Raw genomic sequence first — 57,569 nt, 5'->3', positions numbered from 1 at the left:
CCGGCGGGGGGGCCCCGGGGGGGGGTGCCCCGCCCCCCCCCCGGGGCCTGACCCTCGGCGGCGGTACCGCTCCGCTGCTGTGCCGAGGACGTTCCGGGAGGGGCCGGTCAGCGGGCCTGCGGGCCGCCCTTCGCGGCCTTGCGCAGCGACTTCTCGCTCCGCGGCTCGTCGCCGCTCGCGCGCAGGCGCCGGTAGTAGTCGCGCGCCTCGTCCTGGCGCTCCTTCTCGATGCCGGTCGCGATCGTCGCGCGCAGGTGCTCGGGGCCGTAGCCCCACGCGTCGACGAGGTCCTGCGCGTGGGGGCGCAGCCGGTCGATGAGGCGGTCGAGGTAGCTCGTGACCGTCCGGGCGCGCTGCGCCGAGAGGCGGCCGTTGAGCAGGTACCACGCGAGGTGGCGCTCGACCAGGCTCAGGCCGAACAGGTCGCGGACCGTCGTGAGGACCTCGCGCGTGCCCGCGTCCTCGATCGTCTCGAGCGCCTGCGTGAACGCCTCCCAGCGCAGCAGCTCCGCGTGGGCGCGGGCCGCCTCGACGAGCTCGACCTGGTGGGCGTTGAACAGGTTCGTCGCCGTCTCGGGGTCGGCCTTCTGCGCGGGGCGCAGGGCCTGCGCGACGTCGGCGACCATCGTCTCGACCCGGTCGGTGAGGAGCGCGCGCTGCGTCTCGGGGTCGCGCAGGTGGCCGGCGGCGCGGCGCGGGTCGCCGACGTCGGCGAGCGCCTGCGCCGCGCGCTTGAGCGGCGTGCGGTGCAGGGCCATGTCGCCCGCGCGCTCGACGACGACGCGCGCCATCTGGCCCGGGGTGATGCCCTTGAACTGCTTGCCGTAGTCGGCGAGCAGGCGCTTCGCGACGAGCTGGAGCAGCACGGTGTTGTCGCCCTCGAACGTCGCGTAGACGTCGAGGTCCGCGCGCAGGCTCGTGATGCGGTTGGCCGTGATGAACCCCGCCCCGCCGCACGCCTCGCGCGTCTCCTGGAGCACGTCGAGCGCGAACCGCGTGCTCGTGGCCTTGAGCGCGGCGGCCGTCGTCTCGAGGTCCTCACGCTGCTCCGGGGTGTCCTCCTCGCCCGAGAACACGGAGTGGAACAGGTCGAGCAGCCGGTCGTGCGCGAAGTGCGCGGCGTACGTCTCCGCGATGGGGACGATCAGGCGACGCTTGTGCGTGCCGTAGTCGAGGAGCACGACCTCCTCCGTCGGCGTCGCACCCGTGAACTGGCGGCGCTCGTTCGCGTACCGCACGGCGATGGCGAGCCCGAGCTTCGACGCGGTGACCGCGGCGCCGTCGAGCGACACGCGCCCCTGGACGAGCGAGCCGAGCATCGTGAAGAACCGGCGGCCCGGGCTCTCGATCGGGCTCGAGTACGTGCCGTCCGCGTCGACCGAGCCGTAGCGGGCGAGCAGGTCGGTGCGCGGGACCCGCACGTGGTCGAAGTGCAGGCGGCCGTTGTCGATGCCGTTGAGCCCGCCCTTCTGGCCGTCGTCCTCGCCGCCCACGCCGGGCAGGAACGGCAGGCGCCCGAGCTCGTCGCGCTCGCCCGCGGTGTCGCGGATCGGCACGTAGAACGCGTGCACGCCGTGGTTGACGTTGTTCGTGATCAGCTGCGCGAACACGACGGCCGCGACGCCGTGGACCCCCGCGTTGCCGAGGTAGTCCTTCCACGCCCCGCGGAACGGGGTGTGGATGACGAACTCCTCGGTCTCCGGGTCGTAGGTCGCGGTCGTGCCGATGCTCGCGACGTCGGACCCGTGCCCGATCTCCGTCATCGCGAACGCGCCCGGCACGGAGAGGTCCATGGCACCCGGCAGGAGGCGGTCCTGCTGCTCGGGGGTGCCCAGGTGCAGGATCGCCGAGCCGAACAGCCCCCACTGCACGCCCGCCTTGATCTGCAGCGACGGGTCGGCCGCGACCAGCTCCTCGAACCCGGCGAGGTTGCCGCCGGCGTCGTCCGCGCCGCCGAGGCGCTCCGGGTACCCGCGCCACACCTGGCCCTTGCCCACGAGCAGGTGCATCTGCTCCAGCACGCGCTCGCGGTGCTCGCGCAGGGTCTGGCCCTCGATGCGCTGGAACGCCTCCTCGCCCGCGGTGGCGCGCGCCGACGCGCGCAGGTCGGCCCACCGGCCGAGCAGGAGCTTCTCGAGGGCGGCGACGTCGACGCGCGCCTCGCCCTGCGGCGTCGCGCTCGCGTCACCGGTGGGCGTCGCGCGCTGCGCGAGGGCGGGACGGTCGGACGTGGCGGTCATGGCTTCTCCTTGAGGTCTGAGGCGGTCGCCGGGTGCTCAGGGCGAGAGGTGGGGGGACGGACGCCGTCGCGGCGGGTCGCGGGCGACGGTCGCCGGTCGTCGTGAGGACGTCCGGTGCCCGGGTTGTGGGAGAGGACGCCGACAGGCCCGGCCCAGAGCCAGGCGGCGACGCGCTCGGTGAGCTGCTCGCGGTCGGGGACGTCGGCCCGGTCACGGTGACCGAGCCACCACTCGCCGGCACCACGCACGAACCCGACGGCGCCCGCGGCCCAGGCCGCGGCGTCGGCGGACGAGACGTCGGTGACGCGCGCGAACGGCTCGGCGACGAGCTCGATCACCGAGTCGAGGAACGCCGCGAGGGGCGCACGGCTCGCGCCGGCCGTCCCGTTGGTGAGGCCGCTCGCCGCGAGCTGGGCCGCCGGTTCCTCCGTGCCCGCGACGGCGCTCGTGCGGGTCACGAAGTAGTAGACGTTGGGCGAGCTCTCGATCATCTCGAGGTAGACGCCGACCATCGCGCGCAGCGCGCGCTTGGGGGTCTCGGCCGACTCGGCCGCCTGGGTCAGCGCGTCGTGCATCTGCCCCACGACGGCGGAGCCGAGCGCGACCTGCAGGCCCGTCTTGTCGTCGAAGTAGCGGTAGATGATCGACTTCGACGTCCCCGACGCCGCCGCGATCTCGTCCATGGAGACCCCGGGGCCTCCGCGGTGCACGGCCTTGCTCGCCGCCCGGATGAGCTCCGCGCGGCGTGCCGCCCGGTGCTCGTCCCAGCGGGTCGACCGGCCGTCCACCGCCACGCCCGGCTGCACCCGTCCTCGGGTGGCCGCTCGCGCGTCGGCACCTGTGTTCACGTCGCCCTCCGTTGCGCCCGACCTCGATGTCGTCGGTGCCTGGTCCTCCGGCACCGCGTCGGGGCAGGGCACGGCCCTGTGACCCGACTCACGAAACCGAGAGTATCAGGTACTCTTGGTATTGGACACCAGCCGGCCCTCTCCCTCGCCTCCGCGCGGCATCGACTGCATCGCCGTCGGACTCGCGCAGAGGCACCCTCCCCGGGCCGGACCGACGCAGCGCAGCGAGCACGGACAGGAAGTGAGGCACAGTGGCCAACCGCACCAGCCCCCGCCAGACCCCCGAGCAGTCCCCCGAGCAGGCTCCGACGACCAGCACCCCCGGCGCCCCCCGCGACGCCTGGGTCGTGGGCGGGAACCGCATCCCGTTCGCCCGCGCGGGCAAGAAGTACTCCTCGGCGAGCAACCAGGAGATGTTCACGGCCGCGCTCGAGGGCCTCGTCGCGCGCTTCGGCCTCCAGGGCGAGCGGCTCGGCGAGGTCGTCGGCGGCGCTGTGCTCAAGCACTCGCGCGACTTCAACCTCGTGCGCGAGTCCGTGCTCGGCTCGTCGCTCTCCCCCGAGACCCCCGCCTACGACCTCCAGCAGGCGTGCGCGACCGGCCTCGAGGCGACCATCACCGTCGCGAACAAGATCCGCCTCGGCCAGGTCGAGTCGGGCGTCGCGGGCGGCTCCGACACCGTGTCCGACGCGCCGATCGCCGTGAGCGAGGGCCTGCGCCGGGCGCTGCTCGCGGCGAGCCACGCGAAGACCCTCGGCCAGCGCGTCAAGGCGTTCGCGAAGGTGCGCCCCTCCGACCTCGCGCCCCTGACCCCCGCGACCGACGAGCCGCGCACCGGACTGTCCATGGGCGAGCACCAGGCGATCACGACGGCGCGCTGGGGCATCACGCGCGAGGCGCAGGACGAGCTCGCGCTCGCGAGCCACGAGCACCTCGCGGCCGCATGGGACGCCGGCTTCTTCGACGACCTCGTCACCCCGTTCCGTGGCCTCGTGCGCGACGACAACCTGCGCACCGACTCGTCGCTCGAGAAGCTCGCCGCGCTCAAGCCGGTGTACGGCAAGCGTCTCGCGGGCAGCGCCGACGGCGCCGAGCCGACCATGACCGCGGGCAACTCGACTCCGCTCACCGACGGCGCGTCCACGGTCCTGCTCGCGTCCTCCGAGTGGGCGCGTGAGCGCGACCTGCCGCTCCTCGCGCGCGTCGTCGACGCCGAGACCGCGGCGGTCGACTTCGTGCACGGCCACGAGGGCCTACTCATGGCCCCCGTGCACGCCGTCCCGCGCCTGCTCGCGCGCAACGGGCTCGCGCTCGGCGACTTCGACCTCTACGAGATCCACGAGGCGTTCGCGTCCACCGTGCTCACGACCCTCAAGGCCTGGGAGGACGACGAGTACTGCCGCAGCGAGCTCGGCCTCGACGGCGCGCTCGGCTCGATCGACCGCTCCCGGCTCAACGTCAACGGGTCCTCGCTCGCCGCGGGCCACCCGTTCGCCGCGACCGGCGGCCGCATCGTCGCGACGGCGGCCAAGCTCCTCGCCGCGAAGACCGCCGAGACCGGTGCGCCGGCACGCGCGCTGATCTCCGTGTGCGCCGCGGGCGGCCTCGGCGTCGCCGCGATCCTCGAGTCCACCCCGGCCGCGAACCCCGCGACCGACGCCCCCGCCTGACGGCCCCGACGACCCGAGAGGAACCACCGTGACCGACTCCTACGTCCAGGCCGTCAACTCCGGCTTCACGAAGACGCTCGCCAAGAAGCTCGGCCTCCCGCGTCCCGCGGTGCTGCGCCGCTTCCGCGCGGGCGACCCGCTCACCGTCGGGCCCGTGCTCGTGCTCGGCGGCACGCCCGGCGTGCGCGACGACGCCGACCGTGTGGCCGAGGCCCTGCTCGCCTGGGACCTCGACGTCCGCCAGACCCCGGACGACACGACCCGCTGGGGCGCGGTCGTCGTCGTGCTCAGCGGGATCGAGCGCCCCGAGGACGCGTCCGCGCCCGTCCTGGCGCTCTCCGCGACGCTTCGGCGCCTCGCGCCGAACGGCCGTGTCGTGACGGTCTCGCGCGCCCCCGCCCAGACCGACTCCCCCGAGCTCGCCGCCGCCCGCGAGGGCGTCGACGGGTTCCTGCGCTCCGTCGCCAAGGAGCTGCGCTACGGCGCGACCGGAAACGGCATCCAGGTGACCGACGACGCCCCGGTCGACAGCCCGAGCGTCCTCGCGACCCTCCGCTTCTTCCTGTCCGCCAAGTCCGCGTTCGTCGACGGCCAGCTCCTCCAGGTCAACGCCGCGACGCCGGCCGACCAGGGTTCTCCCTCGGCAGGCGAGACGGCTGCTGGAGCCGATCCGAGCACCTACGCCGCCGGGTCCGACCAGCCGCTCGCCGGCAAGGTCGCCGTCGTGACCGGGGCGGCCCGCGGGATCGGGGCGCAGGTCGCGCGGACGCTCGCGCGCGACGGCGCGAAGGTCGTGGTGGTCGACGTGCCCGCGGCCGGAGAGGCGCTCGCGAAGGTCGCGAACGAGATCAAGGGCACGGCGCTCCAGCTCGACGTGACCACCGACGACGCGGGTGCGCGCATCCTCGAGCACGCCCGCGCGCGGCACGGCGGTCTCGACATCCTGGTGCACAACGCCGGGATCCTGCGCGACAAGCTCCTCGCCAACATGTCCGCGGACAAGTGGGACGCGGTGGTCGCGGTGAACCTCGCCGCGCAGCTGCGGATCACCGAGTACCTGCTCGGCGCGAACGGGTTCTCGTCCGCGCCGCGCATCGTGTCGCTCGCGTCGACGAGCGGCATCGCGGGCAACCGCGGCCAGGCGAACTACGCGTTCTCGAAGGCGGGCGTCATCGGGCACACGCGCGCGTTCGCGCGCCTGCTCGCCGCGCCGGGCGGTCCGGGCGGCACGACGAACGCCGTCGCCCCCGGGTTCATCGAGACGGACATGACGGCGTCGATCCCGTTCGTCCAGCGCGAGGTCGCGCGCCGGGTCGCGTCGCTCCAGCAGGGCGGCCAGCCCGTGGACGTGGCCGAGGCGATCGCGTTCCTCGCGTCCCCCGCGGCCGCGGGCGTGAACGGGCAGGTGCTGCGCGTGTGCGGGCAGAACGTGGTGGGCCGGTGACGGCGCCCGACGGCGTCGGGCCGGCAGCCCGGTCGGGCGCGCCCGACCGGGTCGAGACCCTGCCCGCGATCCCCGGGCTCGGCGGCTTGTACATGCGCGGGCTCGCGGCGTCGGGCCGGATCGCCGCAGCGCACCGCCTCCCCACGGGCGGCGGCCGTCGTGACCTGGAGCTGCCCGAGGTCACGTACCGCGTCGCGGGCGTGCCGACGGGCGATGCCGCCGCGCCCGACCACATGGGCGGGGCCGCGCACCTCGCGCGGTACGCGCGCCTCGTGGGCGAGGCGCCGTCCGAGGTGCTGCCCGCCGGGTACCTGCACGTGCTCGGGTTCCCCCTCGCGACGGCCGTCATGGTCCGGACCGACTTCCCCCTGCCGCTGCTCGGCATGGTGCACCTCGCGAACTCGGTGTCCGTGCTGCGTCCGGTGCGGCTCGGCGACACGCTCGAGGTACGCGCCTGGGCCGAGCGGCTGCGTCCGCACCGGCGCGGGGTCCAGGTGGACCTGGTCACGGAGGTCTCCGTCGAGCGCACCGACGAGGAGCGCGCGTCCGGGAGCGGTCTGTCGGCGACGGCGCTCGCCTACCGGGGCGTCTCGACCTACCTCGCGAAGGGCGTCACGCTCCCGGGCGACCCGGCGGGCGAGGACGCCACGGCGGCGTCGGGCACGGAGGCGTTCGTCGCCCCGCTCCCGACGGCGCGCTGGACGCTGGGCGCGGGGACGGGCCGCGCCTACGCGGCCGTCTCGGGCGACCGGAACCCCATCCACACGTCGGGGCTCGGCGCCAAGTCGTTCGGGTTCCCGCGCGCCATCGCGCACGGCATGTACACCGCCGCCCGCGCCCTGGCCGAGGCGGGGCCGCGCCGCGGCGACGCGTACGACTGGACGGTCACGTTCGCGAAGCCGGTCCTGCTGCCGAGCATGGTCGACGTGGCGCTGCGCCCCGCAGGCGACCTGCCCGCCGCGGTGCGGGACGCCGTCGGGCAGGTTGCCCCGGCCGTGCCCGACGACGCGGGCGACCCGACGACGGGTGTCGTCTACCAGGCGTGGGACGGCAAGGGGCGCCTCCACCTCACGGGCCGCGTCACGCCCCGGCCCTGACCTCCCGCGCCCCGCTGCCGAGCACGGGGTTGGTGTGGCGATCGATCGGAGAGCGACATCAACCTCGTGCTCGACGCCGCGCAGGTTCGTTCTCGACGAGCCGGCCGATCAGGCGAGGCGGGCCAGCAGGCCGTCGCGGACGGCCGGCCACTCGTCGAGCAGGATCGAGAAGTAGGCGGTGTCCTGGCGCGACCCGTCGGGCGCGACGCGGTGGCTGCGGAGCACGCCCTCGGGCACGGCGCCCAGGCGCCGGATCGCGCCGATGGACCGGCTGTTGCGCGCGTCGGCGCGCAGCGCGACGCGCGCGACGCCGAGGGCCTCGAACGCGTGGCGCAGCAGCAGGTACTTGCACGCCGGGTTCGTCACGCCGCCCCACCACTCGCGCGCGTAGAACGTCGAGCCGAGCTCGACGCGACCCTGCGACGGCACCCACTCGTAGAGGGACGTCGACCCGCGGACGACGTCCCCGCCGTCGGACATGCCGTCCGACGCGGCACCGGACCCCGAGCCGACGACCGCGAACGCCAGCCGGCCGGGGGCGGCGACGGCGTCGCGGACGTACCCGGCCATCGCGTCCGTCCCGGCGGGCACGCGGCTCGACATGCCGGCCCAGATGCCGTCGTCGACGAGCGCGCCGAGCGCGGGGGCGTGGCTCTGGTCAAGGGGGACGAGGCGGACGCCGAAGCCTTCGAGGGTGGTGTCGTGCTGCACCCGCACATCCCACCACACGCCGGGTGCCCGACCGCGTGCGAGTGGACCGGCTCCTGCCTACGGTCGATCACGTACCGACGAGAGGAGCACTCATGGGACTCGGAGACAAGGCCAAGCACTCCGCCGAGGAGGCGGGTGGCAAGCTCAAGGAAGGCGCGGGCAAGCTCACCGACAACGAGCGGCTCGAGGCCGAGGGCCAGGCCGACCAGGCCAAGGCGAACGTGAAGCAGGCGGGCGACGACGTCAAGGACGCGTTCGACCGCTGACGTGCTCCACCGAACGAGTCGCGAGGGCTCCGCTGCGGCGGGGCCCTCGCGGTCTGTCCGGACGCCTCGTCCGCCGGTCCGTCAGGACGCGGCGAGCGGCAGGACCACCGGAGGCAGTGGCGGCGCCAGCACGGGCACGACGCGCGGCGCGTTGATCCGCTCCAGCAGCCCGACCTCGACGGTCGGCCACTCGGGCGCGAGGATCGAGAACATCACGGAGTCCGCGCGCGTCCCGTCGGGGGCCGTCCGGTGGCCCCGCATGACGCCCTCCTCGTACGCGCCGAGGCGCCGCATCGCCCCGAGCGAGCGCGTGTTGCGCGTGTCGACGCGGAAGCCCACGCGGTGCACGTCCCACGTCTCGAACGCGTGCCGCAGCAGCAGCCACTTGGTCACGGGGTTGACGAGGCTCCCCCACGTGGAGCGGGCGTAGAACGTCCGCCCGACCTCGACCCGGCGGTCGACGAGCGACAGGTCGCGGAACGCGGTGCTGCCGAGCACGTCGCCCGGCGTCCCGTCGGCCTCGACGGCGCGCACGACGAAGCCCGTCAGGTCGGGCGCGGCGCGCGTCGCGGCCACCAGCTCGGCCATCCCCGCGACCCCGAAGGGCATGGGGATGCTCATGCCTGACCACATCGCCTCGTCGACGAGGCCGGCCAGTGTCTCAGCGTGCTCCAGGGCCAGCGGTTCCAGGCGGAATCCGTGCCCCGAGAGGACGACGTCGTGCAGCACAGCGCATATCAGAGCACACGCGGACGACGCCGCCAAGGGGGTCCGGCGACGTCGTGGACAACGCTCGTCGACGCCCCGGTGAACGGCTGTCCCGGCGGTCCCGGCGGGCCGGGTCAGACGGCGGGGCCGCACCCCGCGGCGTCGGCGAGGAAGCCCGCCGCGGCGGTCGCGAAGAGGCCCTCGAGACCGGACCCCACGGGCACCGGGCGCGGGTCGTCGGCCACGGCCCAGCAGCCGTCCACGACCTCGTACCGCGTCGCCGGACCGTGCTCGACGTACGACCGCACGGCCTCGACGAGCCGGACGACGTCGGCACCCGTCGTCCCGACACCGACGGACGCGCGGATCGCGCCCGCGTCGTACCCGAGGCGCGCGAGCAGCGGGTGCGCGCAGAACCGGCCGTCGCGCACGCCGATCCCGTGCTCGGCGGAGAGGTGGGCGGCGACGAGGCCCGGGTCGTGGCCGTCGACGGAGAACGTGACGACGCCGACCGGGTCGACGGCGTCCTCCCAGACCCGCACGACGCGCACGCCCGGCACCGCCTCGAGCCCGCCGACGAGCGCGGCGCGGAGCCTCGCCTCGTGGGCGTGGAGGTCGGCCGGGTCGAGCGCCGCGAGCGCGTCGCACGCCGCCGCGAGCGCCGCGGCACCCACGACGTTGGGCGACCCGGCCTCGTGGCGCGCGGGCGCCGTCTGCCACTGCGTGCCGGTGACCGCGACCTGGCGCACGGCGCCGCCCCCGGCGAGGTACGGCGTGCCCGCGTCGAGCCAGTCGCGACGGCCCACGAGGGCGCCCGCGCCGAACGGCGCGTACGTCTTGTGGCCGGAGAACGCGACGTAGTCGACGTCCGAGCCGGCGAGCGAGAACCCGCGGTGCGGGACGAGCTGGGCGCCGTCGAGAACGGCGCGCGCCCCGGCGTCGTGCGCGATCCGCACGACGTCCGCGACGGGCAGCGACTCGCCCGTGACGTTCGACGCGCCGGTCACGGCGACCAGGGCGTACGGGAAGCGCGCGAGCTCGGTGCGCAGGCCGGACAGCGTCTCCGCGACGGACGCGCCTCCCGCGAGGACCGTCGCGCCGCCCGCGCGCTGCCACGGCAGGAGGTTCGCGTGGTGCTCGACGTCGAGGACGAGGACGCGCCCGGGCGTGCCGTCCGCGTTCGCCGGGACGCAGCCCGCGAGCAGGTTGAGCGAGTCGGTCGTGTTGCGCGTGACGACCGTGACGTCGTCCTCGCGCGCGCCGACGAACGCGCCGATCGTGCGTCGCGATGCCTCGTAGAGCGCCGTCGAGACCTGCGACAGGTAGCCCGCGCCGCGGTGGACGCTCGCGTAGAGCGGCAGCACCTCGGTGACGCGGTCCGCGACCGAGCGCAGTGCCGGGGCCGAGGCCGCGACGTCGAGGTTCGCGTACGGGACCCTGCGGCCGTCGACGAGCGGGACGAGCGTGTCCGCTCCGACGACGGGCAGGAGGGCGGGCGCGTCGGCGACAGTTGCGAGGTCGGGGGCTTCCGAGACCTCGGTCGGACACGAGACGTCGGCGAGAGCAGTCATGGCACAGTCCTCCGAGGGCGGTCCGGGGACGGTGATCCCCGCGCTTGCCGCGCGCCGGTCGGCGTACGGCCTGGTCGTCACCCGGGGCACCCCGCCGCGAGAGGAGGGTTGCCGGCCAGCAAACCGGGGTTTCACGCTGGCACTCATGACCTGTGTCCCAGGATGTGCGCGCGGGCGCGCCGTGTCAACCGGTGGTCAGGGCGTCTCGGATGGCGGGACACACTCCTCGGGCAGGTCGAGGCGCCACCCGGACACGTCGACCTCGAACGCATCGAGCACCGCCCCGGTGCGCGCGTCGAGCACGACGACGGAGTCGGGCGGCCACCCGGCCGGGTCTCCCGGTGGCGTCCGCGGCGGGCGCTGGAGCCGCGCGCCGTTCGTGTGGGCCTCGACGACCTCACCGGTGCGCGTGCTCGCCAGCACGACCTCCGGGTGCGCGTCGGCGTAGGCGTCGCACGCCTCGCCGTTGCCGTCCGAGCTCCACCAGCCCTCGTACCCCCCGGCGCCGAGGTCCGCGAGGTCGATCGGCTCGCCCGTCGCCGCGTCGAGCGCCGTGCGGGAGGGGCGGGGCGGGACGAGGTCCTCGTCGGGTTGGACCTGGACGACCCGCGGCCGCTCGGCGGGCAGCCCGGGGTCGGCCCGCACGACGTCCACCTCGGCCACCGCCCGCGGGGGCTCCTCGCCCTGGGGCTCCGTCCACAGCAGGGCGGCACCCGCCGCGACCGCTCCGGCGACCACGGCCGCACCCACCGCACGTCCTCGTGCGATCCGCATCGCTCCCCCTGCCCGCCGGGACCCCCGCCCGGCCGCGCGGCCACGCTAGCGCGACCGTCCGACGTCGGGCACCCCGCCTGCGGGCCGCTCGGCGAGACGGGCGTTCCGCGCGTCGGACGGGTGGCGTACGATCCCGAGCAACCATCCGGAGCGGCCGAGTGACGTGGCACGTCGACGCCGCAGCAACCCCCCGGTCCGTCGCGAGGCGGCCGGGCGCAGGGTGCTACTGCCACGATCGATGGAGGAGGACTCATGAGCGACCAGTCCCAGCAGCAATCGGCATCCAGGTCGGCGGTGCCCGACGCGCGACCCGCCGTCGGCTACGCCGGCGACATCACCCCCCAGCAGGCGTGGGACCTGCTGACGAGCGACGAGCGCGCGGTGCTCGTCGACGTCCGCACCGAGGGCGAGTGGCGCACCATCGGCGTGCCCGACGCCACGGACCTGGACCGCGACGTCGTGTTCGACGAGTGGGTGACCCCGGCTGGACCCAACCCGCGCTTCGTGGACCAGCTCGTCGAGGCGGGCCTCACCCCCGGCGACGAGCGTCCCGTCGTGTTCCTGTGCCGCTCGGGCCAGCGCTCGATCGGCGCGGCGCGCGCGGCCACGGCCGCCGGGCTCGGGCCGTCGTACAACGTGCTCGAGGGCTTCGAAGGCGCACAGGGCTTCTCGGGCCTGCGCGACGTCGAGGGCTGGAAGGTCCGCGGCCTGCCCACCACGACCTACGACGAGGCCGCCCGGTGAGCGCCGCGCAGCCCGGGAGCGTGCCCGGCGGCTCCGGCCGCAAGCCCCTGCCCGCGAGCGCACGCCCCGCGACGCTCGCCGTGCGCGGCGGGCACCACCGCACGGAGTTCCAGGAGACCTCCGAGGCGCTGTTCCTCACGCAGGGCTACACGTACGACCGCGCCGCCGACGCCGAGGCCGCGTTCAAGGGCGAGCTCGACCGGTTCGTCTACTCGCGCTACGGCAACCCGACGGTGCACGCGTTCGAGGAGCGCCTGCGCCTCCTGGAGGGTGCCGAGGCCTGCTACGCGACGGCGTCCGGCATGTCCGCGGTGTTCACGTCGCTCGCCGCGCTCGTGGGCTCCGGGTCCCGGATCGTCGCGGCCCGTGCGCTGTTCGGGTCGAGCATCGTCATCTTCGACGAGATCTTCGCCAAGTGGGGCGTGCGGACGGACTACGTCGACGGCCACGTGCTCTCCCAGTGGGAGGAGGCCCTGTCCACCCCCGCGGACGTCGTGTTCTTCGAGACGCCGTCCAACCCCATGCAAGACATCGTCGACGCGCGGCGCGTGAGCGAGCTCGCGCACGCCGCCGGCGCGGTCGTCGTGCTCGACAACGTGTTCGCGACGCCGCTGCTCCAGAAGCCGCTCGAGCTCGGGGCGGACGTCGTCGTGTACTCGGCGACCAAGCACATCGACGGCCAGGGCCGCGTGCTCGGCGGCGCGATCCTCGGGACCGAGGAGTACGTCAACGGACCCGTCCAGACGTTCATCCGCAACACGGGCCCGTCGCTCTCGGCGTTCAACGCGTGGGTCCTGCTCAAGGGCCTCGAGACGCTGCCCGTGCGCGTCGCCGCGCAGAACGCCGCCGCGGCCCAGGTCGCCGAGGCTCTCGAGCAGCTCCCGGGGATCGGCCGCGTGCGGTACCCGTTCCTGGCGTCGCACCCGCAGCGCGAGCTCGCGCAGTCGCAGCAGAGCGGCGGCGGGACGGTCGTGACGTTCGACCTCGCCGTCCCCGAGGGCACCGACCCCGAGACGGCGAAGAAGCGCGCGTTCACGTTCCTCGACGCGCTCCAGGTCGTCGACATCTCCAACAACCTCGGCGACGCGAAGTCCCTCGTCACGCACCCGGCCACGACGACGCACCGCAAGCTCGGCCCCGAGGGCCGCGCCGCCGTCGGGATCGCGGAGACGACCGTGCGCCTGTCCGTGGGCCTCGAGGACCCGCTCGACGTGATCGAGGACGTGGAGCAGGCACTCAACGCCTGACCCCTGCCCGCTCGAAAGACCTGGCTCGCCGCGGCGACCCCGCCTACGGTCGTCCGGTGCCCGACGCGATCTTCGACGACCCCCGCCTCGCCGCTCTCTACGACCCGCTCGACCCCGACCGCAGCGACCTCGACGCCTACGTCGCGATCGTCGACGAGCTCGGCGCACGGCGCGTGCTCGACGTCGGGTGCGGCACCGGGACGTTCGCGTGCCTCCTGGCGCAGCGCGGGATCGACGTGGTCGGCGTGGACCCGGCGGGCGCGTCGCTCGACGTCGCGCGCTCCAAGCCGGGGGCCGACCGCGTGCGCTGGCTGCACGGCGACGCGTCGGCGCTCCCGCCGCTCCAGGTGGACCTCGCGACGATGACGGCGAACGTCGCGCAGGTGTTCGTCACCGACGACGCGTGGACCGCGACGCTGCGCGGCGTCCGCTCCGCGCTGGTGCCGGGCGGGTGGCTGGTCCTCGAGACGCGCGACCCCGCGCGCCGGGCCTGGGAGGGCTGGGTCCGCGAGGCGACGACCGTGCGCGTGGACGTGCCCGACGTCGGGCCGGTCGAGTCCTGGACCGACCTCACCGACGTGTCGCTCCCGTTCGTGTCCTTCCACGACACGACCGTGCTGCCCGACGGCACCGAGCTGCACTCGGACTCGACACTGCGCTTCCGGGAGCGCGACGAGGTCGGGGCGTCGCTCGTCGCGTGCGGGTTCGAGCTCGTGGACGTCCGCGACGCGCCCGACCGCCCGGGCCGCGAGTGGGTGTTCCTCGCGCGGCGCGCGGCGCCGGCCGTCGAATGACGCACGTCCCGGCGAGCGACGCACTCCGGGGTGCGTCCCTCGGTCGGGTGCGCTCAGTCGGTACGTTCGCCCAGGACGACCATCTCCTCCCGACTTCCCCCCGACGACTCGACGCGAACCCGAAGGTCGTCCAGCTCGTGCGGCAGCAGCGAGAACGTCACCGACGTCCCGGTGTCGTTCACGTCCCAGAGCAGCCGTCCGCGCTCGTCGAGCCCTGATCCGCAGATCGTGTACGGGGCGACGTCCAGGGCCAGGCCGAACTCGTGGTCGTCGCGCGGGTCGAGGTCGAGCGAGATCGACGGTCCGCTCCCGAGCCACCGCATGAGACGGCCGCGCCGGGCGTACCGCAGCGCGTCCAGAGCCTGCACGGACTCGACCACGTCCGGTGGCCACGGATCGTCGGAGCACAGGTCGACCTGGAGGGTGACGATCCGGTCGCGCAGCACGACGAGCGCCTCCCGGCACACGGTGGTGACCGTCCCCGGGGCGGCGCCGTCAGCGACCGTCCAACAGACGTCCTCGGAACTCGTCGCTCTCATCGGGCACCCTCCGTCGCGCGGGCGCTCGGACCCGTCCCGCAAGATCACGGTCCCGACACCGTAGTCCCTGGCAACCTGTGTGGACGGCGGTTCGACGGTGTGGGACGCACCTCGTAGATTCCTCGTAGCGCCCGGCCGACCGGCAGGGTGCGACGACCGGTCCGCCACCACCGACAGGGGTCCCCTTGCTGCACGTGCACCGCTCCGAGCGTGCCGAGGCGCTCGTGGCGCCGCTCGCCGCCGTGCTCGCCGAGGCGCCGGAGGACCCGTTCACGCCCGACGTCGTGGCGGTCCCGACCCGCGGGGTGGAGCGGTGGCTCGCGCAGCGGCTGTCGCACCACCTGGGCGCGGGCGAGACGTCGGGCATCTGCGCGAACGTCGACTTCCGCGGGCCGCGCCGGCTCGTCGAGCAGGTCGTCGCGGACCTCACCGACCTCGACCCCGACGACGACCCGTGGCGTCCCGAGCGCCTCGCCTGGTCCGTGCTCGAGGTGCTCGACGCGCACCTGGCCGAGCCGTGGGCGGCGCCGCTCGCGCGGTACGTCGGCGGCCCGGGCGACGAGGTGCGCCGGGGGCGGCGCCTGACGCTCGCGCGCCGGCTCGCGGACCTGCTCGTCGACTACGCGCGGCAGCGGCCCGAGGTCGTGCTCGCATGGTCGGCCCCGTCGCCGGTCGACGAGAGCGGCGACACCCCGGACGACCTCGCGTGGCAGCCCGAGCTCTGGCGCCGCCTGGTCGACCGCGTGCCGGCCACGGACCCGGCGCGGCGCGTGGAGGAGGCGGTCGCCGCGCTGCGCGCCGACCCCGCGTCCGTCGACCTCCCGCCGCGGCTGTCCGTGTTCGGCCCGACGCGGCTGCCCGAGGACGAGCTGCGGGTCCTGCGAGCGCTCGCCGAGCACCGCGACGTCCACCTGTGGCTCGTGCACCCGTCGCCCGCGCTGTGGGACAAGGTCGCGGCCTACGACGGCGGCCCCGCCACGAGCGACGACCTCGCCGACGACAGCGCCCCGGACGACGCGGGCACCCGACGTCGCGCGGACCTGCCCACGCTCGCCCGGCACCCGTTCCTCGCGTCGACCGGTCGCGACGCGGTCGAGCTGCAGCTCCGGCTCACCGGGGGCGGCGCGGTGCACGAGACCCGGCACGAGGCCGCACCCACCCCGCCGACTCTGCTCGGCGCGCTGCAGGGCGCTCTCCGCACGGACACGCCGGACGGGACCCACGTCGTCGACCCCGCCGACCGGTCGGTCCAGGTGCTCGCGTGCCACGGCAGGGCGCGGCAGGTCGAGGTGCTGCGGGAGACGCTCGTCGGGCTGTTCTCCGCCGACCCGACGCTCCAGGCGCGCGACGTCATCGTGCTGTGCCCCGACGTCGAGACGTTCGCACCCCTCGTCACGGCGACGTTCGGCGCGGTCCCCGAGCTCGGCGAGGACGCGCACCCCGGCCAGCGCCTGCGGGTCAGCCTCGCCGACCGCGGCGCCGGGACGACCAACCCCGTGCTCGCGCTGCTCGCCACGCTGCTGCGCCTCGCCGACGGCCGCGTCACGGCGTCGGAGGTGCTCGACCTCGCCGCGAGCGCGCCGGTGCGTCGCCGGTTCCGGTTCTCCGACGACGACGTCGACCGCCTGCGCCAGTGGGCCGTCGAGGCGGGCGTGCACTGGGGCGAGGACGGCGAGCGGCGCGCGCGGTTCGGGATCGACGGGCACGTGCGGCAGGGCACGTGGGACGCGGCGCTCGACCGCCTCCTGCTCGGCGCGGCGATGGCCGACGAGGACGCGCGGTTCGTCGGACCGGCGCTGCCGCTCGACGACGTCGGCTCGACGGACGTCGACCTCGCGGGCCGCCTCGCGGAGCTCGTCGCCCGGCTGACGGAGACGCTGCGCGCGCTCGACGGGGTGCACCCGCTCGCGCACTGGCTCGACGCGCTCGACCGCGCGCTCACGCTGCTCGCCGAGGCGCCGCCCACGGAGGCGTGGCAGATCGGCTCCGCGCGCCGCGTGCTGGGCGACGTCCGCGCGGCGGGCGCCGCGCACGGCGGGGTCGCGCTGCGGCTCGCGGACGTGCGCGCGCTGCTCGACGACCGCCTCGCGGGTCGCCCGACGCGCGCAGGCTTCCGCACGGGCGCGCTCACCGTGTGCTCGCTCGAGCCGATGCGCTCGGTGCCGCACCGGGTCGTGTGCCTCCTGGGCCTCGATGACGGCGTGTTCCCCCGCACCGCGGCGCCCGCGGGCGACGACCTGCTCGCGCGGCACCCGGAGATCGGCGAGCGCGACGCGCGCAGCGAGGACCGGCAGATCTTCCTCGACGCCGTCGCCGCGGCGGGCGACCACCTCGTCGTCGTGCACACGGGCGCCGACGAGCGCACGGGTGCCGTCCGGCCGCCGGCGGTCCCCGTCGCGGAGCTGCTCGACGCGCTCGACCGCGTGGCGACGACCGTCGACGGCCGCCCGGCGCGCGAGCACGTGGTCGTGCAGCACCCGCTCCAGACCGTGGACGAGCGCAACTTCGTCCCGGGTGCCCTGGGCGTGCCCGGGCCGTTCAGCCACGACGACGCCGCGCTCGCCGGCGCCCGACGCGCACGCGAGAAGCGTGAGCCGGTCGGGGCCCTCGTCGGAGCACCGCTCTCGCTGCCCGTCGGCGCAGCGAGCGGTCGGACGGAGGAAGAGGACCCGGCCACGGCGCCGGGGTTCCGCGCCGACGTCGAGCTCGACGACCTGGTCCGACTGCTGGAGAACGCGCCGAGGTGGTTCGCCCAGCACACGCTCGACGTGGGCCTCGTGCTGGAGGAGGACGACGTCGAGGACCGCCTCCCGCTCGCGCTTACCGGGCTCTCCGGCTGGGGCGTGGGCGACCGCGTGCTGCGGGCCGCGCTCTCCGGCGTCGACCCGAACCGGGCGATGCAGGCCGAGTGGCGCCGGGGCCAGGTCCCGCCACGCGAGCTGGGACGCTCGGCGTTGCAGGAGGTGATCCGTGCCGTCGGCCCGCTGCGTGTCACCGCCGTGGAGGCCGCGCGCGAGGCCGACCTCGCCGCCGGCCGCCCGGTGAGCCAGGACGTGCTGAGCTCGGCCGAGACGGTCGACGTCCGCGCCGTGCTGCCCGACGGCCGCACCCTCGTCGGGAGCGTCCCCGGCGTGCACGGCGCGCGCGTCGTGCGCACCGAGTACTCCCGCCTCGGGCCCAAGCACCGGCTGCGCGCCTGGGTCCAGGCGCTCGCGCTCACGGCGAGCGACCCCGGGCGCCGGTGGGACGCCGTCGCGATCGGCCGCTCGTCCCGGGGGCCGGGCGTCGCCTGGTCGACGCTCACGCCGCCGGACCGCGACACGGCGACGCGGGTCCTCGCCGACCTCGTGGCGCTGCGCGACGAGGCGGCGCGCGAGCCGCTGCCGGTGCTCCCCGAGGTGTCGCTGCGCTACACCGAGGAACGGAGCACGAGCGACGCGCGCGACGCCCTGATGCGCGCGGGCTGGGCGTGGAACAAGGGCTTCGAGCGCAAGGACCCGTACGTCGTCCTCGCCTGGGGCCAGAACCCGGCCCTGCCCGACGTCGCCGGGCTCGCCACCACGGCCGACCTGGGCCGATTCCCCGACGACCCGACCCGCCTCGGCGCGCTCGCGCGCCGCGTGTGGGAGCCCCTGCTGGAGAACGAGCTGCGAGGTGCCCGGTGAACGGCGCGACGTCCCGGACCGCGACCGACGGCGCCGCCCCGCACGGGGGCGACGTGACGACGAGCGGCACGCCGCGGCGCTTCGACCCGTTCGGCGAGCTGCCGAGCGGGACGGTCGTGCTCGAGGCGAGCGCCGGCACCGGCAAGACCCACACGATCGCGACCCTCACGACGCGGTACGTCGCCGAGGGCGTGGCCGCCCTGCCGGAGATCATGCTCGTGACCTTCGGCCGCGCCGCGACGTCGGAGCTGCGCGACCGCGTCCGCGAGCGCCTCGTCGCGACCGAGCGCGCGCTGCGCGGGCCCGCTCCCGCGGACGACCCGGAGCCCCTCGTCGCGTTCCTCGCCGCGGTCGACGACGCCGAGCTCGACCTGCGCCGCGAGCGTCTGCGCGTCGCGCTGTCCCAGCTCGACGCCGCGACCATCACGACGACGCACGGCTTCTGCCAGCAGATGCTCACCGCGCTGGGGACGGCGGCGGACGTCGACCTCGCGACGGGCTTCCTGCCCGACGTCGCGGACCTCGTCGAAGAGGTCACGGACGACCTGTACGTGCGGAGGTTCGCGGACGAGCCGGAGCCGATCCTCTCGCCGCGCGACGTGCGCGACGTCGCCCGTGCGGCGGTGAGCGACCACGGGGCGGTGGTCGCGCCGTCGGACGCGGCCGAGGGGTCGGTGGCCGCGGCGCGGTACGAGGCCGCGGTCGCCGCACGCCGCGAGGTCGAGGCGCGCAAGCGCGCGATGCACCTGCTCGACTACGACGACCTGCTCGTCCTGCTGCGCCGCGCGCTGACGGACCCGGAGCACGGCGCGACGGCGGCGCAGCGGGTCCGGTCGCGGTTCCGCGTCGTCATGGTGGACGAGTTCCAGGACACCGACCCCGAGCAGTGGGAGATCCTGCGCACGGCGTTCCACGGGCATCCCGAGGAGTGCCGCACGCTGGTGCTCATCGGCGATCCCAAGCAGGCGATCTACGCGTTCCGCGGCGCGGACGTCGTGACGTACCTGCGCGCGGTCGAGGACGCGGCGGACACCGCGACGCTCAGCACGAGCTGGCGCAGCGACGGCCCGCTCCTCGCGGGCCTGCACGCACTCCTGGGCGAGACGGCGCTGGGCGACCCGCGCATCGTGGTCCGGCCCGTCGACGCGGCTCACCCCGAGCCGCGCTTCTCCGGCGGCGCGCCGGTGCGGCTGCGGCAGGTCACGCGGCGGGCCTACCGCCTCGGGGGGTCGTCGGCGCCGTCGGCGCCCGACGCCCGCAGCCTGCTCGCGCAGGACGTGGCCGCGGACGTCGCGGGCCGCCTCGGGACCGCGGACGGCGGCGGCGACCGCGTGCGCGACGACGGGCTCGCGGCAGCAGGCGGCGACGCGGGCGGCGGCACCGGTCGATGGCGGCCGCTCGAGCCGCGCGACGTCGCGGTGCTCACCCGGACGAACGCGCAGGCCGAGGCGGTGCGCTCGGCGCTCGTCGCGCTGGGCGTCCCTGCGGTGGTGTCGGGACCGTCGAGCGTGTTCGGCTCGGCAGCCGCCCAGGACTGGCTCACGCTGCTCGCCGCGCTGGAGCAACCCGGCCTGCACCGCCGCGCGACGGCGCTCGCCCTCACGCCGTTCGTGGGCTGGGACGCGCAGCGGCTCGCGACGGCCGGGGACGCCGACCACGACGAGCTCGGCGACACCGTCCGAACCTGGGCGCGCCTGCTCACGGACCGCGGCGTGGCCGCGGTCGCGGAGGTCGCCGCCCGGGGAGGTGCGACCGCGCGGGTCATGGCCCGGATCGACGGCGAGCGCTACCTCACCGACCTGCGCCACGTCACGCAGGCGCTCCACGAGGCCGCCGTCACCGACGGGCTCGGCACGGCCGCCCTCACGGCGTGGCTGCGCGCTCGGATCGCCGAGGTCGGCACCGTCTTCACCGACGAGCGCACCCGGCGCCTCGAGACGGACGCCGCCGCCGTCCAGGTCGTCACCGTGCACGCCGCGAAGGGCCTGGAGTTCGGCGTCGTCTACGTCCCGTTCGGCTGGGAGCGGTTCGAGTCGGACGACCAGGAGCTGTTCGCGTTCCACGACGACCACGGGCAGCGCGTCCTGCACCTGGGCGGGGTCGGCTCCCCCGGGTTCGTGGACGCCAAGGCGCGTTGGCGCGACGAGGAGCTGGGTGAGGACCTGCGCCTGCTGTACGTCGCGCTCACGCGCGCCCGGCACCAGGTCGTCGTGCACTGGACCCCGACCAAGCGCAGCACCGGGTCCGGCCCGCTCACGCGGCTGGTCCTCGCGGACCGGATGCTCGGTGGGGAGCCCGGCCGCCACGCCCGGCCCGACGCGATGCGCGACGACGCCGTCCGGTCCGCGTTCGAGGCGCTCGCCGCGCGCTCGGGCGGGACGGTCGTCGTCGAGCAGGTCGAGAGCCGGCCCCAGGGCGTCCGCTGGTCCCCCGGACGCCGGACGGCCTCGGACCTCGCGCTCGCGACCACCGCGCACCTTCCGGACCGCGAGTGGCGACGCGCGTCGTACTCGGCGCTCACGGCGGCGGCGCACCACGGGCCGGTCGGCGGGATCGAGAGCGAGCCGGAGGACCCGGGCATCCAGGACGAGCCGGAGGAGTCGCCGGACGCCGACGAGACCGGCGCCGTGCCGACCGGGGTTCCGGTCACCCATCCCGGTGCCGACGTCCCCTCGCCCTACGAGGGGCAGCCGGGGGGCACCGCGTTCGGCACCCTGGTGCACGAGATCCTCGAGTACGTCGACACGGCCGCCGACGACCTCGACGCCGAGGTCCGCGCCCGGTGCGCCCAGGCAGCGACGGTCCGCGTGCCCGGCGTGGAGCCCGTGTCGCTCGCCGCGGCGCTGGGCCTGTCGCTGCGCACCCCGCTCGGGCCGATCGCGGGCGGGCTCACCCTCGCCGACGTCGACCCGCGCGACCGGCTGCCCGAGCTCGAGTTCGAGCTCCCGCTCGCGGGCGGCGACGAGACCGAGGGCGTCCGGCCCTCGACGTTGCGCGACCTCGCCGACGTCCTGCGCGCCCACCTGCCCACCGACGACGCGTTCGCCCGCTACCCCGACCTGCTCGCGGCGCTGGCCGACGAGAGCGGGACGGCAGGCGGCGCCGGCGGGGTCCCGCTGCGGGGGTACCTCACCGGCTCGATCGACGCGGTGCTGCGCGTTCCCGTCGCCGGCCCGGACGGTCGACCCGACCCCGCCGGCCGCCGGCGGTACCTCGTCGTCGACTACAAGACCAACCGCGTCGGCCCGCCCGGCGTGCCGCTCGCCGTCGGCGACTACCACCCGGACGCGACGCGCGACGCGATGCTCGCCTCGCACTACCCCCTCCAGCTCGTGCTCTACCTCGTCGCGCTGCACCGCTACCTGCGCTGGCGCGTGCGCGGCTACGACCCCGACCGCGACCTCGCGGGCGGCGCGTACCTGTTCGTGCGCGGCATGGCCGGCCCGGAAACCCCCACCGGTCCCGACGGCGCGCCGTACGGCGTCGTCGCCTGGACGCCGCCGCCAGGGCTCGTCGTCGCCCTGTCCGCCCTGCTCGACGGAGGTCGCGCATGACCACGACCCCTCTCGCCGCGACGGCCGCGTCGCCGACTCCCCCCGTGGACGAGGGTGACCCGCGCCTCGCTGTCGGCGTCCGCCCGTGGCTCGCCGCGTTCAATGCGGCGCGCGTCGTCTCCGCGGCCGACCTGCGCGTCGCGCTGCGGCTCGGGCGGCTCACGGGCGAGCACGACGACGACGTGCTGCTCGCCGTGGCGCTCGCCGTGCGCGCGGTGCGCAGCGGGTCGGTGTGCGTGCGCCTGGACGACCTCGGGTCGCTCGAGCTGCCCGAGGACGAGGAGGCGGCGCGCACCGACGCCACGGACCTGCCCTGGCCGGACCGGGCAGCGTGGGCGTCAGCCGTCGCGCGCAGTCCCCTCGTCGCGACGGGCGTCGACGGGCCGGACGACCGCCCCGCGCGCTGGGTGGGAGGCGCCCTCTACCTCGACCGGTACTGGCGCGACGAGCTCGCGGTCCGGCACGACGTCGACGGCCGGCTCGCCGCGGACGACCTGCCCGTGGACCCCGACCGCCTCGACACCGCGCTGTCCCGCCTCTTCCCCGCCGCGGACGACACCCGGCAGCGGCTCGCCGCCGCGCACGCCGCGACGCGCCGGCTCACCGTGCTCACGGGTGGCCCGGGCACGGGCAAGACGACGACGGTCGCGCGGCTGCTCGCCGTCCTGCACGACGCCGCGCTCCCGTCCTCGTCATCCGCCGTCACCGGGGTCGGCGCCCCGTCGTCGCCCGCGCGTCCGGGCACCGGCGCGACGCCGCCCGCCCCGGGCCCCGCGGGACCGGGCCGGGCCTCCGGCGCCGCGCTGCGCGTGGCGCTCGCCGCGCCCACGGGCAAAGCTGCCGCGCGCCTCCAGGAGGCCGTGCGCGAGGTCGTCGCCGGGTTCGGCGACCCGGCCGACCGCGAGCGCGTCGGCGCCCCCGTCGCGACGACGCTGCACCGTCTTCTCGGCTTCCGGCCGGGCAGCAGCACCCGGTTCCGGCACGACGCGCACCACCACCTGCCGCACGACGTGGTGGTCGTGGACGAGACGTCGATGGTCGCGCTGCCGCTCATGGCGCGGCTGCTCGAGGCGCTGCGGCCCGACGCACGGCTCGTGCTCGTCGGCGACCCCGACCAGCTCGCGTCCGTGGAGGCGGGTGCCGTGCTCGGGGACCTCGTGCACCGGGAGCCGGTCGCCCCGCCCGCGGCGGGGGGCCGCGGGGGGGGGGCCGCCCCCCGCGCCCGCGGCCCGGGCCCCCCCCCCCCCCCCCCCCGGGGTCGCCCCCCCCCCCGCCCCGGGGGGCGGGGGTGGGCGCCCGGCCCCCCGCCGCGCTCGCCGAGTCCCCGCCGCCCGCCGACGGCGAGGTGGACGACCGCGCCGTGCTGGGCAACGGCGTCGTGCGGCTGCGCACCGTCCACCGCCAGGACCGCGACTCCGAGATCCTGCCGCTCGCGGCCGCGATCAGGACCGGGGACGGGGAGGCGACGCTCGCGCTCCTACGCGCGGGCCACGGCTCGGTGGAGTTCCTCGAGACGCCCGACGACGTCCCGGACGACGCGGTGCTCGCCGCCGTGCGCGCCGACGCCGTCACGGCGGGCACGGCGCTCGTCGAGGCGGCCCGCGCAGGCGACGCCGCCGCGGCCCTGGACGCGCTCGCCCAGCACCGCGTCATGGTCGCGCACCGGCGCGGACCCGCGGGTCGGGGCCGGTGGGCGGCGCAGGTCGAGGCGTGGGTCGAGGAGGCCACGGGCCACCACGCGACCGACACGCCGTGGGTCGCCGGCCGACCGCTGCTCGTCACGACGAACGACGCCGAGGTCGGCCTCTACAACGGCGACACCGGCGTGCTCGTCGCAGAACCCGGGGGCGCCGGCGTCGTCGCCGTGTTCGGCGACCCGCGCGCCCCGCTGCGGGTGCGCACCCACCGCCTCCCGCCCGTGGAGACCGTGCACGCCATGACGGTCCACCGCGCGCAGGGCAGCCAGTTCGACCGCGTCACGCTCGTCCTGCCGCCCGCCACGTCGCCGCTGCTCACGCGCGAGCTGCTCTACACGGCGGTGACGCGCGCGCAGACGTTCGTGCGCGTCGTCGGCTCCGAGGACGCGGTCCGCACGGCCGTCACGAGTCCGGTCCACCGCGCGAGCGGCCTGCGCACGCCGCTCCCACCCGGTCAGCCCTCCGTGCGCTCCGGGGGAATGAGGCTCGGGGGTCGCCGGTTGGCACCAGGGTGAGCACCCAGACCCCCCGCCTGTCCGTCCTCGACCTCGTGCCCGTCCGCTCGGGCCAGTCCAGCACCCAGGCGGTGCGGGCGTCGCTCGACCTGGTCCGCCTCGCGGACCGGCTCGGGTACGAGCGGTACTGGTTCGCCGAGCACCACAACATGCCCGCGGTCGCGGCGTCGACGCCGCCCGTGATGATCGCCGCGGCGGCGTCGGTCACGGACCGCATCCGGGTCGGCTCGGGCGGGGTCATGCTCCCCAACCACGCGCCGCTCGTCGTCGCGGAGCAGTTCGCGGCGCTCGAGGCGATCGCCCCCGGGCGCGTCGACCTGGGGATCGGTCGTGCGCCGGGCTCCGACCCCGTCGTCACGCAGCTCCTGCGCATCACCGGCCCGACGGCCGACGTCGACCGGTTCCCCCAGCACGTGACCGACATCCTCGCGCTCATGAGCCCCCAGGGCGCGACCCTGCGCCTCACGAGCGGCCAGGTGTACGACGTGCGCGCGACCCCCGCCGCCGACGGCGCACCGACCGTCTGGCTGCTCGGGTCGAGCGACTACTCCGCGCGCCTCGCGGCCGAGCTCGGGCTGCCCTACGTGTTCGCGAACCACTTCTCCGGGCAGGGCATCGACGAGATCCTCGCCCTGTACCGCGAGGGCTACCGCCCGAGCGAGGCGTTCCCCGAGCCGCGCACGTTCCTCACGGTCAACGCCGTCGTCGCCGAGACCGACGACGAGGCCCGGGCCCGCGCGCTCCCGCAGGCGCGCATGATGTCGCGGCTGCGCACCGGTCAGCCGCTCACGGCGCTGGAGACCGTGGAGGAGGCCCAGTCGGCGCCCCTCGACGGTGCGGCCGGGCAGATGGTCGAGGACAGCCTGCGCCGCTGGGCCGTCGGGACGCCCGACGACGCCGCGGCCGAGGTCCGCCGGCTCGCCGAGCGCCACGGCGTCGACGAGGTGATGGTCGTCCCCGTCGCCGCGTCGCGCGCGGACGAGGCGCTGGACTCCACGCCGGGCCGCGCGCGCACGCTCGAGCTCCTCGCGGACGCTCTCGCCGGCGACCCGGCGGCCTGACCCGCCGACCGCCCGTCGCCCCCCACCCGCGCCTCACTGCCGAACACGACCCGGCACGCGATCGAACACGACATGAGGGTCGCCATCCACGGGATATCGACCCTCATGTCGTGTTCGGCGGGAGGGGGTAGCGTCGCGCGCATGACGACGAAGCTCGACGACGTGGCCTGGCACTCCGAGGGTGAGGGCTACCCGCCCGACGCCGGGCCCGCGGCGGGCGCGACGCACATCGGCATGTTCCTCGCGTGGGCGGTGCTCGGTGGGCACGTCTCCAAGGAGCTCGCCGACGACGCCGCGGACGAGCTCGCCGCGCTGCGCGACCGGAGGACGACGCCCGGAGCGTTCGTGCTCGACGCGTGCGACGGCAGGCTCGTCGACGAGGACCTCGACGACGTCGCCGCGGCGTTCGCGAGCGCGTACTACGCGGGCGACGACGAGGACGAGGACGACGGCGGCCTCTACCTGGAGGACTACGTCGACGCGGTGAGCCCCGGCGACGGCGAGCCCGAGGACGTGTACCGCGTGCCGGACACGTGGGAGACGTACGGCCTCGTCGGCCCGCTGATCGACGCCCGCTTCTCCCAGTGGGACGACGAGGGCCGCCCGACGGTCCTGCGGCACCGCGCCTGAGACGCGTCCACGATGACCGTGCCCACGCCCGTCACCCGGCTCGCCGCGGTGCTGCGCGCCGACAACCCGGGCCCGATGACGCTCGACGGCACGCGCTCGTACGTGCTGCGCGCGCCGGGGTCGGCGACGTGCGTCGTCGTGGACCCGGGACCCGACGACGCCGCGCACCTCGACGCGCTCGCCGCGGCCGGGCCCGTCGAGCTCGTGCTCGTCACGCATCGCCACGCCGACCACACGGCCGGGGCTCCCGGGCTGCGCGATCGCATCGGGGCGCCGGTGCGCGCCGCCGACGCGGCGCACTGCCACGGCGGCGAGCCACTCCGCGACGGCGAGGTGATCGAGGCCGCCGGGCTGCGCGTCGTCGTCCTCGCCACCCCGGGCCACACCGCCGACTCGGTCTGCCTCGTGCTGCCCGACGACGGCCCGCTCGCCCCGGCCGACGACCTCGCCGGAGGCGGCACGCGCCCTGGGGACGCGACGGGGTCGCCGTCGTGCCCGACGGTCCTCACCGGGGACACGGTGCTCGGGACCGGCACGACGGTGATCTCGCAGCCCGACGGCTCGCTCGGGGCGTACCTCGCGAGCCTCGACGCGATCGAGGCGGTCGCGTCCGCGGGGACAGGTCGGGCGACGGGCCTCCCCGGTCACGGGCCGGTCGTCGCCGACCTCGCGGATCGGGTGCGCGCGTACCGCGGGCACCGGCTCGAGCGCCTCGCCCAGGTCCGGGCGGCGCTCGACGCGCTCGGGCTGGCCGCGGGTGCGGACGACGCGGTGGAGCGGGTGGTCGCGCGCGTCTACGCCGACGTCGACCCGTCGGTCCGCGACGCGGCGCGGCAGTCCGTCGCGGCCCAGCTCGCCTTCCTGGCGCGGTCCGACGAGCTCTCACGGCGACCCGCCCAGGGGAGGTCACGCGCGCACCGCCGCGACGGCTGAGTGTCGGTGGCACCCGGCACGATGACGGGATGACGACACCACGGCTCGGTATCGCGTTCGTGCCCACCCACGCGCCGGAGAGCCTGCGGCGGCTCGCCACGACCGCCGAGGAGGCGGGCCTCGACGACCTCTGGGTGTGGGAGGACTGCTTCAAGCAGTCGGGCCTCGCGTCGGCGGCCGCAGCGCTCGCCTGGACCGAGCGGGTGCGCGTCGGCATCGGGCTCATGCCCGCCCCGCTGCGCAGCACGGCGATCACCGCGATGGAGGTCGCGACGCTCGCCCGGCTGTTCCCCGGGCGGCTCGTCGCGGGCGTGGGTCACGGGGTCCAGGAGTGGATGGGGCAGGCCGGCGTCCGCGTCGCGTCGCCGCTGACGCTGCTCCGCGAGCACGCCACGGCGCTGCGGAGCCTGCTCGCGGGCGAGGAGGTCACGACGGCGGGGCGGTACGTCACGCTCGACGCCGTGCGGCTCGACTGGCCTCCCACGGAGCCCGTCCCGCTGTGGCTCGGCGGCGTCGGCCCGCGGTCGCTCGCGCTGGCGGGCGAGCTGGGCGACGGCCTGATCCTCGCGAACGCGCTCACCCCGGACGACGTGCGGGCGGCAGCCGCGGCGGCTCGAGCAGGCAGGGGAGGGGACAGGGCCAGCGCCGGGAGCGACCTCGACGTTCACGCGACGCTCATCGCGGCGACCGGGCCGGATGCGCAGGAGCGCGTCGACCGCGAGGTGCCGCTGTGGGGCAAGGAAGCGGGTCAGGGCATCGGCGCGGGCGGGGACGCGGCGACGATCGCCGCGGCGGTCCAGGCGCTGGCCGACGCGGGTGCGACGGCCGTCGCGGTCCAGCCGACCGCCGACGAGCCGGACGTCGAGGGGTTCGTCCGCTTCCTGGGGCGGGAGGTCGTGCCGCTGCTCAGCGGCCGCTGACGCGCGTCGCCTCGGCGGGACCTTCGGCGCGCTGACGCGCGCTCAGCCCGTGGACCAGGGCGACGATCGCGCACACGAGCGCGACGGCGCCGACGGCGAGCGCGAGGCGCACGGGGAAGGCGGCATAGAGGTCGGACACCTCGCCGACCGGGAGCCCCCACTCGACCGCGGTCTCGCGCAGCTCGCCCGCGAGCACCCCGACCCGGCCGGGCACCCGTGAGGCGACCGCGGCGACCCAGCCGAGGAGCTCGAGGATCACGGAGGCCGCGGAGTAGGCACCGGTCGCGAGGGGGATCACGGAGACACCCTAGCGGGACCGGACACCGCGGGCATATCCGGCACACCCCTGAGAAGACCCTGGCGCGACCTCAGACGAGCGGCTTCGCGAAGCAGAGCGCGACGTGGTTGTCGCCGACGTACGGCGGGAACTGCTCGACGGCGCGGTACCCGAGCGAGCGGTAGAGCGCGATCGCGCCCGGCTGGCGGATGCCCGTCTCGAGCAGGAGCAGGCCCACCCCGCGCTCGCGCGCGACGGCCTCCAGGGCGTCGAGCAGCCGGCGCGCGGTCCCGGTCCGACGCGCGCGCTCGCGGACGAAGACCTTCTTCACCTCGAGCGCGTCCACGGGCGCCCCGGGTGCGGGGCGACGCAGCGATGCGCACCCGACGGCCTCTCCGTCCCGGTACGCGACGAGGGTCGCGACCACCTCGGTGCCCACGCGGGCGTCGACGACGTCGAAGCCTCCGGCGGCGTCGAGCCCGGCGAACAGCTCGGGGTAGAGCACCGCCGAGGACGTCTCGTGCATCTCCCGCCGCAGCGTCGCCGCGTCCGGGTCGTCCCACGGGACGGCGCGAACCTCGACGACCCCAGGGACAGGGACGGTCACGGGCGCGCTCGGGGTCGCGGTCCTGCGTGCGTCGCGCGCCCCGCGCCCGCCGCTCGTCGCCGAGGTCTCGTCCGCAGCGTCGGTGCCGACGCCCGGTCCCGCCGCCCCCAGGTCGAGCGCGAAGCAGCGCGAGAGCGGGTGCCCGGCGTAGTGGCCGTACGACTCGATCGGGACGTAGCCGAGCGAGAGGTACAGGTCGATCGACTCGGGCTGGAGGGTCCCGGTCTCCAGGACCAGGCGGTCGAGCCCGGCCTCGACCGCGTGCCGGTGCGCGGCGCGCATCGCGGTGCGGGCGTGCCCGCGGCCGCGGTGGGCCGGTTCGACCCAGAGGCGCTTCACCTCGCCCGTGCGCCGGGGATGAGTGCCGCCACGGCCGTCGGGCGTGCCCGACACGTCGCGCAGCGCGACGAACGCGACGGGCTCACCGTCCTCCCGGACCACGACGTTCGCGAGCGCGGCGTCGGGCACGAACGCGCCGGCGTCGGGCTCGCCGTAGCGCACGGCGAGCTCCGCCTGCTGACGACCGCACAGCAGCGCGGCCACGGCGTCGTCCCCGGGGACCGCCTCGACGGTGACGCGCACGCCCGGGCGGCCGGCGCCGTCGGGCAGGACGCGCGAGGGCGCACCCGTCACGCCGACCTCGTCATGCGTTGACGAGCGCGCCCAGGACCGACGTGAAGAAGCCGAGCCCGTCGGTGCCCGCGCGGGGTCCGGCCTCGTTCGCCGGGCCGAAGCCCGCCTCGACGGCGTGCTCGGGGTGCGGCATGAGGCCGACGACGTTGCCCGCGGCGTTCGTGATGCCCGCGATGCCGCGGCGCGACCCGTTCGGGTTCCAGCCGTCGTAGCGGAAGACGACGCGGCCCTCCGCCTCGAGCTCGTCGAGCGTGCGCTCGTCGGCGACGAACTGCCCGTCCTGGTTCTTCAGCGGGATCGTGATGCGCTGGCCGGACGTGTAGTCGCGCGTCCAGGCCGTGTCCGCGTTCTCGACCACGAGCACCTGCTCGCGGCAGATGAAGTGCAGGTGGTCGTTCTTGACCATCGAGCCGGGCAGTAGGTGGGCCTCGGTGAGGACCTGGAAGCCGTTGCAGATGCCCAGGACGGGCATGCCGCCCGCCGCCGCGTCGACGATCGACTCCATGACAGGTGCGAAGCGGCTGATCGCGCCCGCGCGCAGGTAGTCGCCGTAGGAGAAGCCACCGGGCAGGACGACCGCGTCGACACCGTGCAGGTCGGCGTCCGCGTGCCACAGCGACACGGCCTCGCCGCCCGCGAGACGCACCGCGCGCGCCGCGTCGCGGTCGTCCAGCGTGCCGGGGAACGTGACGACGCCGATCCGCGCCGTCGCGAGCGTGGCGCCGGACATCAGGCGAGCCCCTCGGACGTGATCGTCGCGGCCGCGTCCGCCTCGATGTCCGCCACACGCACGACGTCCTCGATGACCGGGTTCGACAGGACCTTGACCGCGGCCTCCTCGGCGGCGGCGAGGATCTCCGGCGTGACCGGGCCGTCGACCTCGAGCTCGAACCGCTTGCCCTGGCGCACGGACGTGAACTGGGTGAAACCGAGGCGCGGCAGCGCCCCGACGACGGCCTTGCCCTGCGGGTCCAGGATCTCGGGCTTGGGCATGACCTCGACGACGACGCGTCCCACGGGGGCTCCTTGGCGAGAGAGTTCGGGAGAGCCGGGGCTCCGGGATCCCGCCCACGTCACGGCCGTCGAGGACGGTCGGTGGGACGGGACGAGCGGGAGCCGACGGCGGGATTCCGCGCCCAGTCTACCGGGCGCGGGTGACGCTCCCGGCGGGCGTCCGCACCCTGGCACGACGGCGCGACGCCGGCTCAGGCACCCGCGGTCCGAGGCGGGTCGGGCTTGTCCACGGGGATGTTGCCGTCGAGCACGTGCTTGCGCCACGCACGAGCGACGTGCGAACGACGGAAGAGCAGGCCGCCGACGAGGAACGTCCCGCACCACACGAGGATCAGCCAGAGGTCGGGCCGCGTGACGTCCTGCGAGAACAGGATCTGCGCCAGCACGGGCCAGCCGTAGAAGATGGCGACGGCGGTTCCGAGTCCCGTGGTGGTCACGCGCCAGGGATACAGCGCACCGTGGATGTCGTCGGCCACCCACCACCAGTAGCGCGCGGGGAGCCGAGCGTCGAAGAGCCTGTACAGGAGCCAGCGGCCGAGCGGAGGGTGCTCGCGCCACCGCAGCCCCCAGCCCGCACGGACCAGGCCCCACGCCTCCCGGGCGCCGATCCCCCGGCTCCGGCGAGCGCCGTCGGTCACGGTGCTGGGCGGCTCGAGGTCGAGCAGCACCGCGAGCGCCTCGTCGCCGTGCAGGCGACGCCAGCGCGGTGGGTAGGCGCGGAGCCAGAACCGGGCGGACCGCTCGTACCGGCCCGTCCCGACGGCGGTCACGCCCCGCTCCCGGCCAGGCCGTCGGTGGTGCTCCCCGGACCGCGGCTCTCCAGCGACCGCCGTGCGCGCTCGGCGAGCTCGGCGAGCCGGAGGGTCTCGGTCCGAGCCGCGCGGCGCCCGTCGTCGGTGGCGCGGTAGTAGCGCCGCAGGCGGCCGTCGACGACCTCCTCGCCGGTGGGCTCGACGAGCCCGGCTGCGACGAGCCGGTCGAGGTTGCCGTAGAGCGTGCCCGCCCCGAGCCGGGTGCGGCCGTCGGAGAGCTCGCGCACCGCCTGGATCACCGCGTACCCGTGCCGCGGCTCCGTGCTGAGGGAGAGCAGCACGAGGTACGCCTGCTCGGTCATGCGGAACGCGGGAGGACTCGATGCCATGACCGATATATATCGGATGGCGACCTATCGCGCCAGCCCTCGACGCGCGTCAGAGGGTGCCGCTAGAGTCGAACACGTGTTCGAGACGCACGCTCGGGCACGGTGCGAGGGCGGGGTCCTGCCCCTTCCCCGCCCTCGCACGAACCATGGCTCGACGACGCAGGGAGGTCCGCATGGCAGCACCGCTCGCCCCCGCCGCGGAGCGCGGCAGGGCACGACCGTCGCCGCAGACCGTCGCGCGCGTCCTCACGCGCGACGAGACCTGCGTGTTCCCCGGCTGCCGCGTCCCGGCGTTCCGTTGCGACCTCGACCACGTCGTGGCCCCGCGGCCGGGCGCTGACGACGACGCCGCGGCCGCCGCGCAGGGGGCCGACAACCTCGTCGCGCTCTGCCGGCACCACCGGGTCGTCCGCGCGCGCGACGGCTGGCGGCCGGCCCTGCTCGCCGACGGCTCGGTCCGGTGGACCGCGCCGAGCGGGCACACCTACGTGCGCCCGGTTGCCGCCCGGACCGCCTGACGGCTCAGCCGAGCGTCGAGCCCGTGAGCCGCTCGTACGCCTCGAGGTACCGGGCGCGGGTGCGCGTGACGACGTCGGCGGGGATCGACGGCGGCGGGGTGTCGGACGCGCGGTCCCACCCAGACGCGGGCGACACGAGCCAGTCGCGCACGAACTGCTTGTCGTAGCTCGGCTGCGCGCGGCCCGGCTCCCACTGGTCGGCGGGCCAGAACCGCGACGAGTCGGGCGTGAGCACCTCGTCGCCGAGGACGGTCTGGCCCGTGGTCGGGTCCACGCCGAACTCGAGCTTGGTGTCCGCGAGGATCACGCCGCGATCGCGCGCGATCTGCTCGGCCCGGGCGTAGACGGCGAGCGTGAGGTCGCGCAGGCGCGTGGCGTCGTCGAGACCGATCTGCTCGGCGACCACGTCGAAGGAGACGTTCTCGTCGTGCTCGCCGACGGCGGCCTTGGTCGCGGGCGTGAAGATCGGCTCCGGCAGGCGCGAGCCGTCGACGAGACCGGCGGGCAGCGGGACGCCGCACACCTCTCCCCCGGCGCGGTACTCGACGAGCCCCGAGCCGGTGAGGTAGCCGCGCGCCACGCACTCGACGGGGAACATGTCGAGGCGGCGGCAGATCATCGCGCGCCCGGCGACGACGTCGGGCACGAGACCGTCGCCCGGCTCCGACGACACCTCGGTCGACACGACGTGGTTCGGCACGAGGTCGGCGAGCTGTTCGAACCACCACAGGCTGAGCTGGGTGAGCACGACGCCCTTGTCCGGGATCCCCGGCGACAGCACGTGGTCGTACGCGCTGACCCGGTCGCTCGCCACGACGAGCACGACGTCGCCGAGGGGGTGCACGCCGCCGACGGCGGGCAGGTCCGGCGCGTAGAGGTCGCGCACCTTGCCGGAGTACACGTGCGTCCAACCGGGCAGGTCGAGCGCCGCGGTGTCGAGGGCGTCCGCCTCGCCGAGCGAGAGGGCCGAGGCAGGGTCCTGAGGGATGTCGGTCACGGCCCCTAGTCTCGCACCGCCCTCCGCAGGCGCGGCACCGTGTCCGACGACCGGTCGGTCGGCCTGCCAGCCCGTCGTGCCGAACGCCGCCGAAGTCGCTACTGTGCCAGCAGGACGGTCGTGGGAGCGCTCCCTCACCGTCGGGGGCCTGCATCGGAGCGACCCCCTGGGGGCGCCCGCACTGCTGTCCCGGCCCCGCCGACGACGGCGGGCCGACATCCGCACCGAGGAGGCAACGATGCACCACGGCACGATGCACCATCGCCTGACAGCGCTAGCAACCGGAGTCGGCGTGATCGCCGCGAGCGTGGGGCTCGCGACGTCGGCGAGCGCGAGCGCACCCGTCGCCGCACCGACGAGCACCGGGGCCGACGTCCCCGCGCTGCTCGCCGGCCCCGTCCCCGGGCCCGACGACCTGTCCCCCGGCCAGCTCCGCGCGCTCGAGCGCGACCTGGGCCTCGACGCCGACGGCGTCGCCGACCGGCTGGCGCTCGACGCCGCGACCGGCGCCGTCGAGCAGGCGCTGAGCGGCGACCTGGGCGCGGCCTACGCCGGCACGTGGGTCGACGCCGACGCCGCGACGCCCGTCGTCGCCGTCACCGACCCCTCCGCCGTCCCCGATGTCGAGGCGGCCGGCGCCGAGGCCGTCGTGGTCGAGCGCGGCCTCGCCGAGCTCGACGCCGTCGCCGCCGAGCTGGACCAGGCGTCGACGCCCGACGCCGTCCAGGCCTGGTACGTCGACGTGACGACGAACGAGGTCGTCGTCGAGTCGCTCGACCCGGCCGCGGCGGAGGCGTTCGTCGCGGCGTCCGGGGTCGACGCGGCCGCCGTACGGACCGAGGTCGTCGACGCGCCGTACGAGCTCACGGCCGACGTGCGCGGCGGTGACCGGTACATCACCCGGGACCCCGGCGCGTCGTCGGGCTCGGCGTGCTCGATCGGCTTCGCCGTGCAGGGCGGCTTCGTCACGGCCGGGCACTGCGGCGCCGCGGGCAAGGAGGTGCTCACGGCGAGCTGGGCGCGCATGGGCACGGTCCAGGCGGCGTCGTTCCCCGGCCACGACTACGCCTGGGTACGCGTCGACGCCGGGTTCACCCCCGTCCCCCGGGTCAACAACTACGCGGGCGGCACGGTCGACGTCGCCGGTTCCGCCGAGGCCCCGGTGGGCGCGTCGGTCTGCCGGTCCGGCGCGACGACGGGCTGGCGCTGCGGCGTCATCGAGCAGAAGAACATCACCGTGAACTACGGCAACGGCGACATCCCCGGACTCGTGCGCGGCAGCGCGTGCGCCGAGGGCGGCGACTCCGGCGGCTCCGTGATCTCGGGCAACCAGGCGCAGGGCGTCACGTCGGGCCGCATCAACGACTGCTCCAACGGCGGCAAGTTCATCTACCAGCCCGTCAACCCGATCTTCTCGGCGTACGGGCTGTCCCTCGTCACGACGGGCGGCGGGTCGGGCAGCGCGCTCGTCGGGCTCGCAGGCAAGTGCATCGACGTGCCGAGCTCGGACTTCAGCGACGGCAAGCGGCTTCAGCTGTGGACGTGCAACGGCACGAGCGCGCAGCGGTGGACGTTCGAGGCGGACGGCACGGTCCGCGCGGGCGGCAAGTGCATGGACGTGGCATGGGCCGCGACGGCCGACGGGACCGCCGTCCAGCTCGCGAACTGCAGCGGCAACCCCGCCCAGCAGTTCGTGCTGAGCGGCGCGGGCGACCTCGTGTCCGTCCTCGCGAACAAGTGCGTCGACGTGCCGAGCAGCAACAGCAACAACGGCACGCAGCTCCAGATCTGGACGTGCAACGGCACCGCCGCCCAGAAGTGGCACCGCGCCTGACCCCTCGCCCCTGAGCCCTTCCTGGGCGCCGAGCACGACGTGGCGGTCGTTATCAGCGTGATAGCGACCGTCATGTCGTGTTCGACGAGGGGACGGGCGTCAGCCCGCGAGCGTGACCTCGCCCGCGGCGGCCTTGGCCGCGATGTCCGTGCGGTGGTGCGAGCCCGGGAGCACGATGCGGTCGACCGCCGCGTACGCCCGGCGGCGCGCCTCGGCGAGGTCGGTGCCGCGCGCCACGACCGAGAGCACCCGCCCGCCCGAGGCGACCAGGCCGCCGTCGTCCGCGCGCGACGTGCCCGCGTGCAGCACGTGCACGCCCTCGACGTCCTCCGCCGCGTCGATGCCCGTGATCGGGTCGCCGCCGCGCACCGCGCCCGGGTAGCCGTGGGCCGCGACGACGACGGTGACCGACGCGTCGTCGTGCCAGCGCAGCGCACCGATCTCCGCGAGGCGTCCCTGCGCCGCCGCGAGCATCACGGCGGACAGCGGCGTCGCGAGGCGCGTGAGCACCGACTGCGTCTCCGGGTCGCCGAACCGCGCGTTGAACTCGACGACGCGCGTCCCGCGGCTCGTCAGCGCGAGCCCCACGTACAGGACGCCGACGAACGGGGTGCCGCGCCGTGCCATCTCGTCGATCGTCGGCTGCGCGACGCGCGTGACGACCTCGTCGACGAGGCCCTCGGGTGCCCACGGCAGCGGGCTGTAGGCGCCCATGCCGCCCGTGTTGGGGCCGGCGTCGGCGTCGAACGCGCGCTTGAAGTCCTGGGCGGGGGCGAGCGGGACGACGGTCGCGCCGTCGCTCACGCAGAAGAGCGAGACCTCCGGGCCGTCCAGGTACTCCTCGACGACGACGCGCGGGTCCTCGGGAGTCCCGTCCACCGCGCGGCGCGGGGTCGCGAAGCACGCGGCGGCGTGCTCGAGCGCGGCCTGCCGGTCCTCGGTGACGACGACGCCCTTGCCCGCGGCGAGGCCGTCGTCCTTGATGACGTAGGGGGCGCCGAACGCGTCGACCGCGGCCGCGACCTGGTCGACGTCGGTGCACACGTGCGCGAGCGCCGTGGGGACGGACGCCGCCGCCATGACGTCCTTGGCGAACGCCTTGGAGCCCTCGAGGCGCGCAGCCTCGGCACTCGGACCGAACACCGGGACCCCGGCCTCGCGCACCGCGTCGCCGACGCCTGCGACCAGGGGGGCCTCCGGGCCGACGACGACGAGGTCCACGCCCAGGTCCGTGGCGAGCGCGGCCACCGCGGCGCCGTCGTTCTGGTCGACCGCGTGCAGCGTCGCGAGGTCGCCGATGCCGGGGTTCCCGGGGGCGGCGTGCAGCTCGTGCGGCTCGGCGCCCGGGCGGTCGGCCTCGTGCGCGAGGGCGTGGACGATGGCGTGCTCGCGGGCACCGGTCCCGACGACGAGGATCTTCACGGGCGCCGAGTCTACCGAGACGGCCCGGACACCCCGCAGGGCGTCCGGGCCGTGGTCGGCGTGCGGTGGTCGACTCAGTGGATGAGGTCGTGGCGCGGGATGATCGCGTCGCGGCTCGGGCCGACGCCGATCGCGGAGATGCGTGTGCCCGACATCTCCTCGAGCGCCAGCACGTAGCGCTGGGCGTTCGTCGGCAGGTCCTCGAACGTGCGGGCACCGGAGATGTCCTCCCACCAGCCGTCGAGCTCCTCGTAGATCGGCTTCGCGTGGTGGAACGCCGTCTGGTCGAGCGGCATCTCGTCGTACCGGACGCCGTCCACGTCGTACGCGACGCAGACCGGGACCTTCTCGAAGCCGGTGAGGATGTCCAGCTTGGTGAGCACCATGTCCGTGATGCCGTTGACGCGCGTCGCGTAGCGCGCGATGACCGAGTCGTACCAGCCGCAACGGCGCGCGCGGCCCGTCGTCACGCCGTACTCGCCGCCCTGCTTGAGCAGGTACTCCCCGTTCGCGTCGAACAGCTCGGTCGGGAACGGGCCCTCGCCCACGCGCGTCGTGTACGCCTTGATGACGCCGATGACGGAGCTGATGCGCGTCGGCCCGACGCCCGAGCCGGTGAGCGCGCCGCCCGCCGTCGCGTTGGACGACGTGACGAACGGGTAGGTGCCGTGGTCGACGTCGAGCATGGTCGCCTGGCCGCCCTCGAAGAGGACGTTCTTGCCGGCGTCGAGGGCCTTGTTCAGCTCGAGCGCGGTGTCGGCGACCATCGGCTTGAGGCGCTCGGCGTACTGGAGCAGCTCGGCCACGGTCTCGTCGACCGTGATGGCGCGGCGGTTGTAGACCTTCACCAGCAGGTGGTTCTTCTGGTCGAGCGAGCCCTCGATCTTCTCCGCGAGGATCTTCTCGTCGAACAGGTCCCAGATGCGGATGCCGACGCGGTTGATCTTGTCCGCGTAGGCCGGGCCGATCCCGCGGCCGGTCGTGCCGATGCGGCGCTTGCCGAGGAACCGCTCGCTCACCTTGTCGATCGTCCGGTGGTACCCCGCGATGACGTGCGCCGACCCCGAGACGAGCAGGCGCGAGACGTCCACGCCGCGCGAGATCAGGTCGTCGAGCTCCTGGAACAGCACCTCGATGTCCACCACGACACCGTTCGCGATGACCGGCGTGACCCCCGGGGACAGGATGCCCGACGGCAGCAGGTGGAGCGCGTACTTCTCGTCCCCGATGACGACCGTGTGGCCGGCGTTGTTGCCGCCGTTGAACTTGACCACGTAGTCGACCCGGGACCCGAGTAGGTCGGTCGCCTTGCCCTTGCCCTCATCGCCCCACTGGGCACCGACGAGCACCACGCCTGGCATGGAATCCCCACTTTCGCACTGCCTGTTCCTCGGGCCGGTCATGGTCGTGGGCGCACCGGCGTCCGGAGCGGAGCGGGCAGGTCGTGCCCGACGGCGCTGGGCCCGCGGGCCCGAGGCGTCACCCGGGCGGCAGTCACCCGGGGACCGGCGACGAGTTTACCGGTCTGATGGCGGGAATTGACCTTCGGAGCGGCGGTCGTCCACGGCGCGCCCGCCGAACCCGGGGATGCGGCCGTGCTCGAGTGCCGAACCCGTCGCCGTCCCCGGGTTCGGCACCACCCTCCGGTGCCCCATGGGGCCGGGGCGGGCAGAATGGGCCCATGAGCGACACGCACGCGAACCTCCTCGACGGCCCCGCGCCGGTCCGCCTCCCCGACGACTTCGCGCACGTCCGCGACGCGATCGCGGCCGACGGCGACCCGTACGAGATCGCGGGCCGCTCGCCGGCGAGCTCGCTCGCGTGGGCCTACCTCGCGGAGGACTTCCTCCACGAGAACGGGTCCCGCGGCGCCGTGACGGCGTACGCGTTCGCGCGGACCGGCTACCACCGCGGCCTCGACTCGCTGCGTCGCGCAGGCTGGCGCGGGCAGGGCCCGATCCCCGCCGACCACGTCCCGAACCAGGGCTTCCTGCGCGCGCTGCTCGCGCTCGCGGAGTGCGCGGCGTACCTCGGCGAGGTCGAGGAGGCCGAGCGCTGCGAGCAGTTCCTGCGCGACTCCGGCACCTCGGCCGACGAGGTCCGCGCCCTGCGCTGACCAGCCCGGGTCGCGCGACCGCCGAGCAGGGCGGTGGACGCGCGACCCACCCGGGCGGCGTCTAGAGTCGACGACATGATCGAGATCGCCACGTCACCCGCGACGACGACCCTCGTCATCGCCGGAGACCTCGATCTCGCCGAGCGCGACCAGTTCCCGGAGATCGCCGCGCGCGTCGTCGGGCTGCGCCGTCAGCTCCTCGTGATCGACATGTGCCGCGTGACGTTCATGGACTCCACCGGCGCGGCGTTCCTCATCTCGCTCGCGGACTCGGGACGCAAGCGGGGCGGCGCCACGGTGCTGCGCGGTTGCGACGACCGCGACCTCTTCGTGCTCGAGGTGTGCGGCGCGCTCGAGCTGTTCCGCATCGACAACGACCACCGCTGCGAGCCCGCGACGCCGCCGTCCGGATTCGCCAAGGTCGAGCCCCCGGCCTGACGCTCCCGGGCGCTCCTACCGCCCCGAGGGCCGCAGCGTCGCCCAGACGAGCTTGCCCGACGCCGTCGGGCGCCAGCCCCAGTCCGCGAGCCGCTCGACGATCTGCATGCCGAAGCCGCCCATGCGGTTCGGGTGCCCGTCGGTCGGGACGGGCGGCGCCGGGTTGGAGTCCTCGACCTCGACGCGGATGCCGTCCCCCGTGTCGAAGAGGCGCAGGGCGAGGTGCCCCCAGCCGTGCAGCACCCCGTTCGCCACGAGCTCCGAGACGACGAGCTCCGCGTTCGCGCTGTCCCGCACGCCCCACGCCTGGCACGTGCGCACCACGGCGTGCCGCGCGCGACCGATCGACGCGGGCTCGCTGGGCAGGAGCCACCGGCGGCTGCGCGGGCTCAGCACGACGGCCGACGCGTCGTGCACCGGGTCGGGGATGCGCACGACGACGAGCGCGACGTCGTCCTCGGGGGCGTCCGCGAGGCGGGACAGCAGCTCCTCGCCCACGCCCGCGGCATCGACGGCCGTGACGGCCTCGGACGCGGCGACGAGAGCCTCGAGCCCCACCCGCAGCGCGCGGTCGCGGCGCTCGATGAGGCCGTCGGTGTAGAAGACGAGCGTGTCGCCCGGGGCGAGCGCCGCGACGCCCGTCGACCGGCTCCGGCCGCCGAAGCCGACGAGCGCGCCCCCGGCGTCGTCGAGCTGGGTCACGGTGCCGTCCCGCAGCAGGAGCGGCGGCAGGTGCCCGGCGCGCGAGTACTCGATGCGCCACGCGTCGTCGGGCTGCTCGGCGTCGGGCTGGGTGAGCGCCGCGTACACGAGGCTCGCGGAGCGCGGGATGCGCATGCCCTGGACGAGCTGGTCGACGCGCTCGAGCACCGGCCCGGGCGTCGTGAGCTCGTACGCGTACGACCGCACGACCGAGCGGAGCTGGCCCATCGCGGCCGCCGCCTCGACGTCGTGGCCCACGACGTCGCCGATGACGAGCCCGACGACGTCCGGCGCGATCTGGAGCACGTCGTACCAGTCGCCGCCGACCTGGGCGTGCTCCGAGTTGGGCGCGTAGTAGGTCCAGACGTCGAGGCCGGTCACGTCGGCCTGCTCGGGCAGCATCGCGCGCTGGAGCGTCTCGGCGAGGCGGTGCTCGCGCGCGTAGAGCCGCACGTTGTCGATCGCGGTGCCGGCGCGGCGCGCGATGATCTGGAGAAGCGTGCGCACGCCCTCGCGCGCCTCGGCCTCCGTGCCCAGCCCGTGGAGCGCCGCGTCGGGGACGTCGCCGGTGACGAGCAGGCCGAGGATGCGCCGACGTCCCGGGACGGCGGTGACCGTCACGGAGCCCGGCCGGTGCGGCAGGCCCGAGAGCCGGTGGTGCAGGTCGCGCTGGAGCCAGCCGGAGGCCGACCACTGCGGGTACGTGGCGGACAGGTCGAGGATCACGGGACCCTCGATGCGCCCGTCCAGGACGTCCTGGACGCGGTCCGGCACGTCCACGAGGCGCACGCGCGGCACCGAGCCGGTGACGGCGGCTGAGTCACCGAGGGCGTCGGTCGTGTGCAGGCCGGGCGCGACGGGGAACGCCCCGGGCGTGTAGCGGCCGTGCCGCTGCCCGCGCCCGCTCGGGGGCGCGGCGGTGTCCACGCCCTCCGCGTACCGGAGCCCGTCGTCGTTGAGGTAGAAGCCGGCCCAGTCGACGACGTACCCGGCGAGGAGCTCGGTGATGTCGCGCAGCGCGTAGGGCTGGTCGAGGTCGGCGAGGAGGTCCGAGCTGCGGGAGACGACGTCGAGCACGGCGCGCTCGCGCCGCTCGAGCGCGAGCGACGCGACCTGGGCCGCGTACCGCTCGAGGTGCTCGGAGACGTCGACCTGCACCCCGACCCAGTGCGTCACGGTGCCGTCCGGCGCGGCGAGCGGTGCGAGCGAGAGCTGCGTCCACACCGGGGAGCCGTCGCGGCGCAGGGCGCGGACGGTGTGCGTGATCTCACGCCCCTCCGCGACGGCCGTCCGCAGCTCCTGGGCGTCCACCGGCTCGGTGAGCAGCGACTCGAGGACGTGGGGGCTGCGGCCGAGGACCTCGGCGGCGGCGAACCCGGTCTGGCGCTCGAACGCGGCGTTCACCCACACGATCGGCATGTCGTCCGAGCGCGGGCCTGTGACGAACATCGCGACGCCGGCGCCCTCCATCGCCCGCGTGCACAGCTCCTGGACGTGTGCGGGCAGGTCGGTGCCGAGCCCCGGCGAGCTGCCCATCGTCACCTCCGACGGTCCGTGCGTCGATCGTCTGGATACGGACGCCACGGTCGCGTTACTGTCCCGACTGGACATTCAACCGTAGATTGGTGCTTCCCGAGACCGGAACGGGTCGGGACCACGCAGAGAGGAGCGCCGGTGCGCGAAGGTACACCCTCGGCCGCCGACCGTCCGGTCGGCGTCGCCGGCGACCCCGCAGGGGCGGGCGACCCCGCGAGCGTGCACGTCATCGTGGGGACGACGCGCGCCCGCATCGTGCTGTCGGGAGAGATCGACGCCGACCTCGGTGCCGACCTTCAGGAGGCGACCGCCGCGGCGGAGGACTCCGGGCTCCCGGTCGAGATCGACGCGCACCACGTGACCTTCATGGACTCGTCCGGTGTGGCGTTCCTCGCACGTCTCGCCTCGCGCGGCCCGCACCGGGTCCGCGTCCTGCGCGCCCCGCCGACGGTCCGGTTCCTCCTCGAGGTGACCCGCATCGGCGAGCTGCTCGACATCGTCGACGTGGACCCCGGCTTCGACCTCGACGAGCCGTCGAGCAAGAGCAACGGCTCCGACGCCACGGACTGAGGTCGCCGCGCACCGCACGGTCACGACCCGCCGGCACGGGTCACGACCTACCGGCACTACGGGACGGCCGCCTCGAGCCCGGCGTCACGAACGACGACGAAGGCCCCCGGTCCGTACGGACCGGGGGCCTTCGGTGCACCCGGAGCCGGCTCGCCGCCGGCTCCTGCGGGCGTCAGCGGATCTTGTTGCCCGCCGAGCGCAGCTGCTGCGACGCCTCGATGATGCGGGCGGCCATGCCGGCCTCGGCCAGCTTGCCCCAGGCGCGCGGGTCGTAGGCCTTCTTGTTGCCGACCTCGCCGTCGACCTTCAGGACGCCGTCGTAGTTCGAGAACATGTGGCCGACGACCGGACGCGTGAACGCGTACTGCGTGTCGGTGTCGATGTTCATCTTGATGACGCCGAAGTCGACCGCGGCCGAGATCTCCTCGGCCGTGGAGCCGGAGCCGCCGTGGAAGACGAGGTCGAACGGGTTCGCCTTGCCGACCTTCGCGCCGACGGCCTCCTGGATCTCCTTGAGGATCTCCGGGCGGAGCTTGACCGCGCCCGGCTTGTACACGCCGTGCACGTTGCCGAACGTGAGGGCCGTCAGGTAGCGGCCCTTCTCGCCCGTGCCGAGCGCCGCGATCGTCGCGAGGCCGTCCTCCACCGTGGTGTAGAGCTTCTCGTTGATCTCGGCCTCGTGGCCGTCCTCCTCGCCGCCGACGACGCCGACCTCGATCTCGAGGATCGTGCGCGCCGCCTGCGAGAGCTCGAGGAGCTCGGCGGCGATGGTGAGGTTCTCGTCCAGCGGGACGTCCGAGCCGTCGTACATGTGCGACTGGAACGTCGGCAGGCCGCCGTTCTTCACCTGCTCGGCCTCGATGGCCAGGAGCGGGCGGACCCAGGAGTCGAGGTTCTTCTTGACGCAGTGGTCGGTGTGGATCGCGATCTGCACCGGGTAGTTCTTCGCGACCTCGCGCGCGTACGCCGCGAGCGCGAGCGAACCGGCGATGCGGTCCTTGACCGTCGAACCCGAGCCGTACTCGGCGCCGCCCACGGAGACCTGGATGATGCCGTCGGACTCGGCCTCGGCAAAGCCCTGGAGCGCGGCGGTGATGGTCTGCGACGAGGTGATGTTGACGGCCGGGTAGGCGAACGAGCCTGCCTTCGCCCGGTCGATCATCTCGGCGTAGACCTCGGGGGTAGCGATGGGCATGCGAAGCTCCTGTGGAGTCGTGCGGGGTGGACTGTCGGGTCAAAGTCTGGCACGGATGAGAGCGTGGACGTCAGGGCCGTTCGACCTGTGGTCGCCCGGTGACCACGGTTCTACGTGGCCGTGCCGTCCGGCCGCAGGTGCTGGGCCGCCCACGCGTGCAGGGCGATCGCGCCCGCCGCGCCGGCGTTGATCGAGCGGGTCGAGCCGTGCTGGGTGATGTGCAGGACGTCGCGGCACGCGGCGACCGCCTCGGGCGTCAGCCCCGTCGACTCCTGGCCGAGCAGCAGCACGCACGACGCGGGCAGCGCGTACCCCTCGATCGGGACGGAGCCCGGGAGGTTGTCGACGCCCAGGAGGGGCAGCCCCTCTCCCGCGGCCCACGCCGCGAGGTCGTCGACGGACGCGTGGTGGTGCACGTGCAGGTAGCGGTCGGTGACCATCGCGCCGCGGCGGTTCCACCGGCGCCGCCCGACGACGTGCACGCCCGCCGCGTTGAACGCGTTCGCCGTCCGCACCACGGACCCGATGTTGAGGTCGTGCGCCCAGTTCTCGATCGCGACGTGCAGCGAGCGTCCCGGGTCGCGGCGTGCGTCGAGGTCCGCCACGACGGCCTCGACCGTCCAGTACCGGTAGGCGTCGACGACGTTGCGCCGGTCCCCGTGCGCGAGCAGCTCGGGGTCGTAGCGGGGGTCGAGGCGGGACGTCCCGAGCGGGCCCTCGGGGTCCGGGACGCGCGGCCACGCGTCCGGCCCCCCGGGCCAGGGCCCGACCCCCACCTCGCGCTCCTCGGTGCGCTCGTCCGTGCGCTCGCCGTCGGACCCGACGGCGGGCCGCGCCTCGGGCGGCTCCGCGCGCACCCCGTCGGACGACGTCACGCACGCTCCCGGAGCCACTCGCGGTAGGTGAGCGTCCCGTAGCGGTGGTCGGGCACGAGGTGGTGGCCCGCACGGAAGAACTCGCCCAGCGGGCCGGGCAGCGGCACGCCGACGACCGGGCGGCGCGAGCCGTGCGCAGCGCGCCACGCCTGTGCCATGTCCCGGGCATCGAGGACCTCGGGGCCGCCGATCGTCACGGTCGTCGCCTCCGGTCCGGGCCCCGGCACCCCGCCCCCGGGCGGCGTCCCCTCGGCGGCGTCGACGAGCGCCCGCGCGACATCGTCGAGCGCGATGGGCTGGAACCGCACCCCGCGCGGCACGGGCAGCAGGCCGAGGCGCGCCCACCGGCCGAGCCGCCCGTCGCGCCCGAGGAACAGCTCGAGGAACTCGTGGAACTGCGTCGCGCGCACGACCGTCGTCGGGACGCCGCCCGACGACAGGACGCGCTCCTGCTCCGCCTTCGCGCGGTAGTACCCGTAGTCGCCCTGGTCGACGTTCACGATGGACAGCACGACGAGGCGCCCGACGCCCGCGCGGTGCGCGGCCCCGGCAAGGCGTCGCGCACCGACGGTGAAGACCTTCATCGCACCGGGCGTCTGCCCGTTGCTCGCGTCGACCACCGCGTCCACGTCGGCGAGCGCGTCGCCGAGCGCGTGGGAGACCGCGACGTCGTCGGCGTCGAGGAGGTCCGCGCGGTGGTGCGTGGCGCCCCGGACCCGTGCCGCGCCGTCGGGCACGTGCCGCGAGACCACCCGCACCTCGTGGCCACGGGCCACGGCCTCCCGCACGACGGCGCTCCCCGCCGCGCCGGTGCCACCGACCACCGCGACCGTCGCCACGGTCAGCCCCGCGCCGCCGCGCGCCCGGCGGCGCGCCCCACCCACACCAACACCCCCCCCCCCCCCCCCCCCCCCCCCACCCGCGCCCCCGCCCACCGCACCCCGCCGCGCCCCGCCCCCCGCGCCCCCCCGCGACTCCCAGACCATCGCCGCCAGCACGACCGCCGCCCCCGAGAGCGCGAGCAGCAGCGGGACGACGACCGACCCCGTCGGCGCGAGGAGCGTGCCGTCCTCCTCCTGCCACGGCCACAGCGCGCGCAGAGAACCCACCATGAGGCCCGCGAGGACCGCCATCGTGCCCTGTCGCCGGTGGTGCAGGAGCCACTGCAACAGCTTGACGAAGCACCCGAGCCCGACGGCGGCACCCAGCGCGAACACCCCCACGAACGCCAGGTCCCGGTCCGAGAGCGCCTGCTGCACGGGGACGTAGAGCCCCATCGCGAGCAGGACGAACGAGCCGGAGACGCCGGGCAGGACGAGCGCGTTGATCGCGACCGCCGCGCCGAGGAACACGAACCACAGCGACGGGTCGTCGACCTGTCCGGGCGGCAGGCTCGTGAGGAGGAAGCCCGCGACGGCTGCCACGGCCATCAGCACCCCGTCGAGCACGCGGAACCGCCCGGGCATGAGGCGCAGCGGCACGGCGACCGAGACCACGATCATGCCGAAGAACACCGAGCGCACGGGGACGGGGTGCGACTCGAGCAGGGGCGCGATCAGGCGCAGCGAGAGGAGCAGCACCACGACCATCCCGAGGAGCACCGGGACGAGCAGGGGCCAGTCCACGGCGCGCAGGGTCCGCAGGGCCGCGCCGGTCCCGCGTCGCCGGACGAGCCCGGTGACGAGCTCCCTGCCGCCGTGCAGCACCTGGCCGGCCGCGTCGATGAGGTCGTCGTAGAGGCCGACGACGAGCGCGATGGTCCCTCCTGAGATCCCGGGGACCGACTCCGCGGCGCCGACGAGCCCGCCGCGGACCGCGGAGACCGGCGCCGACCGCCACGAGGTGCGCGGGCGCGCGAGGTGCGCGGGGTGGTCGGCGTGCTCGGTGTGCTCCGTGGGGGGCGTGTTCGTCACCCGCGAAGGGTAGCCGGTCGGCCAGTAGGCTGGCCGAGGCACCATCCCGGCAGAAGGAGCGCAGAGTGACCGAGCGGACCATCGAGTCGTGGCTCACCGACATGGACGGCGTGCTCGTCCACGAGGGCCACGCGATCCCCGGCGCCCCGGAGTTCGTCCGGGCGCTGCGCGACAAGGGGCGCCCGTTCCTCGTCCTCACGAACAACTCGATCTTCACGGCCCGCGACCTGCGCGCGCGGCTCGCGACGTCGGGCATCGAGGTGCCCGAGGACGCGATCTGGACGTCCGCGCTCGCGACCGCGCAGTTCCTGCACGACCAGGTGCCGGGCGGCAGCGCGTACGCGATCGGCGAGGCAGGCCTGACGACGGCCCTCTACGAGGCGGGGTACACGCTCACCGAGTCCGACCCGGACTACGTCGTGCTCGGGGAGACGCGCACGTACTCGTTCGAGGCCATCACCAAGGCGGTGCGCCTCATCCGCGGCGGGTCGCGCTTCATCTGCACGAACCCGGACACGACCGGCCCGTCCCAGGAGGGCCCGCTGCCCGCGACGGGCGCCGTCGCGGCCATGATCACGGCGGCGACGGGCCGCAAGCCGTACTTCGTCGGCAAGCCCAACCCCATGATGTTCCGCTCCGCGCTCAACCGGATCGACGCCCACTCGGAGAAGACGGCGATGATCGGCGACCGCATGGACACCGACGTCGTCGCGGGCATCGAGGCCGGGCTGTACACGTACCTCGTCATGACGGGGTCGACGAAGATGTCCGACGTCGACCGGTTCCCGTTCCGCCCGAGCAAGGTCGTCGACTCCGTCGCGGACCTCGTCGACCTGGTCTGAGCCTCCCCCCGCTCACGCACGACGACGCCGCACGGTCAGGATCGCCCCGCCCGTGAGCAGCAGGGTCGCGGCGAGGAGCGCGAGGCTGCCCGCGTCCGTCCCGGTCGAGGCGAGCGCGCCGGAGTACGCGTCGCACTCGACGTCGCCGCCGATCGGGAAGCTGAACGTCACGGGCGAGAGCGCCGTGCCGGCCTCGTAGAACCCGGCGAACGCCTTCGCCCCGGCGGCCGTGAGGGTCGCGGGAGCACCGCTCCACGTGATCGTGGAGCCCGACGACGACTTCTTGCCCGACAGGTCCAGGCTCGCGAACGCGACGCCGTTCGACGAGGACTTGTCGCCCTCCATGTCGCTGCTCTGGACGTCGACCACGAGCGTGCCCGACGAGCCGTCCACGACGACGCGCGGGTTGCTGATCCGCAGGTCGAGGATGCCCTCGTGGCCGGAGAACGACACCGAGCCGCCGAAGCTGGCGCGCCCCTTGCCGAGGTCCGTGTTGACCGAGCCCTTGCCGCCGCTCCACGTGAACGCCGAGCCGCCGTCGCGCACGCCGCTCGTCGAGACCGAGCCCTTCGCGATCGGGCCGGTGACGTACGCGCGGAACCGGTCGCTCACGCCCCACGAGAGGATCGCGCCGTTGACGCCCTGCGCGAAGCACTGCTCCGCCGCGCTGCCCGACCCCGTGCCGGTGCCGGTCGTGCCGGCGCCGACGATCGTGATGGGCGCGGACGCCGTGTGGTCCGCACCGATCAGCAGCAGCGTGTGCTCGCCCGGGGCGACGTCCTGCGGGATCGTCACCGTCGAGCTCGCGGCGCCGCCGGCGTTCGCCGTGGTCCCCGTCGCGAGCGTGCGAGGCGTCGAGCGGATCTCCGTGCGGATCCCCGTCTCGCTCGCACCGAACCCGACGCCGCTGATCGTGACCTCGTCACCCGGACGGGCCTGCGACACCGAGAGGGTCGCCTTCGCCGGGTCCGCCGGCGTCCCCGGCGTCCCGGTGCCCGGGGTGCCGATGGAGCCACCGTCACCGGGGCCTGTCGACGTCGCGCCGACGGTGAAGGTCACCGGGTCGAGCGCGGTGCCGGCAGGGTAGAAGCCGGAGAACGCGAGCGAGCCGTCGGCCGTGAGCGTCGCCGCGGCCTTCGTGTAGGTCACGGCCCCGTCCGCGCCCGTCGTCGGCGCACCGAGCGCGAGCGTCGCGAAGACGACGCCCTGTCGGTCGAACGTCGAGCCGTCGAGCCCCGTCGAGCGCGCGTCCACGAGCAGGCGACCCGCACCCGGTCCGGTGACGTCGACGACCGGGTTCGTCAGCGCGAGGTCCAGCGCGCCCGAGTGGCCCGTGAAGCGGACCGTGCCGGAGTACTTCACGCTGCCCCGCCCGCTCGCAGCGGTCCACGTGCCGCCGTCGGCCTGGCCGAACCGGAAGAGACCGTCGACCACGGCCGCGCCGGACGACGCCGACGCCCCGCCGGCCGCGACCGGGCCGACGATGTAGCTGCGGAACGACTCCTTGACGCCCCACGTCAGGGAGCCTGCCGTCGTCGGGACCGACTGCTTCGTCGTCACCGTGACCGTGACCGGCGACGAGACCGAACCGACGAACGCGGTGCTGTCCGCCGGGACGAACGTCGCCGACACGGCGTGCGACCCGGGCGCGAGACCGGTCGCCCGGTACGACGCGACGCCGTCGACGACCGTCGCCGTACCGAGCGTCGTGTCCCCGGCGGTGAATCGGACCGTGCCGGCCGCCTTCGGGGTGACCGTCGCCGTGAACGTCACGGCCGCACCCTCGACGACCGAGGTCGTCGAGGAGGCGAGGGCAGTCGTGGTCGGCCAGGCCTCCGGCGCGGGCTGGCGCACCGCGACCGGGGTGAACGTGTCGAGGCTGCGGTCGGTCACCGAGAGGCCGTGCGCCGCCGAGGTCGCGACCACGTACTCCGTCGACGGGTCGAACGAGCCCGCCGGGACGGTCAGCGTCGTCGTGAACGCGCCGTCGACCACCTGCTGCGGCATGACCCAGGCGAGCTGGAGCCAGCCCGTCGCGACGAGCGGGCCCGAGCCGTCCCAGATCGACGCGTCGCCGACCAGCACGTACGCGCCGAACCGCGCGCCGTCGCCGACGAACCCGGTGCCCGAGACCGTGAAGGTGTTCTCCACCGCCGGGTCCACGGGAGCGGACGGCGACACCGTCACCGTCGGGGTGGGCTCCGGAGCGACGGCCGAGACGGTGAGCGACGTGCTGCCGGTCACGCCGAGCTCGGACGTCACGACGACGGGGACGGAACCCACGGCGGCGTCGGCCGGGACCGTGAGGAGGATCGTGGCGCCGTCACGCGAGTAGGTCGCGGCCTTGCCCCCGAACGTCACACCCTTGACGACGTCGCCCTCGACGAGGCCGTCCACGGCGAGCCGCACGGTGCCGCCGGGCTCGACGGTCGTCGCGGCGGGCGTCACCGTGAGCGACGCGGGTACGTCGAACGCGACCGGGGCGAAGAGCTCCTGGTCCGCGTTGACGGCGCCACCCGCGGGGTAGGTGTAGACGCCGTAGCGCCCACCCTCCAGCGCCGCGGGGTTCTTCACGACGAGGCGCGCCTCGAACGTGCCGTCCTCGGCGATCTCGGTCCAGGCCGCGCGGATCGCCCCCTGGTACTGCGGCGGGACCTGGTCCAGGACGGAGGCCGCGAGTGCCCACGACTGCGAACCCACCTTGCGCGCCGACCCCTTGGCGCCCTCCGACGGACGCCACTCCTCCGCGAAGGACCCGAACACGACGTACGTGCCCTGGGGGAGCGTCGCGGGGATCGGCATGCCGTAGCCCCCGACGTTGGCCGCCGGGTCGAAGCCCGAGCCCTTGACGACGATCGTGTCGCCGACCTCGACGGAGGAGTCACCGAGCGGCGTGGTGCCGTCCGCGGCGTAGACGTCGATGGCGGGCTCCCACGCGGGGACCTCGTCCTCGCCGAACGCGAGGGTGACCGGTGCCGTCTTCTTGGCCTCGGCGTTCGCGTCGTTCGGGCCGCTCGCGGCGAAGTGCGCGCGCTGGCCCGTCGGCTCGAGGTAGGCGAGAAGAGCGTCCGTGTACTGCTGCGCCGACGACGTCACGACGACCCGGCCGGTGCCGAGCGCCTGCGGGTCGACGGTGAACGTCGCGACGTCGAGCCGCGTCGCGGCGGACGAGTCGGCCGCGTCCGTGAGGTTGTCCCACGACACGGCGGCGGACAGCACGCCGTGCCCCGCCTCGTCGACGCGCGCCGTGAGGTCCTCGAGCTGGAGCCAGTAGAACGGCGTGTTGCCCGCGTACGTGTTCTTCCACGTGAGGCGGACCGCGCCGGACAGGGTCAGGTCCGTGTCGCCGTCGGTCTGCGCCACCGCGGTGACGGGGAACCCGAACGTGCCATCGACCGTGACGCCGCCCGTGACCTGCTTGTCGTTGTAGTACGAGTAGACGCGGTCGGAGACCTTCCACGAGACGGTGCCGTGCGTCGTCCCCGGCTCGGCGATCCGCGGGAAGGGCGCGCTGACGGGCTCCTGGGGCGCCGGCTGCTGCACCGCGACCGGGGTGAAGGTGTCGAGGCTGCGGTCGGTCGCGGAGAGCCAGTGCGCCGCCGACGTCGCGACCACGTACTCCTTCGCCGGGTCGAACGACCCCGCCGGAACGGTCAGGGTCGTGGTGAACGCGCCGTCGACCACCCGCGCCGCCGGGACGTGGCCCTGCGCGAGCCAGCCCGTCGACACCAGCGGGCCGCTGCCGTCCCAGATCGACTTCTCGCCGATCAGCACGTACGCGCCGTTCGCCGCGCCCGCGCCCACGAACCCGGTCCCCGAGACCGTGAACGTGCTCTCCACCGCCGGGTCGACCGAGGTCGACGGCGACACCGTCACCGTCGGGTCCACCGTGGGCTCCGGCTCCGGCTCGGGCTCGGCGGCGACCACCGAGTGCTCGACGCCCGCCGAGGTCGAGGCGACGAAGGCTGCCGGGTCGGCGGGCGTGAAGAGGGCGCTGAGCTCGTGCGCACCCACGGCGAGGGTCGTCGTCTCCAGGCGCGCGACGCCGTCGGACACCGACGCTGTGCCGAGCGAGGTGCCGCCGTCGCGGAACTCGACCGTGCCCGCGGCGGCGGGTGCGACGGTCGCGGTGAGCGCGACGGCGGACCCCGCCACCGAGGTCTTCGCCGGCGACGCGGCGAGCGTCGTCGCCGTGGGGACGGCCGGCGCGGCAGGCGCGGGAGCCGTCACCGTCGCGGTCAGGGTCGAGATCGCCCGACCGTCGTAGAGGGACAGGTACGAGGACACGGCACCGAGCGACCCGATGGATCCGTTCGCGACGAACGTCACCTGGTCGCCGGAGCGCGTCGCGCTCACGGTGACGTCGGCGACCTTCTCGTCCTGTCCCCGGCCCGGCTCGACCGTCCCGCCGAAGTCGGCGCGCAGGGTCCCGGAACCGTTCCCCGTGAGCTCGAGCGTGACGTCGGAGATCGTGAGGTCGAGCTGCCCGTCGTGGCCCTCGTAGCGGGTCGAGCCACCCAGACGGACGGAGCCGGTCCCGCTCGCCTCGTCGTAGGTCCCGCCGGCGGGTCCGTACACGGACTTCCCGCCCTGCGGATCCGGCGTGATCGTGCCGTGGGCGATGGGGCCGGTGACGTACGAGGCCCACGAGTCGACGAAGTTCCAGGTGGCGGAGCCACCCTGGATCTCCGCGGGCGCGGCCTGGGCCGGGGCGGAGACCCCGGCGACGGTCAGGCCGCCGGCGAGCGCCGCGGCGAGGAACGAGGCGAGGCCGCGGCGGACGCGTCTCGACGGTGAAGTGCGCACAAGGTCTCCCGTGCTGGTCCGTGCGTGTCCCGGCAGGGGCGGGACGGCGGGGTGGGGCGGGCGATCGGACGCGCCGCCGTGACGGACCATATAAGGGTCGCCTCACCAAAGCAAGGTAAGCCTGACCTATCTTGGTGTGACGCGCGCCTCTCGCACGACGACGCCCCGCGGCACGGGCCACGGAGCGTCGTCGGGAAGAGCGCGGGGTGACGGTTCAGGCGAGGCCGAGGTCCTCCAGGCTGAACAGGAAGTGGTACGGCACGCCGAGCGCCTCGATCTTCTCGCCGGCACCCGTCGCGCGGTCGACGATCGTCGCGACACCGACGACCTCGCCGCCCGCGGCGCGCACGGCCTCGATCGCCGTGATGGGCGACCCGCCCGTCGTGGTGGTGTCCTCGACGACGACGACCTTGCGGCCGGCGACGTCCGGGCCCTCGATCTGCCGCTGCATGCCGTGCGCCTTGGCCGCCTTGCGCACCACGAACGCGTCGAGGTCCTGCCCGCGCGAGGCCGCGGCGTGCAGGAGCGCGGTCGCGATGGGGTCCGCCCCGAGGGTCAGCCCGCCGACGGCGTCGACCTCGGCCGTGCCGAGCCCGCGCTCCTCGAGGAGGTCGAGGAGCTGGTGCCCGATGAGCGGCGCCGCGCGGTGGTGCAGCGTCACGCGCCGCAGGTCGACGTAGTAGTCCGCCTCCTTGCCCGAGGAGAGCGTCACCCGACCGTGCACGACGGCGAGCTCGCGGATGAGGGCGAGCAGCTGCTCGCGGGGCGTGTCGGCGAGCGTCGAGCCCAGATCACTAGTCACGACGGCCAGGGTAGTCGGCCCGACCGTGGTGCCGTGCTCAGCGGTACTTGCCGATCGCCCGGACGGCCGAGCGCGGCATCGCCCGCAGTGCGGCCGACGCGACGCGGTAGCGCACCGACGGGGTCGAGATGACGACGCCGCGCCGCACGTCCGCGAGCGCCGTCGCGACCACACGGTCGGCGTCGAGCCACGCCAGGTCCGGCAGGACGGACTTGTCGATGCCCGCGCGGTCGTGGAACTCCGTGTGCGTGAAGCCCGGGCGCAGCACGGTCGCAGTGACCCCGGTGCCGTGGAGCTCGACGGCGAGGCCCTCCGTGAACGAGCGCACCCACGCCTTCGCGGCCGCGTACGTGCCGCCGGCGGTGAGGGCCGCGACGGACGCGACGTTGAGGATCGCGCCCCGCCCCCGCGCGGTCATCTGACCGGCGGCGGCGTGGGACAGGACCAGGACGGCACGCACCATGACGTCGAGGGCCCGGAGCTCGACGTCGAGGTCGCCGTCCACGAAGTGCTGCTGGGTCGCGAATCCGGCGTTGTTGACGAGCAGCCCGACCGGGCGCTCGTCCGAGCCGCCGGTCGAGGCGAGGCGCGTGGCCACGCGCGCGACGTCGTCGGCCACCGAGAGGTCCGCGGGGAGGACCTGGACCCGCACGCCCGCGGCGGCCCGGATCTGGCCCGCGACCTCCTCGAGGCGTGCCTCGTCGCGCGCGACGAGCACGAGGTCGTGCCGCGCCGTGGCGAGCTGCCACGCGAACTCCAGGCCCAGGCCGGCGCTCGCGCCGGTGATGAGTGCTGTCGCCATGGCCACAGCCTACGGGCGGCGGAGCGGGATACCGCCCGCCACACGGCGGCCGGCGTCGGTACGGTGGAGCCCGTGCGCCTCGCGACCTGGAACATCAACTCCGTCCGTGCCCGGGTCGACCGGGCGATCGCCTTCCTCGAGCGGACGGGGACCGACGTCCTCGCCCTCCAGGAGACCAAGTGCGCCGACGCGCAGTTCCCCGTCGCGCCGTTCGAGGCGGCGGGGTACGAGGTCGCGCACGTGGGCGTGAACCAGTGGAACGGCGTCGCGGTGGTCTCGCGCGTCGGTCTGGACGACGTCGAGACCTCCTTCCCGGGCCAGCCCGCCTTCGGCGAGAAGGTCGAGGCCCGCGCGCTGGGCGCGACGTGCGGCGGCGTGCGCGTGTGGAGCCTGTACGTCCCGCACGGCCGCGAGGTCGGCGACCCGCACTACGCGTACAAGCTGCGCTGGCTCGACGAGCTGCGCGGCCGGGCCGAGGGCTGGCTCGCGGACGACCCCGCGACGCAGGTCGCGCTGGTCGGGGACTGGAACGTCGCGCCGCTCGACACCGACGTGTGGGACGTCGCGTACTTCGCGGGCAAGACGCACGTGACGCCGGCCGAGCGCGACGCCTTCGCGGCGTTCGGCGCCGCCGGGTACACCGAGGTCACGCGGGAGGCGATCCCCGCCGAGCACACCTACACGTACTGGGACTACCAGCGGCTGCGCTTCCCGCGGAACGAGGGCATGCGGATCGACTTCGCCTACCTCTCCCCCGCCGCCCGCGCCCGCGTGACCGGCGTGACGATCGACCGCGACGAGCGCAAGGGCAAGGGCGCGTCGGACCACGTGCCGGTCGTCGTCGACCTCGGGGACTGAGCGCCCGTCCCCGCCCGCGGCGCACGGCCGCGGGCGGGACGGTCGAGCCTCTCCGGAGCTACTTCAGGTACGGGCCAGCCTGCCCGACCTTGCCCGGCGCGGGGTTGCCCGGGAGGTCGAGGACGTACGCGCGCAGGTTGCCCTTGCCCGGTGCGGGGACCGTCAGGGTCCCGGTCGTCACGACCTTCCGGTCGCCCGTCACGGCGTCCACGTAGGTGCCGTTCGGGACGCGGGAGAAGGTCGCGGCGTCGGTCACCGTGACGAGCACGAAGCTGTCCACGGCGCCCTCGGTGAACCGGCGCTTGTAGGCCATGTTCCCCTGCACGCCGACCGTCGAGTACTGCCCCTTCTGCAGCGCCGGCACGGCGCGACGGATCTGGTTGAGCCGCTGCACGTGCTGGACGAGCGGCTTCCGGAGCGTCTGCGCGACCGCGCCCGACGCGGACTCCACGACGCCGAAGTCGCTCGCCACGACGTCACCCGCGAGGTGGTCCCCGTAGTACGCGCGCCCGGTGGTCGCGAGCGGGCACGTCGGACCGCAGTCGATCGGCTTGCCCGCCTGGAACTCGATCTCCGAGCCGTAGTAGAGCGTCGGGATGCCCCGGAACGTCCACATGAGGCTCATATTCTCCGCCCACGCGTCGGTGCCGCCGGTGTAGCGCACGGTCGACTTGTTGGGCCCGTAGTCGTGCGAGTCGACGTACACGACGTTGTACGTCGCGTCGTTGTACGAGTCGTCCGAGTCCTTGCCGTTGTGGTACGCGTTGCCCGCGTCCCCGAAGTTCATGTGCATGCGCATGTCGATGACGTTCATGCCCGAGAACTTCGAGTGGTCGGGCGCGTGGTACGTGTTGCCGTCGGCGCCGCCGAGGAACGCGTTGTCCGACGTCGGCTGGTTGCCCGTGCCCAGGAGGTTCTCGTACTGGAACTGCTCGGCGGCCGCCACGACGTCGTCCAGCGAGTACTCCGTGCGCTCCTTCCACGTGTAGAACTGCGCGGAGTGGTTCACGGAGCCGCGGTTCCACTTGTCGTTGACGAACGCCGCGACCTCGCCGAAGACGTAGAAGTCCTTGCCCTTCTCGCCGTGCGTCGCGACGGCGTGCTCCTGGATCGCGGGCAGGAAGTGCCGGTTCCACATGACGCGCGGGACGTGCACGGCGGTGTCGACGCGGAAGCCGTCGACGCCCATGTCGATGTACCGGTTGTAGGCGTCGATCAGGTACTGCTGCACCTCGGCGTTCTCGGTGTTGAGGTCGGCGAGGTCGTCGTGCAGCCAGCAGTCCTGCGCGTCCTTGCCCTCCCAGTTCCCGATCCAGCACTGGTGGTAGAGGTTCGACGGGAACATGCCCGACGTCGGCGACGGCCACTGGCAGTGGTGGATCTGGAAACCCTCCGGGCTCCTGTGCTGGGTGGGCGTGCCGAACCCGGAGCACGTGCTCCCCGCCGGGGCCGTCGTCGACCACAGGTCGCCGTTGTACGTGCGGCCCTTCGCGAGCGCGTTCTGCGCGGCGGTGAGGGTCGGGTCGTTCCCGTCGTTCTCCTCCGTCGGGTCGTACTCGCGCCCCTGCTCCTTCGCCGAGTACATCCAGTCCCACTGCCCGTCGCGCGCGCCCCACACGGTCGGCACGAACAGGCCCTTGGCGCCCCAGCGCGACGAGTGGTTGTACACGACGTCCTGGTAGATCTTGATGCCCTTCGCGTGCGCCGCGTCGATGAGCTCCTGGTAGGAGGCGCCCGGCGTCTCGAGCCGCGGGTCCACCCGGAAGAAGTCCCAGCCGTGGTAGCCGTGGAAGTCGTAGTCGGAGCGGTTGAGCACCACCGGCGTGATCCAGATCGCCGAGAAGCCGAGGCCCTTGACGTAGTCCAGCTTGTCGATCAGCCCCTGGAAGTCGCCGCGGAACATCGGGTCGTCGTTCGCCGCGTTGCCCGACTTCACGTGCTGCGACCCGCCGCGGTTGTTCTCGCTCACGCCGTCGTTGAAGCGCGCGGTCATGACGAAGTAGATCGCGTCCTCGCGCGGGTCCCCGCCGAGCGGCTCGCCCGTCGTGCCCGGGTCGACGACGGGCTTCGTCCCCGTCGTGACGGCGACGGGCGCGCTCGCCGCCGAGCGGTTCCCGGCGGCGTCGACCGCCGTCACGGTGTACGTGTACGCGGTCCGCTCGAGCAGCCCGACGTCCGTCGCCGACGCGGTCGTGACGTCCCGCGTCACGGTGCCCGCTCCCCCGGTGCGGGTGAGGGTGTACCCGGTGACGCCCGTGTCGTCCGTCGCGGCGTCCCACGAGACCGTGACCCGGACGCCGTCGGCCGTCGCGACGACTCCCGACGGGACGCTCGGCGCCTGCGTGTCCGGCTCCTCGGGGACGTCTGGACCGCACGGGCTCTCCGCGACGGGCGCGAGGACGCCGCCCGAGACCGTCTGCGGTCCCGCGGCGTAGCGGTAGTTGCCTCCGCCGTCGTTGTCCCACCGCCCGGCGCCGTCGTTGAAGACGACCTGGCCGCCGCTCGCCTCGCCGAGGTCGATCGTGTGCGAGAACCAGCCCGCGCACGCGGCGGTCATCGGCGTGCCCGGGACGCTCGTCCACGCGCCCGAGCCCACCTGGTAGTGGATCCTCGGCGCGGCCCACGACGTCGCGTAGTAGATCGTCGCGGTCGGGTCGGTCGGGCCGGTCGGGTCCGTCGGGTCGGTGGGGTCGGTGCCGCACGGCGACGTGCCCGTGGTGAGCGCGCCGTCCCGCACGACGACCGTCCCCGCGCCCGCGCGGTAGTTGGCGCCCCGGTTGTTGTCCCACGTCCCGGCGCCGTCGTTGAAGGTGAGCTGCACCCCCGACGCCGCGCCGAGGTCGATCTCGGCCGTGAGCCAGCCCGTGCAGGCGTCCGCCATCGGGACGCCGGGGACCGCCGTCCACGCGGCGCCGTCGACGCCGTAGTGGACGTTCGTCACCGTCCAGCCCGGGCGGTCGGGGTAGTAGACGGTCGTCGTGGCGGTCGTCGCCGTCGTCGTCGCGCTCGGCGCCGCGACGGCGCTCAGGCCGGCCGCTCCCGGCAGGGCGACGGCGAGGGCCAGGGCCCCCGCCAGGCGTGCCCGCGACCTTGCGAGCCTCGTTGTTCGCATCGGTGATCCTCCGTGTCGTGCCCCGGCGTCGGTGCCGGGACGTCGGCCGCCGGTCCGCGTGCCGCCGTCGTGGAGGACGCACCCTGGCTGTACCGTTGCTGCAAGATGTAGCAACATTTGCGATGCCTTACAAGAGCCTGTTCATACGGCGGACGGCGCGCCGCCCCGTCGCTACGGTGTGTCCATGACCACGCCCCCCGTCCCGCCGTACGGGTCGCCCGACGAACCCGTCGACCCGTACGCCGCCCCGCGCCCGCACCAGCCGCCGCTCACCCCGTACAACCCGCCGACCGACGCCACCGCCCCGGCGCCGGAGCAGGGCGGCTTCGTCGCGCCGTCCGGGGCGGGCGGCGGGTACCCGGGCACGCCGGCGCCCGGGACGGGAACCGCCTACGGCGCGCCCGCCGCTCCGGTCGGGCAGGGGTCGCCCTACGGCCCGGGCACCGCACCTGCGTACGGCTCCGCACCGGGCGGCGGGTACCCGCCGTCGGACCCGGCCGCCTACCCCGGGTCCCCCGGCTACGGCGCCTACCCGCCCCCGTACGGGTCCGTGTACACGGCGCCGCCGCGGACGAACGGGCTGGCGCTCGCGTCGATGATCGTCTCGATCGCGAGCCTCGTGGTCTGCGCGGGCTTCCCCGGGATCGTCGGGCTCGTGCTCGGGATCGTCGCGCTCAACCAGGTGATGCGTGACGGCACGCGCGGGCGCGGGTTCGCCGTCACCGGCATCGTCGTGGGCGCCGTCTGCACGGTGTTCGCGATGTTCATCGTGCTCGCCGCGACCCTGAGCGACTCGTAGCCGTGGCCGACGACGACCTGTTCGCCCCGCCCGGCGGCCCGGCCGGCCCGCCCCGGCCGCCGGCCCCGGTCCCGCCCCCGCCGGCGGGGGCCCCGGCCCCGCCCCACGCCCCGGTACCCGCGGGGTGCCCGG

The 57,569-nt window shown here is 74.9% G+C and carries 46 protein-coding genes, 1 pseudogene and 1 riboswitch; of the genes and pseudogenes, 23 read left to right on the top strand and 24 right to left on the bottom strand.

Annotation, left to right across the window (positions count from 1 at the left end):
• Positions 1 to 107: 107 nt before the first annotated feature.
• Both ACFWH7_RS09300 and ACFWH7_RS09295 read right to left on the bottom strand, forming a co-directional pair.
• The gene (locus tag ACFWH7_RS09300) at positions 108 to 2,240 is read right to left on the bottom strand and encodes an acyl-CoA dehydrogenase family protein (RefSeq protein ID WP_378216213.1); all 2,133 of its coding nucleotides are present in this window, start codon (positions 2,238 to 2,240) and stop codon (positions 108 to 110) included.
• The gene (locus ACFWH7_RS09295; protein WP_378216212.1) at positions 2,237 to 3,088 is read right to left on the bottom strand and encodes a TetR/AcrR family transcriptional regulator; all 852 of its coding nucleotides are present in this window, start codon (positions 3,086 to 3,088) and stop codon (positions 2,237 to 2,239) included. Before ACFWH7_RS09295 ends, ACFWH7_RS09300 begins: the two co-directional genes overlap by 4 nt.
• Positions 3,089 to 3,339: 251 nt before the next feature.
• On the opposite strand from ACFWH7_RS09295, the gene ACFWH7_RS09290 reads away from it, so the two are divergent.
• From ACFWH7_RS09290 to ACFWH7_RS09280, 3 genes are read left to right on the top strand one after another with little or no spacing between them, the layout of a single operon-like run.
• Entirely contained in the window at positions 3,340 to 4,758 is a 1,419-nt protein-coding gene (locus tag ACFWH7_RS09290) for an acetyl-CoA C-acetyltransferase (RefSeq protein ID WP_378216211.1), read from the top strand.
• Between the two features lie 28 nt (positions 4,759 to 4,786).
• Positions 4,787 to 6,202 (top strand): 3-oxoacyl-ACP reductase, encoded by a 1,416-nt coding sequence (locus ACFWH7_RS09285; protein ID WP_378216210.1) that lies wholly within the window; start codon positions 4,787 to 4,789, stop codon positions 6,200 to 6,202.
• Positions 6,199 to 7,299: a MaoC/PaaZ C-terminal domain-containing protein gene (locus tag ACFWH7_RS09280; RefSeq protein WP_378216209.1), complete on the top strand. Its 1,101-nt coding sequence runs from the start codon at positions 6,199 to 6,201 to the stop codon at positions 7,297 to 7,299. The genes ACFWH7_RS09285 and ACFWH7_RS09280 overlap by 4 nt, the downstream gene beginning before the upstream one ends.
• 108 nt (positions 7,300 to 7,407) lie before the next feature.
• Here the strand turns inward: ACFWH7_RS09280 and ACFWH7_RS09275 are convergent, their stop codons facing one another.
• On the bottom strand, positions 7,408 to 8,010 hold the full coding sequence (locus ACFWH7_RS09275) for a GNAT family N-acetyltransferase (protein WP_378216208.1): 603 nt from the start codon (positions 8,008 to 8,010) through the stop codon (positions 7,408 to 7,410).
• Between the two features lie 92 nt (positions 8,011 to 8,102).
• Here ACFWH7_RS09275 and ACFWH7_RS09270 point away from each other — a divergent pair, with 92 nt between their 5' ends.
• A complete protein-coding gene (locus ACFWH7_RS09270) occupies positions 8,103 to 8,276 on the top strand; it encodes a CsbD family protein (protein WP_378216207.1) in 174 nt (57 codons plus the stop codon).
• An 81-nt stretch (positions 8,277 to 8,357) separates the two neighbouring features.
• Here the strand turns inward: ACFWH7_RS09270 and ACFWH7_RS09265 are convergent, their stop codons facing one another.
• The 3 genes from ACFWH7_RS09265 to ACFWH7_RS09255 form a co-directional block, all read right to left on the bottom strand.
• The gene (locus ACFWH7_RS09265; RefSeq protein WP_378216206.1) at positions 8,358 to 9,005 is read right to left on the bottom strand and encodes a GNAT family N-acetyltransferase; all 648 of its coding nucleotides are present in this window, start codon (positions 9,003 to 9,005) and stop codon (positions 8,358 to 8,360) included.
• 113 nt (positions 9,006 to 9,118) lie between these two features.
• Positions 9,119 to 10,555, bottom strand: coding sequence for an aminotransferase class V-fold PLP-dependent enzyme (locus ACFWH7_RS09260; RefSeq protein ID WP_378216205.1), 1,437 nt, complete (start codon positions 10,553 to 10,555; stop codon positions 9,119 to 9,121).
• Positions 10,556 to 10,590: 35 nt separating this feature from the next.
• A riboswitch (SAM riboswitch) is annotated at positions 10,591 to 10,706 on the bottom strand.
• 44 nt (positions 10,707 to 10,750) lie between these two features.
• Positions 10,751 to 11,305, bottom strand: coding sequence for a hypothetical protein (locus ACFWH7_RS09255; RefSeq protein WP_378216204.1), 555 nt, complete (start codon positions 11,303 to 11,305; stop codon positions 10,751 to 10,753).
• Between the two features lie 276 nt (positions 11,306 to 11,581).
• On the opposite strand from ACFWH7_RS09255, the gene ACFWH7_RS09250 reads away from it, so the two are divergent.
• Genes ACFWH7_RS09250 through ACFWH7_RS09240 form a run of 3 tightly spaced genes read left to right on the top strand, consistent with a single transcriptional unit; the run spans position 11,582 to position 14,114 of the window.
• A complete protein-coding gene (locus tag ACFWH7_RS09250) occupies positions 11,582 to 12,073 on the top strand; it encodes a rhodanese-like domain-containing protein (RefSeq protein ID WP_378216203.1) in 492 nt (163 codons plus the stop codon).
• Positions 12,070 to 13,320 (top strand): O-succinylhomoserine sulfhydrylase, encoded by a 1,251-nt coding sequence (locus tag ACFWH7_RS09245; RefSeq protein WP_378216202.1) that lies wholly within the window; start codon positions 12,070 to 12,072, stop codon positions 13,318 to 13,320. Before ACFWH7_RS09250 ends, ACFWH7_RS09245 begins: the two co-directional genes overlap by 4 nt.
• A gap of 56 nt (positions 13,321 to 13,376) precedes the next feature.
• Positions 13,377 to 14,114, top strand: a complete 738-nt coding sequence (locus tag ACFWH7_RS09240) for a class I SAM-dependent methyltransferase (RefSeq protein ID WP_378216201.1) — start codon at positions 13,377 to 13,379, stop codon at positions 14,112 to 14,114.
• A gap of 53 nt (positions 14,115 to 14,167) precedes the next feature.
• Here ACFWH7_RS09240 and ACFWH7_RS09235 read toward each other — a convergent pair whose 3' ends face one another.
• Complete coding sequence (locus ACFWH7_RS09235) at positions 14,168 to 14,653, bottom strand: hypothetical protein (RefSeq protein ID WP_378216200.1); 486 nt, start codon at positions 14,651 to 14,653, stop codon at positions 14,168 to 14,170.
• 194 nt (positions 14,654 to 14,847) lie between these two features.
• On the opposite strand from ACFWH7_RS09235, the gene recC reads away from it, so the two are divergent.
• From recC to ACFWH7_RS09195, 8 genes and pseudogenes are all read left to right on the top strand, one after another.
• Positions 14,848 to 18,318 (top strand): exodeoxyribonuclease V subunit gamma, encoded by a 3,471-nt coding sequence (gene recC, locus ACFWH7_RS09230; protein ID WP_378216218.1) that lies wholly within the window; start codon positions 14,848 to 14,850, stop codon positions 18,316 to 18,318.
• A complete protein-coding gene (locus ACFWH7_RS09225) occupies positions 18,315 to 21,872 on the top strand; it encodes a UvrD-helicase domain-containing protein (RefSeq protein WP_378216199.1) in 3,558 nt (1,185 codons plus the stop codon). Before recC ends, ACFWH7_RS09225 begins: the two co-directional genes overlap by 4 nt.
• Positions 21,869 to 22,981 (top strand): annotated as a pseudogene (locus ACFWH7_RS09220) (AAA family ATPase); the annotation flags it as partial. The gene ACFWH7_RS09225 and the pseudogene ACFWH7_RS09220, both read left to right, overlap by 4 nt.
• Positions 22,982 to 23,160: 179 nt before the next feature.
• Complete coding sequence (locus tag ACFWH7_RS09215; protein WP_378216198.1) at positions 23,161 to 24,084, top strand: ATP-binding domain-containing protein; 924 nt, start codon at positions 23,161 to 23,163, stop codon at positions 24,082 to 24,084.
• Entirely contained in the window at positions 24,081 to 25,145 is a 1,065-nt protein-coding gene (locus ACFWH7_RS09210) for an LLM class flavin-dependent oxidoreductase (protein WP_378216197.1), read from the top strand. Before ACFWH7_RS09215 ends, ACFWH7_RS09210 begins: the two co-directional genes overlap by 4 nt.
• A 141-nt stretch (positions 25,146 to 25,286) precedes the next feature.
• Positions 25,287 to 25,775, top strand: a complete 489-nt coding sequence (locus ACFWH7_RS09205; protein WP_378216196.1) for a DUF7832 domain-containing protein — start codon at positions 25,287 to 25,289, stop codon at positions 25,773 to 25,775.
• Between the two features lie 12 nt (positions 25,776 to 25,787).
• Positions 25,788 to 26,708 (top strand): MBL fold metallo-hydrolase, encoded by a 921-nt coding sequence (locus ACFWH7_RS09200; RefSeq protein WP_378216195.1) that lies wholly within the window; start codon positions 25,788 to 25,790, stop codon positions 26,706 to 26,708.
• A 29-nt stretch (positions 26,709 to 26,737) separates the two neighbouring features.
• A complete protein-coding gene (locus tag ACFWH7_RS09195) occupies positions 26,738 to 27,628 on the top strand; it encodes an LLM class flavin-dependent oxidoreductase (protein ID WP_378216194.1) in 891 nt (296 codons plus the stop codon).
• Here the strand turns inward: ACFWH7_RS09195 and ACFWH7_RS09190 are convergent.
• The 6 genes from ACFWH7_RS09190 to ACFWH7_RS09165 form a co-directional block, all read right to left on the bottom strand.
• Entirely contained in the window at positions 27,615 to 27,926 is a 312-nt protein-coding gene (locus tag ACFWH7_RS09190; RefSeq protein ID WP_378216193.1) for a hypothetical protein, read from the bottom strand. The two genes, ACFWH7_RS09195 and ACFWH7_RS09190, sit on opposite strands and share 14 nt — an antisense overlap.
• A 70-nt stretch (positions 27,927 to 27,996) precedes the next feature.
• Positions 27,997 to 29,145 carry a GNAT family N-acetyltransferase gene (locus ACFWH7_RS09185; RefSeq protein ID WP_378216192.1) on the bottom strand — a complete coding sequence of 383 codons (1,149 nt, stop codon included), beginning with the start codon at positions 29,143 to 29,145 and terminating at the stop codon, positions 27,997 to 27,999.
• A gap of 10 nt (positions 29,146 to 29,155) precedes the next feature.
• On the bottom strand, positions 29,156 to 29,875 hold the full coding sequence (purQ, locus tag ACFWH7_RS09180) for a phosphoribosylformylglycinamidine synthase subunit PurQ (RefSeq protein ID WP_378216191.1): 720 nt from the start codon (positions 29,873 to 29,875) through the stop codon (positions 29,156 to 29,158).
• Positions 29,875 to 30,162 (bottom strand): phosphoribosylformylglycinamidine synthase subunit PurS, encoded by a 288-nt coding sequence (gene purS, locus ACFWH7_RS09175; RefSeq protein WP_087470936.1) that lies wholly within the window; start codon positions 30,160 to 30,162, stop codon positions 29,875 to 29,877. The genes purQ and purS overlap by 1 nt, the downstream gene beginning before the upstream one ends.
• Positions 30,163 to 30,350: 188 nt before the next feature.
• On the bottom strand, positions 30,351 to 30,929 hold the full coding sequence (locus ACFWH7_RS09170; RefSeq protein ID WP_378216190.1) for a hypothetical protein: 579 nt from the start codon (positions 30,927 to 30,929) through the stop codon (positions 30,351 to 30,353).
• Positions 30,926 to 31,300, bottom strand: coding sequence for a PadR family transcriptional regulator (locus ACFWH7_RS09165; RefSeq protein WP_378216189.1), 375 nt, complete (start codon positions 31,298 to 31,300; stop codon positions 30,926 to 30,928). The genes ACFWH7_RS09170 and ACFWH7_RS09165 overlap by 4 nt, the downstream gene beginning before the upstream one ends.
• A gap of 173 nt (positions 31,301 to 31,473) precedes the next feature.
• Here ACFWH7_RS09165 and ACFWH7_RS09160 point away from each other — a divergent pair, with 173 nt between their 5' ends.
• Entirely contained in the window at positions 31,474 to 31,818 is a 345-nt protein-coding gene (locus ACFWH7_RS09160; protein WP_378216188.1) for an HNH endonuclease signature motif containing protein, read from the top strand.
• Positions 31,819 to 31,822: 4 nt separating this feature from the next.
• Here the strand turns inward: ACFWH7_RS09160 and ACFWH7_RS09155 are convergent, their stop codons facing one another.
• The gene (locus ACFWH7_RS09155; protein WP_378216217.1) at positions 31,823 to 32,806 is read right to left on the bottom strand and encodes a phosphoribosylaminoimidazolesuccinocarboxamide synthase; all 984 of its coding nucleotides are present in this window, start codon (positions 32,804 to 32,806) and stop codon (positions 31,823 to 31,825) included.
• Positions 32,807 to 33,053: 247 nt separating this feature from the next.
• On the opposite strand from ACFWH7_RS09155, the gene ACFWH7_RS09150 reads away from it, so the two are divergent.
• The gene (locus ACFWH7_RS09150) at positions 33,054 to 34,649 is read left to right on the top strand and encodes a ricin-type beta-trefoil lectin domain protein (RefSeq protein ID WP_378216187.1); all 1,596 of its coding nucleotides are present in this window, start codon (positions 33,054 to 33,056) and stop codon (positions 34,647 to 34,649) included.
• A 99-nt stretch (positions 34,650 to 34,748) separates the two neighbouring features.
• Here ACFWH7_RS09150 and purD read toward each other — a convergent pair whose 3' ends face one another.
• Both purD and ACFWH7_RS09140 read right to left on the bottom strand, forming a co-directional pair.
• Positions 34,749 to 36,071, bottom strand: coding sequence for a phosphoribosylamine--glycine ligase (gene purD / locus ACFWH7_RS09145; protein ID WP_378216186.1), 1,323 nt, complete (start codon positions 36,069 to 36,071; stop codon positions 34,749 to 34,751).
• Positions 36,072 to 36,145: 74 nt separating this feature from the next.
• On the bottom strand, positions 36,146 to 37,432 hold the full coding sequence (locus ACFWH7_RS09140; protein ID WP_053369357.1) for an adenylosuccinate synthase: 1,287 nt from the start codon (positions 37,430 to 37,432) through the stop codon (positions 36,146 to 36,148).
• A 320-nt stretch (positions 37,433 to 37,752) separates the two neighbouring features.
• Between ACFWH7_RS09140 and ACFWH7_RS09135 the strand changes: the two genes are divergently transcribed.
• Both ACFWH7_RS09135 and ACFWH7_RS09130 read left to right on the top strand, forming a co-directional pair.
• Positions 37,753 to 38,187 carry a DUF3151 domain-containing protein gene (locus ACFWH7_RS09135; RefSeq protein ID WP_047233595.1) on the top strand — a complete coding sequence of 145 codons (435 nt, stop codon included), beginning with the start codon at positions 37,753 to 37,755 and terminating at the stop codon, positions 38,185 to 38,187.
• Positions 38,188 to 38,262: 75 nt separating this feature from the next.
• Positions 38,263 to 38,625, top strand: coding sequence for an STAS domain-containing protein (locus ACFWH7_RS09130; protein WP_313661645.1), 363 nt, complete (start codon positions 38,263 to 38,265; stop codon positions 38,623 to 38,625).
• Positions 38,626 to 38,640: 15 nt separating this feature from the next.
• On the opposite strand, the gene ACFWH7_RS09125 is transcribed toward ACFWH7_RS09130, so the two are convergent.
• Positions 38,641 to 40,863, bottom strand: a complete 2,223-nt coding sequence (locus ACFWH7_RS09125; RefSeq protein WP_378216184.1) for a SpoIIE family protein phosphatase — start codon at positions 40,861 to 40,863, stop codon at positions 38,641 to 38,643.
• A 138-nt stretch (positions 40,864 to 41,001) separates the two neighbouring features.
• Between ACFWH7_RS09125 and ACFWH7_RS09120 the strand changes: the two genes are divergently transcribed.
• Positions 41,002 to 41,433: an STAS domain-containing protein gene (locus tag ACFWH7_RS09120; protein ID WP_378216183.1), complete on the top strand. Its 432-nt coding sequence runs from the start codon at positions 41,002 to 41,004 to the stop codon at positions 41,431 to 41,433.
• A 172-nt stretch (positions 41,434 to 41,605) separates the two neighbouring features.
• Here the strand turns inward: ACFWH7_RS09120 and fbaA are convergent, their stop codons facing one another.
• The 3 genes from fbaA to ACFWH7_RS09105 all read right to left on the bottom strand — a co-directional run bounded on the left by fbaA (position 41,606) and on the right by ACFWH7_RS09105 (position 45,416).
• On the bottom strand, positions 41,606 to 42,628 hold the full coding sequence (gene fbaA, locus ACFWH7_RS09115; protein ID WP_378216182.1) for a class II fructose-bisphosphate aldolase: 1,023 nt from the start codon (positions 42,626 to 42,628) through the stop codon (positions 41,606 to 41,608).
• A 110-nt stretch (positions 42,629 to 42,738) separates the two neighbouring features.
• Positions 42,739 to 43,404: a TrmH family RNA methyltransferase gene (locus ACFWH7_RS09110; RefSeq protein WP_378216216.1), complete on the bottom strand. Its 666-nt coding sequence runs from the start codon at positions 43,402 to 43,404 to the stop codon at positions 42,739 to 42,741.
• Positions 43,405 to 43,499: 95 nt separating this feature from the next.
• Entirely contained in the window at positions 43,500 to 45,416 is a 1,917-nt protein-coding gene (locus tag ACFWH7_RS09105; RefSeq protein WP_378216181.1) for an undecaprenyl phosphate translocase family protein, read from the bottom strand.
• Positions 45,417 to 45,517: 101 nt separating this feature from the next.
• On the opposite strand from ACFWH7_RS09105, the gene ACFWH7_RS09100 reads away from it, so the two are divergent.
• Positions 45,518 to 46,258: an HAD-IIA family hydrolase gene (locus ACFWH7_RS09100; protein WP_378216215.1), complete on the top strand. Its 741-nt coding sequence runs from the start codon at positions 45,518 to 45,520 to the stop codon at positions 46,256 to 46,258.
• Positions 46,259 to 46,270: 12 nt separating this feature from the next.
• Here the strand turns inward: ACFWH7_RS09100 and ACFWH7_RS09095 are convergent, their stop codons facing one another.
• The 3 genes from ACFWH7_RS09095 to ACFWH7_RS09085 form a co-directional block, all read right to left on the bottom strand.
• Positions 46,271 to 51,064, bottom strand: coding sequence for an HtaA domain-containing protein (locus ACFWH7_RS09095; RefSeq protein WP_378216180.1), 4,794 nt, complete (start codon positions 51,062 to 51,064; stop codon positions 46,271 to 46,273).
• Between the two features lie 214 nt (positions 51,065 to 51,278).
• Positions 51,279 to 51,866, bottom strand: coding sequence for an orotate phosphoribosyltransferase (gene pyrE, locus ACFWH7_RS09090; RefSeq protein WP_369799781.1), 588 nt, complete (start codon positions 51,864 to 51,866; stop codon positions 51,279 to 51,281).
• A 37-nt stretch (positions 51,867 to 51,903) separates the two neighbouring features.
• The gene (locus ACFWH7_RS09085) at positions 51,904 to 52,668 is read right to left on the bottom strand and encodes an SDR family NAD(P)-dependent oxidoreductase (protein WP_378216179.1); all 765 of its coding nucleotides are present in this window, start codon (positions 52,666 to 52,668) and stop codon (positions 51,904 to 51,906) included.
• A 72-nt stretch (positions 52,669 to 52,740) separates the two neighbouring features.
• Here ACFWH7_RS09085 and ACFWH7_RS09080 point away from each other — a divergent pair, with 72 nt between their 5' ends.
• Positions 52,741 to 53,526, top strand: coding sequence for an exodeoxyribonuclease III (locus tag ACFWH7_RS09080; RefSeq protein WP_378216178.1), 786 nt, complete (start codon positions 52,741 to 52,743; stop codon positions 53,524 to 53,526).
• Between the two features lie 58 nt (positions 53,527 to 53,584).
• Here ACFWH7_RS09080 and ACFWH7_RS09075 read toward each other — a convergent pair whose 3' ends face one another.
• Positions 53,585 to 56,638, bottom strand: coding sequence for a carbohydrate binding domain-containing protein (locus ACFWH7_RS09075; RefSeq protein ID WP_378216177.1), 3,054 nt, complete (start codon positions 56,636 to 56,638; stop codon positions 53,585 to 53,587).
• A 184-nt stretch (positions 56,639 to 56,822) separates the two neighbouring features.
• Here ACFWH7_RS09075 and ACFWH7_RS09070 point away from each other — a divergent pair, with 184 nt between their 5' ends.
• Entirely contained in the window at positions 56,823 to 57,437 is a 615-nt protein-coding gene (locus tag ACFWH7_RS09070) for a DUF4190 domain-containing protein (RefSeq protein ID WP_378216176.1), read from the top strand.
• The last annotated feature ends 132 nt before the right edge of the window (positions 57,438 to 57,569 follow it).

The organism is Cellulosimicrobium cellulans (assembly GCF_042723955.1).
In the GTDB taxonomy this organism is placed as follows: Bacteria; Actinomycetota; Actinomycetes; order Actinomycetales; family Cellulomonadaceae; genus Cellulosimicrobium; species Cellulosimicrobium cellulans_H.
This window is presented reverse-complemented; position numbering and strand designations above follow the sequence as displayed.

Coding starts and splice junctions, on each gene's coding strand:
- ACFWH7_RS09270 (WP_378216207.1), top strand. CDS start 8,103: ATGGGACTCGGAGACAAGGCCAAGCACTCCGCCGAGGAGGCGGGTGGC.
- fbaA (WP_378216182.1), bottom strand. CDS start 42,628: ATGCCCATCGCTACCCCCGAGGTCTACGCCGAGATGATCGACCGGGCG.
- ACFWH7_RS09250 (WP_378216203.1), top strand. CDS start 11,582: ATGAGCGACCAGTCCCAGCAGCAATCGGCATCCAGGTCGGCGGTGCCC.
- ACFWH7_RS09100 (WP_378216215.1), top strand. CDS start 45,518: ATGGACGGCGTGCTCGTCCACGAGGGCCACGCGATCCCCGGCGCCCCG.
- ACFWH7_RS09085 (WP_378216179.1), bottom strand. CDS start 52,668: ATGGCGACAGCACTCATCACCGGCGCGAGCGCCGGCCTGGGCCTGGAG.
- ACFWH7_RS09160 (WP_378216188.1), top strand. CDS start 31,474: ATGGCAGCACCGCTCGCCCCCGCCGCGGAGCGCGGCAGGGCACGACCG.
- ACFWH7_RS09205 (WP_378216196.1), top strand. CDS start 25,287: ATGACGACGAAGCTCGACGACGTGGCCTGGCACTCCGAGGGTGAGGGC.
- ACFWH7_RS09200 (WP_378216195.1), top strand. CDS start 25,788: ATGACCGTGCCCACGCCCGTCACCCGGCTCGCCGCGGTGCTGCGCGCC.
- purQ (WP_378216191.1), bottom strand. CDS start 29,875: ATGTCCGGCGCCACGCTCGCGACGGCGCGGATCGGCGTCGTCACGTTC.
- ACFWH7_RS09130 (WP_313661645.1), top strand. CDS start 38,263: ATGATCGAGATCGCCACGTCACCCGCGACGACGACCCTCGTCATCGCC.
- ACFWH7_RS09135 (WP_047233595.1), top strand. CDS start 37,753: ATGAGCGACACGCACGCGAACCTCCTCGACGGCCCCGCGCCGGTCCGC.
- ACFWH7_RS09070 (WP_378216176.1), top strand. CDS start 56,823: ATGACCACGCCCCCCGTCCCGCCGTACGGGTCGCCCGACGAACCCGTC.
- ACFWH7_RS09140 (WP_053369357.1), bottom strand. CDS start 37,432: ATGCCAGGCGTGGTGCTCGTCGGTGCCCAGTGGGGCGATGAGGGCAAG.
- ACFWH7_RS09300 (WP_378216213.1), bottom strand. CDS start 2,240: ATGACCGCCACGTCCGACCGTCCCGCCCTCGCGCAGCGCGCGACGCCC.
- ACFWH7_RS09260 (WP_378216205.1), bottom strand. CDS start 10,555: ATGACTGCTCTCGCCGACGTCTCGTGTCCGACCGAGGTCTCGGAAGCC.
- ACFWH7_RS09150 (WP_378216187.1), top strand. CDS start 33,054: ATGCACCACGGCACGATGCACCATCGCCTGACAGCGCTAGCAACCGGA.
- ACFWH7_RS09165 (WP_378216189.1), bottom strand. CDS start 31,300: ATGGCATCGAGTCCTCCCGCGTTCCGCATGACCGAGCAGGCGTACCTC.
- ACFWH7_RS09195 (WP_378216194.1), top strand. CDS start 26,738: ATGACGACACCACGGCTCGGTATCGCGTTCGTGCCCACCCACGCGCCG.
- ACFWH7_RS09235 (WP_378216200.1), bottom strand. CDS start 14,653: ATGAGAGCGACGAGTTCCGAGGACGTCTGTTGGACGGTCGCTGACGGC.
- ACFWH7_RS09075 (WP_378216177.1), bottom strand. CDS start 56,638: ATGCGAACAACGAGGCTCGCAAGGTCGCGGGCACGCCTGGCGGGGGCC.
- ACFWH7_RS09125 (WP_378216184.1), bottom strand. CDS start 40,863: ATGGGCAGCTCGCCGGGGCTCGGCACCGACCTGCCCGCACACGTCCAG.